The sequence below is a fragment of the Kluyvera sp. 142486 genome, assembly GCF_046569695.1.
Lineage (GTDB): Bacteria > Pseudomonadota > Gammaproteobacteria > Enterobacterales > Enterobacteriaceae > Kluyvera.
Genome location: NZ_JBKHUI010000004.1, coordinates 114307 through 171633, shown reverse-complemented (window position 1 = coordinate 171633; position 57327 = coordinate 114307). Strand labels below are relative to the sequence as shown.

The 57327-nt window shown below is 55.6% G+C and carries 50 protein-coding genes (1 of these 50 only partly in view); 19 read left to right on the top strand and 31 right to left on the bottom strand.

What is annotated here, in order from left to right; genetic code table 11:
* Nucleotides 1-51: 51 nt before the first annotated feature.
* The 4 genes from ybiJ to ACLGE8_RS06525 all read right to left on the bottom strand — a co-directional run bounded on the left by ybiJ (nucleotide 52) and on the right by ACLGE8_RS06525 (nucleotide 4904).
* Nucleotides 52-312, bottom strand: coding sequence for a DUF1471 family protein YbiJ (gene ybiJ, locus ACLGE8_RS06540; RefSeq protein ID WP_185666760.1), 261 nt, complete (start codon nucleotides 310-312; stop codon nucleotides 52-54).
* 464 nt (nucleotides 313-776) lie between these two features.
* On the bottom strand, nucleotides 777-1454 hold the full coding sequence (ybiX, locus tag ACLGE8_RS06535; RefSeq protein WP_410997350.1) for a PKHD-type hydroxylase YbiX: 678 nt from the start codon (nucleotides 1452-1454) through the stop codon (nucleotides 777-779).
* 47 nt (nucleotides 1455-1501) lie between these two features.
* Nucleotides 1502-3784 carry a catecholate siderophore receptor Fiu gene (locus tag ACLGE8_RS06530; protein ID WP_410997348.1) on the bottom strand — a complete coding sequence of 761 codons (2283 nt, stop codon included), beginning with the start codon at nucleotides 3782-3784 and terminating at the stop codon, nucleotides 1502-1504.
* 499 nt (nucleotides 3785-4283) lie between these two features.
* Entirely contained in the window at nucleotides 4284-4904 is a 621-nt protein-coding gene (locus ACLGE8_RS06525; RefSeq protein ID WP_410997346.1) for a flavin reductase family protein, read from the bottom strand.
* Between the two features lie 96 nt (nucleotides 4905-5000).
* On the opposite strand from ACLGE8_RS06525, the gene rlmF reads away from it, so the two are divergent.
* Nucleotides 5001-5927, top strand: coding sequence for a 23S rRNA (adenine(1618)-N(6))-methyltransferase RlmF (gene rlmF, locus ACLGE8_RS06520; protein WP_410997344.1), 927 nt, complete (start codon nucleotides 5001-5003; stop codon nucleotides 5925-5927).
* Between the two features lie 42 nt (nucleotides 5928-5969).
* Here the strand turns inward: rlmF and glnQ are convergent, their stop codons facing one another.
* The 5 genes from glnQ to rhtA form a co-directional block, all read right to left on the bottom strand.
* A complete protein-coding gene (gene glnQ / locus ACLGE8_RS06515; RefSeq protein WP_395595384.1) occupies nucleotides 5970-6692 on the bottom strand; it encodes a glutamine ABC transporter ATP-binding protein GlnQ in 723 nt (240 codons plus the stop codon).
* Nucleotides 6689-7348 (bottom strand): glutamine ABC transporter permease GlnP, encoded by a 660-nt coding sequence (glnP, locus tag ACLGE8_RS06510; protein WP_035892271.1) that lies wholly within the window; start codon nucleotides 7346-7348, stop codon nucleotides 6689-6691. The genes glnQ and glnP overlap by 4 nt, the downstream gene beginning before the upstream one ends.
* Nucleotides 7349-7469: 121 nt before the next feature.
* Nucleotides 7470-8216, bottom strand: a complete 747-nt coding sequence (glnH, locus tag ACLGE8_RS06505) for a glutamine ABC transporter substrate-binding protein GlnH (RefSeq protein WP_185666687.1) — start codon at nucleotides 8214-8216, stop codon at nucleotides 7470-7472.
* Between the two features lie 363 nt (nucleotides 8217-8579).
* Nucleotides 8580-9083, bottom strand: coding sequence for a DNA starvation/stationary phase protection protein Dps (gene dps / locus ACLGE8_RS06500; protein ID WP_123651747.1), 504 nt, complete (start codon nucleotides 9081-9083; stop codon nucleotides 8580-8582).
* 292 nt (nucleotides 9084-9375) lie between these two features.
* Entirely contained in the window at nucleotides 9376-10263 is an 888-nt protein-coding gene (gene rhtA / locus ACLGE8_RS06495) for a threonine/homoserine exporter RhtA (protein ID WP_410997341.1), read from the bottom strand.
* A gap of 353 nt (nucleotides 10264-10616) precedes the next feature.
* Here rhtA and ompX point away from each other — a divergent pair, with 353 nt between their 5' ends.
* Nucleotides 10617-11129, top strand: a complete 513-nt coding sequence (gene ompX / locus ACLGE8_RS06490) for an outer membrane protein OmpX (protein WP_410997339.1) — start codon at nucleotides 10617-10619, stop codon at nucleotides 11127-11129.
* 63 nt (nucleotides 11130-11192) lie between these two features.
* Here the strand turns inward: ompX and ACLGE8_RS06485 are convergent, their stop codons facing one another.
* The 3 genes from ACLGE8_RS06485 to mntS form a co-directional block, all read right to left on the bottom strand.
* Nucleotides 11193-12146, bottom strand: a complete 954-nt coding sequence (locus ACLGE8_RS06485; RefSeq protein WP_410997534.1) for a nickel/cobalt transporter — start codon at nucleotides 12144-12146, stop codon at nucleotides 11193-11195.
* Between the two features lie 117 nt (nucleotides 12147-12263).
* Entirely contained in the window at nucleotides 12264-13844 is a 1581-nt protein-coding gene (locus ACLGE8_RS06480) for a sulfatase-like hydrolase/transferase (RefSeq protein ID WP_410997337.1), read from the bottom strand.
* Nucleotides 13845-14101: 257 nt separating this feature from the next.
* Nucleotides 14102-14227, bottom strand: coding sequence for a manganase accumulation protein MntS (gene mntS, locus ACLGE8_RS06475; RefSeq protein ID WP_185666683.1), 126 nt, complete (start codon nucleotides 14225-14227; stop codon nucleotides 14102-14104).
* A gap of 182 nt (nucleotides 14228-14409) precedes the next feature.
* Between mntS and mntR the strand changes: the two genes are divergently transcribed.
* From mntR to ACLGE8_RS06455, 4 genes are all read left to right on the top strand, one after another.
* Nucleotides 14410-14883: a manganese-binding transcriptional regulator MntR gene (mntR, locus tag ACLGE8_RS06470; protein WP_410997335.1), complete on the top strand. Its 474-nt coding sequence runs from the start codon at nucleotides 14410-14412 to the stop codon at nucleotides 14881-14883.
* A complete protein-coding gene (locus tag ACLGE8_RS06465; RefSeq protein ID WP_410997333.1) occupies nucleotides 14880-15998 on the top strand; it encodes an anion transporter in 1119 nt (372 codons plus the stop codon). Before mntR ends, ACLGE8_RS06465 begins: the two co-directional genes overlap by 4 nt.
* Nucleotides 15999-16236: 238 nt before the next feature.
* Nucleotides 16237-17613, top strand: coding sequence for a glycoside hydrolase family 1 protein (locus ACLGE8_RS06460; RefSeq protein WP_410997331.1), 1377 nt, complete (start codon nucleotides 16237-16239; stop codon nucleotides 17611-17613).
* 15 nt (nucleotides 17614-17628) lie between these two features.
* Nucleotides 17629-18345: a GntR family transcriptional regulator gene (locus ACLGE8_RS06455; RefSeq protein WP_410997329.1), complete on the top strand. Its 717-nt coding sequence runs from the start codon at nucleotides 17629-17631 to the stop codon at nucleotides 18343-18345.
* A 98-nt stretch (nucleotides 18346-18443) separates the two neighbouring features.
* Here the strand turns inward: ACLGE8_RS06455 and ldtB are convergent, their stop codons facing one another.
* A complete protein-coding gene (gene ldtB / locus ACLGE8_RS06450; RefSeq protein ID WP_185666758.1) occupies nucleotides 18444-19364 on the bottom strand; it encodes a L,D-transpeptidase in 921 nt (306 codons plus the stop codon).
* A 218-nt stretch (nucleotides 19365-19582) separates the two neighbouring features.
* Here ldtB and ACLGE8_RS06445 point away from each other — a divergent pair, with 218 nt between their 5' ends.
* A complete protein-coding gene (locus tag ACLGE8_RS06445; RefSeq protein ID WP_410997327.1) occupies nucleotides 19583-21178 on the top strand; it encodes an ABC-F family ATPase in 1596 nt (531 codons plus the stop codon).
* A gap of 382 nt (nucleotides 21179-21560) precedes the next feature.
* On the opposite strand, the gene ACLGE8_RS06440 is transcribed toward ACLGE8_RS06445, so the two are convergent.
* The 3 genes from ACLGE8_RS06440 to ACLGE8_RS06430 all read right to left on the bottom strand — a co-directional run bounded on the left by ACLGE8_RS06440 (nucleotide 21561) and on the right by ACLGE8_RS06430 (nucleotide 25596).
* Nucleotides 21561-21806, bottom strand: a complete 246-nt coding sequence (locus tag ACLGE8_RS06440; RefSeq protein ID WP_410997325.1) for a hypothetical protein — start codon at nucleotides 21804-21806, stop codon at nucleotides 21561-21563.
* A gap of 107 nt (nucleotides 21807-21913) precedes the next feature.
* The gene (locus ACLGE8_RS06435; protein ID WP_410997323.1) at nucleotides 21914-24280 is read right to left on the bottom strand and encodes a TIM-barrel domain-containing protein; all 2367 of its coding nucleotides are present in this window, start codon (nucleotides 24278-24280) and stop codon (nucleotides 21914-21916) included.
* 14 nt (nucleotides 24281-24294) lie between these two features.
* The gene (locus ACLGE8_RS06430; protein ID WP_185666676.1) at nucleotides 24295-25596 is read right to left on the bottom strand and encodes an MFS transporter; all 1302 of its coding nucleotides are present in this window, start codon (nucleotides 25594-25596) and stop codon (nucleotides 24295-24297) included.
* A gap of 300 nt (nucleotides 25597-25896) precedes the next feature.
* On the opposite strand from ACLGE8_RS06430, the gene ACLGE8_RS06425 reads away from it, so the two are divergent.
* Nucleotides 25897-27000, top strand: a complete 1104-nt coding sequence (locus ACLGE8_RS06425) for a LacI family DNA-binding transcriptional regulator (protein WP_410997321.1) — start codon at nucleotides 25897-25899, stop codon at nucleotides 26998-27000.
* Here ACLGE8_RS06425 and ACLGE8_RS06420 read toward each other — a convergent pair.
* From ACLGE8_RS06420 to ACLGE8_RS06405, 4 genes are all read right to left on the bottom strand, one after another.
* Entirely contained in the window at nucleotides 26967-28232 is a 1266-nt protein-coding gene (locus ACLGE8_RS06420; protein WP_410997319.1) for a DUF1479 domain-containing protein, read from the bottom strand. The genes ACLGE8_RS06425 and ACLGE8_RS06420 overlap by 34 nt on opposite strands.
* Before the next feature lie 213 nt (nucleotides 28233-28445).
* Nucleotides 28446-29255: a Cof-type HAD-IIB family hydrolase gene (locus ACLGE8_RS06415; protein ID WP_410997317.1), complete on the bottom strand. Its 810-nt coding sequence runs from the start codon at nucleotides 29253-29255 to the stop codon at nucleotides 28446-28448.
* Between the two features lie 327 nt (nucleotides 29256-29582).
* Nucleotides 29583-32015 carry a formate C-acetyltransferase/glycerol dehydratase family glycyl radical enzyme gene (locus tag ACLGE8_RS06410; protein WP_410997315.1) on the bottom strand — a complete coding sequence of 811 codons (2433 nt, stop codon included), beginning with the start codon at nucleotides 32013-32015 and terminating at the stop codon, nucleotides 29583-29585.
* A gap of 4 nt (nucleotides 32016-32019) precedes the next feature.
* Nucleotides 32020-32922, bottom strand: a complete 903-nt coding sequence (locus ACLGE8_RS06405; protein ID WP_410997313.1) for a glycyl-radical enzyme activating protein — start codon at nucleotides 32920-32922, stop codon at nucleotides 32020-32022.
* Nucleotides 32923-33055: 133 nt separating this feature from the next.
* On the opposite strand from ACLGE8_RS06405, the gene fsa reads away from it, so the two are divergent.
* Nucleotides 33056-33718: a fructose-6-phosphate aldolase gene (fsa, locus tag ACLGE8_RS06400; protein ID WP_410997311.1), complete on the top strand. Its 663-nt coding sequence runs from the start codon at nucleotides 33056-33058 to the stop codon at nucleotides 33716-33718.
* Between the two features lie 141 nt (nucleotides 33719-33859).
* On the opposite strand, the gene moeB is transcribed toward fsa, so the two are convergent.
* Together moeB and moeA are read right to left on the bottom strand one after the other, a co-directional pair.
* Entirely contained in the window at nucleotides 33860-34621 is a 762-nt protein-coding gene (gene moeB / locus ACLGE8_RS06395; protein ID WP_410997309.1) for a molybdopterin-synthase adenylyltransferase MoeB, read from the bottom strand.
* Nucleotides 34621-35856: a molybdopterin molybdotransferase MoeA gene (gene moeA / locus ACLGE8_RS06390; protein ID WP_410997307.1), complete on the bottom strand. Its 1236-nt coding sequence runs from the start codon at nucleotides 35854-35856 to the stop codon at nucleotides 34621-34623. Before moeA ends, moeB begins: the two co-directional genes overlap by 1 nt.
* Nucleotides 35857-36034: 178 nt before the next feature.
* Here moeA and iaaA point away from each other — a divergent pair, with 178 nt between their 5' ends.
* From iaaA to ACLGE8_RS06360, 6 genes are all read left to right on the top strand, one after another.
* Entirely contained in the window at nucleotides 36035-36976 is a 942-nt protein-coding gene (iaaA, locus tag ACLGE8_RS06385; RefSeq protein ID WP_410997305.1) for a beta-aspartyl-peptidase, read from the top strand.
* A gap of 11 nt (nucleotides 36977-36987) precedes the next feature.
* On the top strand, nucleotides 36988-38847 hold the full coding sequence (gsiA, locus tag ACLGE8_RS06380) for a glutathione ABC transporter ATP-binding protein GsiA (protein ID WP_410997303.1): 1860 nt from the start codon (nucleotides 36988-36990) through the stop codon (nucleotides 38845-38847).
* A gap of 23 nt (nucleotides 38848-38870) precedes the next feature.
* Entirely contained in the window at nucleotides 38871-40409 is a 1539-nt protein-coding gene (gene gsiB / locus ACLGE8_RS06375) for a glutathione ABC transporter substrate-binding protein GsiB (RefSeq protein ID WP_410997301.1), read from the top strand.
* Between the two features lie 52 nt (nucleotides 40410-40461).
* Nucleotides 40462-41382, top strand: coding sequence for a glutathione ABC transporter permease GsiC (gene gsiC, locus ACLGE8_RS06370; protein WP_410997299.1), 921 nt, complete (start codon nucleotides 40462-40464; stop codon nucleotides 41380-41382).
* 1 nt (nucleotide 41383) lies between these two features.
* Nucleotides 41384-42295: a glutathione ABC transporter permease GsiD gene (gene gsiD / locus ACLGE8_RS06365; RefSeq protein ID WP_035894491.1), complete on the top strand. Its 912-nt coding sequence runs from the start codon at nucleotides 41384-41386 to the stop codon at nucleotides 42293-42295.
* A 257-nt stretch (nucleotides 42296-42552) separates the two neighbouring features.
* Entirely contained in the window at nucleotides 42553-42936 is a 384-nt protein-coding gene (locus tag ACLGE8_RS06360; protein WP_410997297.1) for a biofilm formation regulator BssR, read from the top strand.
* Nucleotides 42937-42976: 40 nt separating this feature from the next.
* On the opposite strand, the gene ACLGE8_RS06355 is transcribed toward ACLGE8_RS06360, so the two are convergent.
* Both ACLGE8_RS06355 and ACLGE8_RS06350 read right to left on the bottom strand, forming a co-directional pair.
* Nucleotides 42977-44263: an ABC transporter substrate-binding protein gene (locus ACLGE8_RS06355; protein ID WP_410997295.1), complete on the bottom strand. Its 1287-nt coding sequence runs from the start codon at nucleotides 44261-44263 to the stop codon at nucleotides 42977-42979.
* 24 nt (nucleotides 44264-44287) lie between these two features.
* Nucleotides 44288-45367: a 1,4-beta-xylanase gene (locus ACLGE8_RS06350; protein ID WP_410997293.1), complete on the bottom strand. Its 1080-nt coding sequence runs from the start codon at nucleotides 45365-45367 to the stop codon at nucleotides 44288-44290.
* 143 nt (nucleotides 45368-45510) lie between these two features.
* Between ACLGE8_RS06350 and ACLGE8_RS06345 the strand changes: the two genes are divergently transcribed.
* Nucleotides 45511-46521, top strand: coding sequence for a LacI family DNA-binding transcriptional regulator (locus ACLGE8_RS06345; RefSeq protein WP_410997291.1), 1011 nt, complete (start codon nucleotides 45511-45513; stop codon nucleotides 46519-46521).
* Nucleotides 46522-46526: 5 nt separating this feature from the next.
* On the opposite strand, the gene ACLGE8_RS06340 is transcribed toward ACLGE8_RS06345, so the two are convergent.
* Nucleotides 46527-47147, bottom strand: a complete 621-nt coding sequence (locus tag ACLGE8_RS06340; protein ID WP_410997289.1) for a glutathione S-transferase family protein — start codon at nucleotides 47145-47147, stop codon at nucleotides 46527-46529.
* A gap of 232 nt (nucleotides 47148-47379) precedes the next feature.
* Here ACLGE8_RS06340 and dacC point away from each other — a divergent pair, with 232 nt between their 5' ends.
* Nucleotides 47380-48582: a serine-type D-Ala-D-Ala carboxypeptidase gene (gene dacC, locus ACLGE8_RS06335; protein ID WP_410997287.1), complete on the top strand. Its 1203-nt coding sequence runs from the start codon at nucleotides 47380-47382 to the stop codon at nucleotides 48580-48582.
* A gap of 7 nt (nucleotides 48583-48589) precedes the next feature.
* Here dacC and deoR read toward each other — a convergent pair whose 3' ends face one another.
* From deoR to ptsP, 6 genes are all read right to left on the bottom strand, one after another.
* Nucleotides 48590-49348 (bottom strand): DNA-binding transcriptional repressor DeoR, encoded by a 759-nt coding sequence (gene deoR / locus ACLGE8_RS06330; RefSeq protein WP_410997285.1) that lies wholly within the window; start codon nucleotides 49346-49348, stop codon nucleotides 48590-48592.
* A gap of 91 nt (nucleotides 49349-49439) precedes the next feature.
* Nucleotides 49440-50390, bottom strand: coding sequence for a transaldolase (gene tal / locus ACLGE8_RS06325; RefSeq protein WP_410997283.1), 951 nt, complete (start codon nucleotides 50388-50390; stop codon nucleotides 49440-49442).
* Nucleotides 50391-50519: 129 nt separating this feature from the next.
* On the bottom strand, nucleotides 50520-51773 hold the full coding sequence (locus ACLGE8_RS06320) for a class II D-tagatose-bisphosphate aldolase non-catalytic subunit (RefSeq protein WP_410997281.1): 1254 nt from the start codon (nucleotides 51771-51773) through the stop codon (nucleotides 50520-50522).
* Between the two features lie 9 nt (nucleotides 51774-51782).
* Nucleotides 51783-52886: a PTS fructose transporter subunit IIC gene (locus ACLGE8_RS06315; protein ID WP_410997279.1), complete on the bottom strand. Its 1104-nt coding sequence runs from the start codon at nucleotides 52884-52886 to the stop codon at nucleotides 51783-51785.
* 171 nt (nucleotides 52887-53057) lie between these two features.
* Complete coding sequence (locus ACLGE8_RS06310; RefSeq protein ID WP_233679202.1) at nucleotides 53058-53378, bottom strand: PTS fructose transporter subunit IIB; 321 nt, start codon at nucleotides 53376-53378, stop codon at nucleotides 53058-53060.
* 61 nt (nucleotides 53379-53439) lie between these two features.
* Nucleotides 53440-55950, bottom strand: coding sequence for a phosphoenolpyruvate--protein phosphotransferase (gene ptsP / locus ACLGE8_RS06305; protein ID WP_410997277.1), 2511 nt, complete (start codon nucleotides 55948-55950; stop codon nucleotides 53440-53442).
* 299 nt (nucleotides 55951-56249) lie between these two features.
* Here ptsP and ACLGE8_RS06300 point away from each other — a divergent pair, with 299 nt between their 5' ends.
* Complete coding sequence (locus ACLGE8_RS06300) at nucleotides 56250-56927, top strand: HAD-IA family hydrolase (protein WP_410997275.1); 678 nt, start codon at nucleotides 56250-56252, stop codon at nucleotides 56925-56927.
* Nucleotides 56917-57327: the beginning of a transketolase gene (tkt, locus tag ACLGE8_RS06295; protein WP_410997273.1), read on the top strand. The gene runs 1584 nt beyond the window's last position; the window shows 411 of its 1995 coding nt (coding positions 1-411); its start codon is at nucleotides 56917-56919; the stop codon falls past the right edge of the window. Before ACLGE8_RS06300 ends, tkt begins: the two co-directional genes overlap by 11 nt.

The following is a 57327-nucleotide window of genomic DNA, read 5'->3' as shown; positions in this document are numbered from 1 at the left end:
GGGTTGGAGCACCCGCGAGAGGTCAGGCTCACGGGGTATTACATCGGTTGGTTATTTGTAGATAACCGCGGTGCCGCTAACTTTGTTGTTGGTGTTAGCGGAGGTGATGCTGTAACCGGATGCGCCAGCGTCAGCGGCTTTCTGCGCCAGTTTTGCTTCCAGACCATCCAGCGTGCTTGCACCGTTCGCAGAGACCACACCAATTTCATTCATTTTCTGCGCTTGTTCCTGAGTGACCGGTTGGGCAGCAAAAGCACCGAAGGACAGAGTAGAAAGGGCAATAGCAGCAACAGCATATTTAATCGTTTTCATCATTAATCTCTCGCAGGTGATGTTGTTCGGATGACGTTGTTTCCGTCGATGTGAGAAGTATCACGTTTTTTTTCGACGGAATAAATCGAAGAGAATTGATGTCCATACTCAAAAAAATTGAACGATTATTAATGTATTGATTATTAATAAAATATTCATGAAATGAATATGTTTGCGGGGTGTCTAGCGGTAAGAACGCGATCTAGCGCACAATTTGCCACTTTATTTGCCAAAAAGCGTGCTCGTAAAGATAACCGATTGCTCTGTATATGCAGGTATAGATTTGTCATCAAGGCTGGTTTTATCGCCTTTAATTAGCATTATATTCCAATTAACGGATTGGTCGTAAATTTTTGTCATGAGTTTATTTTTTGATGGAGTGGTTTGCCGGTGATAGCCACTGATAGTCGTATCATCCGCCGCCCCTGTTTATCTCCATCATAAAATTTGAGAAATATTTCGGGCTAAATTTCTGACCATTCCCGCAGCAGGTTATGGTAGAGATTAAGCAGCGAAAGCGCCTCTTCTGACTCACCGTGACGGCGTTTTAAAGATTGAATATTGCCATCAAGCTCAAACAGCATGGCGCGACGTTTGTCATCGCGAATCATTGACTGAATCCACATAAAGGAGGCGATGCGGACGCCTGAGGTCACCGGCGTGACGCAGTGCAGGCTGCTGGAAGGGTAGAGCACCAAATCGCCCGCCGGAAGCTTCACCGCGTGCTGGCCGTAGGTATCGTTAATGGTTAGCTCGCCACCCTCATAGCTTTCCGGGTCGGACAAAAACAGCGTGGCGGAGAGGTCGGTGCGCATCCAGCCGCTTTGCGGGTGCTGGCGTACCGCGCCATCGACGTGAAAACCGTAGGTCTCCTGCTGCTGGTAACGGTTGAACAACGGGCTGGAGATCGTCCTGGGCAACGCGGCGGCGAAGAACAGCGAGTGACGATTCACCGCCTCCAGTACTTTTGCCTGTAGGCGGACGTAGCGTTCGCTGCGAGTGTCGACCTGCTGATTTTGCTTCACCTGCGCTCCCTGCGCGCCGACGGTCGCTCGGCCATCTACCCACTCCGCCTGGCTCAACTCTTCAACAAGCAGACGAACCTCGTCGGCGTTCAATACGCCAGGAATGCGGTACATCATGGGAATCTCTCCTTAAAAAAAGTGGGGCTTGCGCCCCACGATGATACTTAGAAGTGTACGTTAGCCGTTAACACGAAGGTTCTCGGCTCGCCCGGATGATAGCGATAGCCGCTCTTGTTGATCGAGGCAACATAGTTGGTATCAAACAGGTTATAGGCGTTCAACTGCAGGTCGAGCGTGCTGTTTACGCGATAGCCAATCTTGGCATCGGCAACCCAGTAGCTGTCGGTGGAGTTTGGTGTGCCGACGGCACCATCAGTACCACGGCGCATGCTACCAATATAACGTGCACCCGCGCCGACGGAAATGGCATCGGTGGCCTGATACTGGCTCCACAGGGTGAACGCATGCTCCGGCGTGTACGGCAGTGAAGATGAGCCGTCCTGCGCAACATCGGCACCCTGCTGGATGGTCGCGCGCTGCTGCGTAAAGCCGCCAATGACCTGCCATTCTGGCGTGATGTTGCCGGCAACGGAGATTTCATAGCCTTCTACGCGTTTGGTGCCGTACTGCGAATAGGTGCCGTCGTCGTTGGCTTCAACGTCGTTTTCAATATCGGTACGGAACAGTGCCGCCGACAGCAGCAGGCGTTTATCCAGCAGCTCCCACTTGGTGCCCGCCTCGCTGGTTTTGGCCTTCTGCGGCTTAAAGTCGGTACGGTTGGCGCTGTTGCCCGTGCCGCCAGCGGCCAGCGCGAAGTTGCTGCCGCCCGGAGGCTGCTGGGAGATGGCGTAGTTGACGTAGACGTTGCCGTTTTGCGTCAGGTGATACAGCGCCCCCGTTTTCCAGTTGACCAGATTACCCGATTTGGTCGCATCGACGGTGGTGACCGGGCTATTTTTGGCAACGCCCGCCGGGCAGGCAACCGCGCCACGGCCCGTACCGCCACAGAGTGAGGCGCTGTCATATTCGGTGTGATAGCTATCCAGGCGAATGCCGCCGTTCAGCTCAAAATCACGGGTAATTTGCAGCGTATCGAACGCGTAAACACCAAAGGTATCGGTCTGACCGTTAGCGTTAGCGCCGCTGCGGCTCAGGCTGCCGATGTTGACGTTACTGTTCGGGTTATACAGATTCACCGCCGGGGCGGTCATTGGATAGACGCCGTAGTTAGTCTGCTGCTCGTGGGTAAACTCGACGCCGGTGCTGATATCGTGGCCGATAGCGCCGGTGTAGAACTTCGAGGTCAGGTTGGTCTGGTTGGTCAGGATCTTGTTGCTCACGTCTTTGGTGTTGACGTTGCGCGTCCAGGTCCAGGTACCGACATCGTTAGGGTTTGGTCGACCGATGTTAGTTGCCCCACCCATCACCGCCGTCATCAGATAGTCCTGCTTAATCTGCGACCAGCGGGTGGTATTGCGGAGGGTGGTGGTGTCGTTGAAGTCGTGCTCGAAACGCATCGTCGCCGTGTCGGTGGTAGAGTCGTCGTAGTCTGAGTTGGTGCCGTAGAAGTTGTGTGTATCGACTTTGCCTGAGCTATTCAGCGCTGATGTGGCGGCGTTTGGCGCGGAGTAGCCCGGCAGACCTACGGTTGGTACACCGCCATCCGGTGTGTTGTGCTGGGTGACGTGCAGATAGTTCAGGTACAGACGGTTTTGCGTACCGAGACCAAAGGCGATGGAAGGGGCAACGCCGTAGCGCTCATTTTTCACGTTATCACGCCCGGCGTCGTGGGTTTTTTCCCCCATCAGGTTTAAGCGCACGGCGGTGGTGTCGCCGATCGCTTCGTTCAGATCCAGCGTGCCGCGGCGATACCACGCGCTGCCTACGCTTGCCGAAGCATCGATACCAGAGTCCAGGCGCGGCTGCTTGCTGATCATATTGATAGAGCCCGTCGGCGCGCTGCGGCCATAGTCTGAACCAGACGGGCCTTTAATCACTTCTACCTGTTCGGTGTTGAAGGTGTCACGCGTCACGCTGCCGATATCACGAATGCCATCGATGTAGATACTGTTCGACGTATCCGCACCGCGCATATAGATGGTATCGCCAGTCGATGAACTGCCGTTTTCACCCGCAAAGAATGCGCCCACGCCCGGCACGTTTTTCAGCGCATCGGTCAGGTTGGTGGCACCCTGATCCTTAAGCACCTGCTCGGAAATCACCGTCACGGTACGCGTGGTGTCGGCAATCGGGCGGCTGAATTTCGGGTCGGCTGATTTTGTCGGGGCATACAGTGACGGGGCTTGCGCTTCAACAACCAGCGTATCTCCCTGGCTTTTTTCTTTACTGTCCGCGGCTTGGGCAGCAGGCGTCAGGCCAATACACAGCCCGGTAAAAAAGGTGAGCGAGCCAAAGCTGCTGAACGGGGTAGTGCGATTTTTATCCATATCAATGAGCGTCTTATAATTTTTAAAAGCGATGTTAAAGATGACAACCGGGCACGTCTTGTCCCCTTTGCCACTGCAGGTTGCTTAATTTTTTAAATGATGTTGATAATGATTGTGAGAAGCATTATCAAAACGCGTAACTTTTTATCACTCATTGAGCTAAAAATAAATACATTGCTTTACAGTTTCTTCATTTTTTATACATAAAGATTACATGCTGGTCGGAGTGGTTCCCGGAGTCGCTGCGCTCGCCTGGGCTACGAACCTGCCGCCCCGTAGCCTGGACGAGGCGTGTACGCCGACTCCGGGAGAAACCCGGCGTTAAAATTTGCGTGCCGCTTTCCACAAGAAAAACTGATGATTTGAGCTATACAGCGTTGAAGATTATGTTGTCGCAAGTGTGATAGGCAAGGCGCTATAACGGTGCAAACCGGAAACATAGGTAACACTTTAGCGCGTAGCCCGGGCGAAGCGTTTACGCCGACCCGGGGGGGCTCGATCACCCCTGACGCGCATCCGGGCGGATTAAATCAAACCGATGACGCTCATCAATGGTGTAATAGGCCGATGGCCCCCCAGCGCGGAGCACCGGCTGGGCTTTGGCGGTTTGGTAGATGCCATTTTCCAGCAGCGATTCATCAATATGAATGCCGACCACCTCGCCCAGCACCAGCCAGGTATCGACGGCGGTACCGTCTGCACCGGTGAGCTGAATACACTGTGACAGGCGGCACTCGAAGTTAACCGGGCTTTCAGCCACGCGAGGCGCTTTCACCAACTGACTGGCGGCTGCCGTGAGCCCCGCACGGGTGAACTCATCTTCACCGCGCGGCAGCGTGGCGGAGGTTTCGTTCATCGCGGTGGCTAAATCGCGCGTGGTCAGGTTCCAGACAAACTCTTTGGTCTCGACAATATTCTGCACGCTATCTTTCCAGCCGCTGCTGGCGAAACCGATGATCGGTGGGCGATAGTTAAAGCAGTTAAAAAAGCTGTAGGGCGCAAGATTGCGCCGCCCCTGCGGGTCGATGGAGGAAATCCAGCCAATAGGACGCGGGCCGACAATGGCGTTGAGCGGGTCGTGGGGCAGCCCATGTCCGTGGGAAGGCTCATAAAAATACATAGCGCACCTGATATTTAGAAGCAGGAATCCAGACTCACTTATTTACCGCACCGTCGTCAACGGGTATCTTACGCCGCATTACGACAGGAGAAAGTCATGAGTACCCAAAAACCGGGTTTACACCCGCGTAACCGTCATCATAGTCGCTACGATCTCGACGTGCTGTGCCAGGCCGTTCCCGCACTGCGTGATTTTATTACCCTCAGCCCGGCAGGCGAGCAGACCATCAACTTCGCCGATCCGCTGGCGGTGAAGACGCTGAACAAAGCGCTGCTGGCGCACTTTTATGCGGTCAAAGAGTGGGATATTCCGGAAGGTTTTCTCTGCCCACCGGTACCGGGACGCGCGGATTATATTCATCATCTGGGTGACCTGCTCAGCGATGAGAGCGGGAATGTAGTAAAAGGGGCCAGCATTCTGGATATTGGTGTCGGCGCAAACTGTATCTATCCGCTGATTGGCGCGCATGAATACGGCTGGCGTTTCACTGGCAGTGAAACGCACTCAGAAGCCTTTACCAGCGCGCAGGCAATCCTGAGCGCGAACCCGTCGCTGAACCGCATGATCCGTCTGCGTCGCCAGAAGGATACGACGGCGATGTTCAACGGCGTGATCCACAAAAACGAACAGTATGATGCCACGCTGTGCAACCCGCCGTTTCACGATTCGGCGGCCGCAGCGCGTGCGGGCAGCGAGCGTAAGCGCCGTAACCTGGGTCAGGACCGTGACGATGCGCTGAACTTTGGTGGCCAGCAGCAGGAGCTGTGGTGTGAAGGTGGGGAAGTGGCCTTTATCAAACAGATGATCGCGGAGAGCAAAGGTTTTGCTCGTCAGGTGATGTGGTTTACGTCGCTGGTATCCAAAGGCGAAAACCTGCCGCCGCTGTATCGTGCGTTGACCGATGCAGGTGCGGTGAAGGTCGTCAAAAAAGAGATGGCGCAGGGTCAGAAGCAGAGTCGCTTTATTGCCTGGTCGTTTATGGATGACGAACAGCGTCGTCGATTCCTCGCGCGCAAACGCTAAGAAAAAACGCCGTTTATCCCAAGGGAATAAACGGCGTTAGCATCAGGATACGTGCTGCAGGAACTCTTGCAGACGCTGGCTTGGTGGGTTCTTCACCAGCTCCTGTGGGTTGCCATCCTCGGCAATCCGGCCTTTATCAATAAAGATCAGGCGAGACGCCACTTTCTCGGCAAAGCCGATTTCGTGGGTCACGATAACCATCGTCATGCCTTCTTCCGCCAGATCCTGCATAACCTTCAGCACCTCGTGGCGCAGCTCCGGGTCGAGCGCTGAGGTTGGCTCATCAAACAACATCATCTTCGGTTTCACCGCCAGCGCACGGGCAATGGCCACGCGCTGCTGCTGGCCGCCGGAAAGCTCAGAAGGGTAGTGATGGGCGCGCTCGGCAAGACCGACCTTCGCCAGCAGATCTTTCGCCAGCTTTTCTGCCTCATCTTTGTTCAGACCGCGCACGCGGGTTGGGCCAAACATCACGTTCTCCAGCGCCGTTAGGTGTGGGAACAGATAGAACTGCTGGAACACCATCCCCGCTTCCTGGCGGATCAGGCGTTCGTCCACTTTCGGGTCGTTGACCTTCAGACCATCGACGATCAGGTCACCGCTGGTTATCTCTTCCAGTTTGTTAATGCAGCGCAGCAGCGTCGATTTACCGGAGCCGGACGGCCCGATAATCACCACCACTTCACCCTGTTTGACGTTGAGATCGATGTTATGCAGCACCTGGGTTTGCCCAAAGTGCTTAGAGACGTTTTTAAATTCAATCACAGGATTTTCATCCTTCTTTCAAGAACGCGGAGCACGATGTTGAGTACCTGCGTGATAATGAGGTAGATAACGCCAACAGCGGTCCAGATTTCCAGCGCGCGGAAGTTCCCGGCGATAATTTCCTGGCCGCTGCGGGTCAGCTCTGCGGCACCGATAACGATAAACAGCGAGGTATCTTTGATACTGATGATGAGCTGGTTGCCGAGCGCGGGCAGCATGCGGCGCAGGGCCAGCGGCATAATCACGTGACGAATGGTTTCGCGACGGGAAAGACCGAGCGCGAGACCGGCTTCGCTGAAACCTTTATGGATCGACAGCACCGAGCCACGGGTGATTTCAGCAATGTAGGCGCCGGAGTTGATCATGATGGTGATCACTGCTGCGGTGAAGGTGTCGATGCGAATATCCGGGAAGGCCATCGGCAGGGCGAAGTAGATATACATCACCTGCACGACGATCGGCGTACCGCGGATCACTTCAATGAATACGAGGGCAATGTGGTTAGCAATCCAGCCGCCGTAGGTGCGGGCCAGACCCGCCAGCAGACCGATAACAATACCGCCCGCCAGGCCGAGGATCGAAATCCACAGAGTCATTTTGGCGCCGTCCAACAAAATTGGAATGGCTGGCCAGATGACGCTCCAGTCAAACTGCATGATGTGTTCCTGTATACCGTGGTGAAAAATAAAAAATGAGCCAACGTGTGCTGACTAAAATTGTAGGCCCGGTAAGCGCAAGCGCCACCGGGCGTTACAGAACCTGATAAATCAGGTGGGTTTATTTAGGTTCAGTACCGAACCATTTTTTGTAGATTTCGTTGTAGGTACCGTTCTCGCGCAGCGTTTTCAGCGCGCCGTTAACTTTGGTGCGCAGCTCGTCGTTGCCTTTAGAGAACGCAATACCGTACTGCTGTGCTTCCAGAGATTCGCCTACCGCTTTGAACTGACCGTTACCGGCAGTTTTGATGAAGTAGAGAATGTTTGGCGTATCGTGCAGCACCGCGTCGGCGCGGTTAGTGCCTAATTCCATATACGCGTTATCGATGTTCGGGAACTGACGCAGGTCTTTGGTTTTGATGTTGGCTTTCGCGTAATCAACAGAACCGGTGCCGCTCTTCACAGCGACCACTTTGCCATCGAGATCTTTCACGCTTTTAATGTCGTTGTTGTTGGCTTTAACCATCACCAGCAGGCCGCTTTTGTAGTAGCCGTCGGAGAAGTCGACTGCTTTTTTACGTTCGTCGGTAATGGTGATACCCGCCAGCGCCAGGTCGATATTTTTGGTCTGCAGCGCAGGGATAATGCCGCTAAAGTCCATTGGCTTCAGGGTGTAATCCAGCTTCAGTTCTTTCGCAATCGCGGCCCACAGATCGATATCAAAGCCGACGTACTTGTCGCCTTGTTTGAACTCAAACGGAACGAACGCCGTGTCCGTTGCCACAACCAGTTGCTTGTCTGCAGCATGAGAAGAAACTGCAAAAGCCAGGGTGAGTGCAGCCAGTGAAACTTTAAACATAGACTTCATAGCATTTCCTTTTATATCCACGGGGCGATCCCCTGCGAGAACAATCGGTATATGAAAAAATCGTGCCAACATTACAATTCATTGTTTATCAACAAATAATACTTTTGGCTTTGCACAATTTCGGCAGGATAAATGTCCATATGCACCACAAGGGGGCACCAAAATAGTGCGTGAAAAAGATGTTGTTAAGTATGGTGATTTTTAGCGCAAACGTAGGGGAGAAAACAATCTTTTATTAACGATTGTGTGAGGTGATTATTACAAATGATTTACTTTGGCGGGGTTTATAACCGTTGTTGTGCACTTTTTTAGTGCGAAAGCCTTCCCGCCGGGCGACGGGAAGGAGACCGATCTTACTAAAGGTTATTCAATATTCGCTTCGATGAACCACAGGAACTTATCGAGATCGCGAGACGCCGCGGTGAAAATATCCGCCGTATCTTCATCTTTTGCTTCGCTAATAGCTTTACGCACGTCGTTAGCCACGATGGCATAGCGTTCGGCCAACGCTTTCAGGTGGTCCTGCACGCTGGTGATATCCAGCGGATAGCTTTTCAGCGGGGTCTGGGCATTGATAACCTGCGTGGTACCAAGCGCGATACCGCCGAGCTGCACGGCACGTTCTGCCATGGTGTCCAGATGATCGGTCAGCGCAGTACGGAAGCCGTCGAGCATCTCATGAACGGCGATAAAGTTGGCGCCGCGCATGTTCCAGTGCGCCTGTTTGGTAATCAATGACAGATCGATAAACTGCAGAACCTGACGATTGAGTAACGCAACGGTCGCCTGTTTTTCGCTATCCGGAACGTCGTTACGCGTATAGAGCAGATGGGCATTTTTTGTTTTAACCAGTTTTGCAGTACTCATAATCATATATCCTCTTGATCTGATACACCTATAAAGTCGTGTGTATCTGCGTCCTCATGAATTAACGAAAACAAGTATAGCACCGTCACCGGGACGGTATTTTCTGATTCTGCCTATAGGTTTGATAGTAACGGTAATGGGTTTGGTATTTGTTATTTAAAACAATGAGTTATAATCTTCATGGCGAGGTGATAATATTTTTAAGGCTGTTTTATTGATATGAAATAAAAAGTTATGCAATCGTATGGGGTTATTATGCATAGTGGCGTGCACTATGCATAATATAAAAAACCTAACCGATATCGACCTCTTTAATTTTACTTTCCTGCCGCATGGTTAGCGTTGAACCCATCGACGCAATAATAATGGCACCCAGCGCCAGCGTCTGATTGAAGGTCAGCATCTCGCCGAGAAAAACCATCCCAGAGAGGGCGGCCAGCGCCGGTTCCATGCTCATCAACGTCCCGAAGGTTCGCGTTGGCAAACGGGTGAGGGCAATCATCTCCAGCGAGTAGGGCAGCGCCGTGGAAAGCACGGCGATAGCAAGCCCCAGCGGTAATATCGACCAATGCCACAGCGCATCCGTTGCCTGTATTGCTCCCAGCGGCACAAACACGATTGCCGCAATCAACGAGCCCATGGCCACCGTTGCCGGGCCATGCTCTTCACCGGCACGTCGCCCGCTCAGAATATAGACCGCCCAGCCTGCACCGGCACCCAGCGCCAGCAGTGCGCCGGTTAAATCAACATGCGCCACATCCTCGCCCAGCGGCAGCAGGAACCACAGACCGGAGACTGCCAGAATCACCCAGATAAAGTCGACCGGGCGACGTGATGAAAAAAGCGCCACCGCCAGCGGGCCGGTAAACTCCAGCGCCACCGCGATACCCAGCGGAATACGCTGCAACGATAAATAGAACAGGTAGTTCATGGCGCCAAGCGAAAGGCCATAAAAGAGCAGCGGCAGTCGTTGTTCTTTGGCAAAGCGCAGCCGCCAGGGCTTAAATACCACGACGAGGATTAGGGTGCCTAACGCCAGACGCAGTGCGGTAACACCGGGAGCACCGATCAGAGGAAACAATGATTTAGCCAGCGAAGCGCCGCTCTGGATAGAGACCATTGAGATAAGAATAACGAGTATGGGTAACCATGACGGTACCTTGCGGGGCGTGCCGGGCATCTTCTTCCTGTCAGCTTTTGTCAAAAGAGGTAAAACCGGCAGTGTAATTGAAATAGTCGGCTACGGTTGAGGAATTGTTGAAAAAAAAGTGTCATGGAAGGGGTAGAATTTCTTCAGTCGAGGACATTTTGGCCTGTCAAACCAGGAATAATCTGGAAAAATTAACCTGGATTTTACCGACGTAGAGATAAGACTTAAGGTGAAAACATGTGGTTAATGAAAGGGATAGTGATTGATGGCAATAAAATGTTACATCATTGATGCCCTTAGACAGCGTTAGGTCGAAAGAGTTTCTTAACAATTTTTGATATATTTAAATCTTAGGACTTATTAGAAGCACATTTGAGGTGGTTATGAAAAAAATTGCATGTCTTTCAGCACTGGCCGCTGTACTGGCTATCTCCGCAGGTACTGCCGTAGCTGCAACTTCTACCGTTACTGGTGGTTACGCTCAGAGCGATATGCAGGGCGTTGCTAACAAAGCGGGCGGTTTCAACCTGAAATACCGCTATGAAGAAGACAACAGCCCACTGGGTGTGATCGGCTCCTTCACTTACACGTCTAAGAGCGACACTCAGAACGACTTCTACACCAAAGGTCAGTACTACGGCATTACTGCTGGTCCTGCTTACCGCATCAACGACTGGGCTAGCATCTATGGCGTAGTCGGTGTTGGTTATGGTAAAGCACAGTACAACCAGTTCCCAGAAAACAACAACAGCACCAGCGACTACGGTTTCTCCTACGGTGCTGGTCTGCAGTTCAACCCGATCGAGAACGTCGCTCTGGACGTATCCTACGAGCAGTCTCGCATTCGTAGCGTTGACGTAGGTACCTGGATCGTGGGTGCAGGTTACCGCTTCTAATCACTTCGGTGATGTAAAAAGGGGTCTTGATGACCCCTTTTTTTATGCCCGTTGTTCAGCAGACTAGCAGCCTGCCGCGATGTAATCCCCGTTAGCGCTGATAGGAATGACCGTTAAAAATAGCACGGTCGCAAAGAGAATCAGCATCACCCCCCCAGCGACTTTAATCGCCGGCATCACCCAGCGTTGTCCCGCCGCGCCGCCAAAAAAGGCAACCGTCCGTTCGCGCGCATAGCGTACGGCAAGCGATAGCCCAAGAATGGACAGCGCCGTACCGAGGGCCATCGTCATCACGGCGGCAATTCCCCAACTGACAATACCGAGCGCATTGGCGAACATCAGAATCATAATAGCGCCGCTGCATGGTCGGGCACCGATTGCCAGAATGACCCCCAGACGGGTTTTCCAGTCGCTTTCAGCCAGCGCGATTCCTACGCCGTGATTCCCACAACCACACTGTTCATCGTGCTGGTGCAGCGGTTTGAGCGATGAAATGGTCATTTTGCGCGGGCGCAGGCTTTTCAACGCCTGATAGATAACAAACAGCCCAAATGCGCCAATCATCACCGCGCTGATTTTCTCTACATACCAGCGACTGGTGCTCAGATCGCCGGAGGCCAGGTTAAAGCCCACCGCCAGAATAAAGACAAACATAATCGCGCTAACGCCCTGCATCAGGCTACCGATAAACGGCACCACGCGGGCGGCCATCAGGCTTTCGCGGTTGGTGCTGAGATAGGTGGTAACGATGAATTTGCCGTGTCCTGGGCCAACGGCATGCAGCACGCCATAGAAGAACGCGCCGGTTAACAGCCATAACCCACCGCTGTATTCGTGATTATTGAGCTGTAGCAAATACATCACCAGATAGCGGTGCAGGGTGATTTGTGTCGCCAGACACCACTGAATAAAGGCGTTCCAGTGGGTGTGCAGGCTGAATGCGGTGGTGAGTAAGAGCAACAGCACTAGCCCAGCGGTAGGAATACGCCAGTCGCGCGTAAGACGTTGTGCGATCATCATCAGGCTCGCGGTGAGGGGAATTCAGAACAGTATAGTAATGCAGAGTCTGGCGGGTTTGCTATCCGCCCGCAGGATTTCGCAGCGAGCGGATAGCAAGAGCAGAGAAGGAACGAATTAGCTTTTGGGATCAAACAGATCGGTTTTCAGCGTGTCGTAATCCACTTTTTGTAACTGGAAGTTGGTGATGTAGACCTTGCCGGCTTTCTGCGAGGAGACAAAGCGATATTTCGGCACGATCTCCTGCGTCTGGATCCCCGTCCACTGCGAGAAGAAGCTCAGGAAATCGTTAGCGGAGCGGCGGGCCTTGATGACGTTGTGCTTTTTGTCATCGCTGGACAGCACCATAAACGGCACCTGGAAGTTCTGCTGGTATTTATCATCATGCGCCAGATACTGCACCGCTTTACCGCGCTCTTTAAACGCCAGCCCGTGATCGGAGAAATAGACCATCGAGAAGCTGTCGGTATTGCGACGCAGCTGATCGTACAGCTGGCTGAGCAGACTGTCGGTTTGCGTCATGGTGTAGAGGTAGCATGAGGTCTCTTTCGACTGCACAAACTGCGCATATTTGCCCTGAGTACGGTCGCAGGCCTGTGGATGTGAACCCATCAGATGCAGCACAATCAGCTGCGGCTGGCTACGTGCGGTCGAAAGTACCTGCTCGGTCATTTTCAGCAGCGCTTCATCACGGGTATTTTTGTCCGCTTCGAAATCACCATTTTTCAGGAAGTGCACCTCATCGGCGCGTTTGGCGATACTGGCAATCGCCGTATCGTATTCGCCAATCTGCCCCTGGTTGGAGAACCACCAGGTCTGGAAGCCCGCGCGGTTGGCGAGGGTGACGAAGTTATCCTGATACAACGGTTTACCGTCCACCACGCGGTTTAAGGTCAGCCCCAGCGATTTCTGCGTTGATCCGCTGGCGGCAATATAGTTGGTGAACAGGTTGCCGTTTACCGAACTGGCAAACGGCGTGTTGTCCCAATGGCCGCCAAAAGCGCCCAGCGCATCACGGCGCGCGCTTTCGCCAATCACCACCACGTAGGTGTGATATTTCGGCTTCACGGCGAGCACGTTCCAGGTGTCTTTCATATTGGAAAGCTCAGCCATGCGCCGCTGCTCGTCAATCACCTCGTTGTTGTTAACGACGATGTCTTTGACGAAACGGAAGGCCGGGTAGCCGGTATCTCTCAGTTTAAAGCCCCAGCCGGTCAGCTGGTTTTGAATAGGCTGGACGAAGAACACGCCGATGCAAAACACCAGACACAGCGTTTCCATCACGCCCCAGCGCTTTTTGTCGGTGACCTTACGGCGAACGGCAATGACCCCGAGCGCGAAAATAAACAGGCCAACGAGGTAGCTGTACCACGGGAAGATGGTGAAGATTTCCGTCGACTCTTCGACGTTAGTTGAGTGCAGCGCCAGCAGAGTGTTGAAGTTCGGCGCGCCGTAGGCCTGGCTAAAGGGAAAATAGAGCGCCCCTACCAGAGAATAAACCCCCAGAATGACCTTCTGCGTTTTCGGCACGGTGCACCACAGCAAATGCAGGACGCCGGTAAAGGCGACGGCATAGAGCAGGCTAAAGGGATAGCCCAGCGCCAGGTTAATCAGGATCGATTGTAAAAAATAAAATCCCGTCCACGGGCTCAGGGCAAGCCCACGTGCAGCGAGGGTTTCTTTCAGGGTTAGATTCATAGATAGCAACTATAAAAACGCCATGTGCATCCCCTGGCGTCAAGGGGTCTTTATTGGCCAGACAATGCGTGAAGAGGGGGAAGCAAAGTACAGGGCTGCGCAAAGATAAAGCGTGCTTATTATTGGGTCAACTACTGATAACGAATTGTTTTGGGAGGAAGACTGCAAAACCAGAAAATAACCGGGGTTTTTGGGGCGGAAGGGTTAGGTTGCCAGCGAAATGTGACGGAAAGATGAAGCGGCGATGCGCTCGCCGCTTAGCGGGACGGAGTGTCCTGTTGCGGTTTATTGTTGAACAGGTCGCACAGCATACCGATCAACATTAACCGGACTTTAAAAGGAGAGTGACTAAACACGCTGATACACCTCTTGAATTCGTTCATGGTTTCCTCCTGCTATTTGGCCCGTCATTCCGTGACGAGCGTTTGCATTACATACAGATATAGCACAGGCTATATTTTATAGCTATGGCTAAAACGTTAAATTTTTGTGCTCGGGTCACAATCCATTACAATGGGCCCACTTGATATGACGCGTTCAGGCGTCACACAGATGAGGAAGTGCTATGAGCCGCCGCGCAGGTACGCCAACAACTAAAAAAGCGACGCAGCTGGTTAACGTTGAAGAACACGTCGAAGGGTTCCGTCAGGTGCGTGAAGCGCATCGCCGGGAGCTGATTGATGATTATGTTGAGCTGATTTCGGATTTGATCCGCGAAGTAGGGGAAGCGCGGCAGGTGGATATGGCCGCTCGCCTTGGCGTCTCTCAGCCGACGGTGGCTAAAATGCTTAAACGCCTGGCAGGCGTTGGGCTGATTGAACAGATCCCATGGCGTGGGGTATTCCTGACGCCGGAAGGGGAGAAGCTGGCGCAGGAGAGTCGCGAGCGTCATCAGATCGTTGAGAACTTCCTGTTGGTGCTGGGCGTCAGCGCCGACACTGCCCGCCGCGATGCGGAAGGCATTGAGCACCATGTCAGCGAAGAGACGCTGGACATGTTCCGTCAGTTTACCCAGAAACATGGGCAATACGTGGAATGAACCTCCCTTTTATACGGTCGCTAGCCCGCGACCGTTTTCTGCATCTGCTGATTATCGTCGGCGTTCTGCTGAGCTTTTTCGTTCCCTTCATGCCATCACGCTGGCCTGTGGCCATTGATTGGCACACCATCATTACTCTGAGTGGCCTGATGCTGCTGACCAAAGGGGTTGAGCAGAGCGGTTATTTTGATGTCCTCGGGCGCAAAATGGCGCGTCGCTTTGCCACCGAGCGGCAGCTGGCGCTGTTTATGGTGCTGGCAGCGGCGCTGCTCTCCACCTTTCTCACCAACGACGTAGCGCTGTTTATCGTCGTGCCGCTGACCTTAACGCTGAAAAAATGGTGCGCGTTGCCGATTAACCGGCTGATTATTTTCGAAGCGCTGGCGGTCAACGCCGGATCGCTGTTAACGCCTATCGGCAACCCGCAGAACATCTTGCTATGGGGACGATCCGGCCTATCGTTCCCGGCGTTTACGCTACAAATGTTGCCGTTAGCGCTGGCGATGATGGTTACGCTGCTGGTGCTGTGCTGGTTTTGCTTCCCGGCGAAAAAGCTGCAGTTTCAGAGCAGTGATATCACGCCATCGTGGCAGCCACGGCTGGTGTGGAGCTGCCTCGCGTTCTATGTCGTCTTTCTGACCGCGCTCGAAATGAAGCAGGAGCTGTGGGGCCTGGTGATTGTGGCCGTTGGTTTTCTGCTGCTGGCAAGGCGCGTGGTATTCGGCGTGGACTGGACGCTGCTGCTGGTGTTTATGGCGATGTTTATCGACGTACACCTGCTGACCCAGCTTCCCGCATTGCATCAGGTGTTGAGCGGGGTGAGCGGATTGTCTGATGCGCCGCTCTGGCTCACGGCGATTGGGCTGTCGCAGGTTATCAGCAACGTCCCATCGACTATTCTGCTGCTCAACTACGTGCCGCCGTCGCTGCTGCTGGCGTGGGCGGTAAACGTCGGCGGCTTCGGGTTGCTGCCAGGCTCGCTGGCAAACCTGATTGCCCTGCGTATGGCGGCAGACCGACGCATCTGGTGGCGCTTCCATCTGTACTCGATCCCGATGCTGCTGTGGGCAGCGGCGGTGGGATACGGGCTGCTCGCCATCGTCAACCGCTCGTAGCCTCTTGCGGGTCGTGTAGGCCTGATGGCGGCGCTGCCTTATCCGGCCTACATAATCGCTTCTCTGTCTTCAGGGAAAAAAACTCTACATTCGAAGCGTAGCCCGGCCAAGCGAAGCGCCGTCGGGAAAAAACCTCTCCGACTCACAAAAAACGATCTCCAGGGTTGCGCACTTTTTCGACTTTGCGTTATATGACTAGTCATTAAATTTAAATGACTAGTCATATAGGAGCCGAACCATGAAACCATCACTGCCCGCCAACTTCCTCTGGGGCAACTCTGTTTCCAGCATGCAGACCGAGGGCGCCTGGAATGAAGGCGGCAAGGGAATGTCGGTATACGATATTCGCGAACCGAAAGAGTTCGCCTCTGACTGGAAGGTGGCGACGGATTCGTATCATCGCTATGAAGAAGATTTTGATTTGATGAAAGACCTGGGCATGAACTGCTATCGCTTCCAGATTGCCTGGAGCCGCGTGTGCCCAACCGGTGACGGTGAGTTTAACGAAGAGGGCATTGCCTTCTACGACCGTTTCATCGATGCGCTGATTGAGCGCGGCATTGAGCCGATGATCTGCCTGTACCACTTCGATATGCCGCTGGCGATGGCGGAAAAATACAACGGCTTTACCGACCGTCGTGTGATGGACGCGTTTATCCGCTACGGCAAAAAAGTGATCGACTCCTTCGGCGACAAGGTGACCTGGTGGCTGACCTTTAACGAGCAGAACCTCTACCATATGCCGGAAACGTTCCTGATCTCCGGCTATATGCGCGGCGACAAAACCCTGCGCGAGCTTTATGAAATTCAGCACCACGTGATGATGGCCCACGCGCATCTTACCAATTACCTGCACGACACCAAACCGGGCAAGCTGATGGGCGGTATGCTGGCGCACGCTCAGGTTTATCCGGCTACCTGCAAGCCCCGCGATGTCTTCTGCGTTCAGCAGCTCGATGAATTCTTCAACCAGAACCTGCTACGCGCTTTTGCGGGCGAGGGCTACAGCCCGGAAGTGATGCACTTCGTTAAGCAGTCCGGCTTTGACGACATCTACCGTGAGGAAGATTTGGCGGTGCTGGCGTCCATGAAAAACGACTACATGGCCTTCAGCTACTATGCCAGCCGTACCCTCAACAGCGACGCTATCCCGGAAGGCACGGCGGTGAACAACTATATGCTGTTTGGCGACACGCCGAACCCGCACCTGAAAGCTACGGAGTGGAACTGGCAGATAGACCCGCTCGGTTTTCGCAGTATTATTACGCGCTATTACAATGACTGGCGTCTGCCGGTATTCCCGATTGAGAACGGCATTGGGGTGATTGAATCCTGGGATGGCGAACATATCATTGAAGATGACTATCGCATTGCCTATCATCGCGACCATATCAACGCCATGAAGGCGGCGATTTTTGAAGATGGCGCGCAGGTCATTGGCTATCTTGGCTGGGGGCTGATTGATATTCTGAGCTCGCAGGGAGATATGCGTAAACGTTACGGCGTGGTCTACGTCAACCGTGAAAACCACGATTTAAAAGACCTGAAGCGTGTGCCGAAGAAAAGCTACGAATGGTTGAAAAAAGCGATTCATAGCAACGGCGAAGAGATGTAATAACAGGAGCGGGTAATGGCGGCGAAATACATCGCGATAGCGCGGGAAATTAAAAAACGGATTATCAGTCGGCAGTATTCCGCCTCTGAACCATTGCCCGACCAGTTTGCGCTGGCGGCTGAGTTCGGTACCAGCCGGATGACCATCCAGCAGGCCATGCGCCAGCTGATCGTCGAAGGGCTGGTGTATACCCGCCAGGGGCAGGGCACGTTTGTGCGTAAGAATTTCCTGCAGCTTTCGCAGTGGGATGTTCCCGGCGCGGACTATTCCGGGGCCACCGAAACCTGGGAGCATCTTGGCACCGTCGAAAGCCAGGTCATTCGCTTTGAGCTGCGCTTTCCCACGGAAAAAGAGCAGGCTTCGCTGCTGGTCAACGCCGATGCGCCGGTCTATGACTTTGTCCGTCTGCGTCTGCTCAACGGCGAGCCGCTGTCGCTGGATATGACCGTGATGCCGGTGTCGCTGGTGCCGGGGTTAAGCAAAACGCATCTCGAAAGCTCGGTGTTTCGCTATGTGCAGGAAAATCTGGGCCTGAAGATGATGGGATCGTATCGGGTGGTGCGGGCAATCAAACCCGATGCGCTCGATCGGCAGCACCTAAGCTGTGAGCCCGGTGACCCGGTGCTGGAGGTGGAGCAGGTTATCTATCTGGATGACGGCACGCCGCTGGAGTACGCGCACTGCCACTATCGCTACGACCATGGCGGTATCGTGATAGTGAATAACGGATAAAAAAATGGCGGGTGATTAACCCGCCATTTTTATTTTGTTACCCGAACGATGTTCATGTAGGCCCGGTAAGCGAAGCGCCACCGGGCAACATCAGGCAATTAGTTCAGACGGACCGGCATACCGGAACGGTTTTTAACCGCCTGGTCAACGATGCTCTGGTCAACGTCAGCCTGGCTGGTCACGCTCTGCACCGCTTTAGTCAGCACAACCGGTACGGTTTCGCCGCCTTCAAACTGCGCTTCGGTAGTAGACAGCGGGTTGTGAACTTCCATAAAGCGGCTGCCATCTGGTTCGGTGGTTACTTTCACAGGCTCATCAATGAACTGTACGCGAGTACCGACCGGCACGTTCTGGAACAGGAACTTGATGTCTTCGTTACGCAGACGTACGCAGCCGTGGCTCACGCGCAGACCGATACCGAAGTTAGCGTTGGTGCCGTGGATCGCGTACAGACGGCCGATATACAGCGCGTACAGACCCATCGGGTTATCCGGGCCAGCAGGAACAACGGCTGGCAGCGGGTTACCGGCTGCGGCATATTCAGCATGCATTTTCGCCGTTGGGGTCCAGGTTGGGCCCGCTTTCTTACGTTCTACTTTGGTGGTCCAGCTGATAGGCGTATCTTTGCCCAGCTGGCCGATACCGATTGGCAGCACGATCACAGTGTTGGTGCCTTTCGGATAGTAGTACAGACGCATTTCTGCGCTGTTAATAACGATACCTTCATGCACGGTGTCCGGCAGGATCAGCTGCTGAGGAATGTTCAGCACGCTACCGCCTTTCGGCAGGTAGGTATCCACGCCAGGGTTAGCTTCCAGCATGTTAGACAGACCCATCTGGTACTGGGCCGCGAAGTATTCCAGCGGTTGCTTATTGTCTTCAGGAATGGTGATGACCTGATTCTGACCGACAATGCGGCTTCCATCGGTTGGCAGCGGATAGGTTACCGCCGATGCCGAATTACAGAAGCCTACGACAGCAAGCGCCGCAGCGAAAAGCGTAGTTAATTTCATGTTCATGTTGTGCGAGGTATCAGTGCCATTACAGCGGTTGTTTGAGAATTCAGACTGTTGGTAGGAGCGCATTATATGTGCATTCCTTGTCGCAGGGAATTCGGATGTGTACGAAATCACATTTTTTTCACTTGAGTTACAGTTTAGTCACTGGCGAAGGCGGGCGCTTTTTATTCGGAATTGTGGCAGAATAGGCGGTTTGTCACATTCTTCAGGATACTCCCGTGTTAGTTACCAGCAACGTTACCATGCAGTTTGGCAGTAAGCCGCTGTTCGAAAATATCTCCGTCAAGTTTGGCGGCGGCAACCGTTACGGCCTGATTGGCGCAAACGGGAGCGGCAAATCTACCTTTATGAAAATCCTCGGCGGCGACTTAGAGCCGACGCTGGGCAACGTTTCCCTCGATCCGAACGAACGCATCGGTAAGCTGCGTCAGGATCAGTTCGCCTTCGAAGAGTACTCCGTACTCGACACCGTTATTATGGGTCACGGCGAGCTGTGGGAAGTGAAACAAGAGCGCGACCGCATCTACGGTCTGGCGGAAATGAGCGAAGAAGACGGCTACAAAGTGGCCGACCTCGAAGTGCTTTACGGCGAAATGGACGGTTACTCTGCGGAATCACGCGCCGGCGAACTGCTGCTGGGCGTGGGTATTCCGCTGGAGCAGCACTACGGCCTGATGAGTGAAGTGGCTCCGGGTTGGAAACTCCGTGTGCTGTTGGCGCAGGCGCTGTTCTCTAACCCAGACATTCTGCTGCTCGATGAACCGACGAACAACCTGGATATCGACACCATCCGCTGGCTGGAGCAGACGCTGAACGAACGCGACAGCACCATGATCATCATTTCGCACGACCGTCACTTCCTGAACATGGTCTGCACCCACATGGCTGACCTCGACTACGGCGAACTGCGCGTGTACGCCGGTAACTACGACGAGTACATGACCGCAGCGACCCAGGCGCGTGAGCGCCTGCTGGCCGACAACGCCAAGAAAAAAGCGCAGATTGCTGACCTGCAATCCTTCGTTAGCCGCTTTAGCGCCAACGCCTCTAAATCTCGTCAGGCAACCTCTCGTGCCCGTCAGATTGACAAAATCAAGCTCGACGAAGTGAAAGCTTCCAGCCGTCAGAACCCGTTCATCCGTTTCGAACAGGAGAAGAAGCTGTTCCGTAACGCGCTGGAAGTGGAAGCGCTGACCAAAGGCTTTGATAACGGCCCACTGTTTAAAAACTTCAACCTGATGATGGAAGTGGGCGAGAAGATCGCCATTATCGGCGCCAACGGCGTGGGTAAATCCACCATGCTGAAAACCCTGGTTGGTGAACTGACGCCGGATAGCGGTACCGTGAAATGGTCTGAGAACGCCAGCATCGGTTACTACGCTCAGGATCACGCCGAAGATTTCGATAACGATCTCTCCGTGTTTGACTGGATGAGCCAGTGGAAACAGGAAGGCGACGACGAGCAGGTAGTTCGTGGCTTCCTCGGCCGTCTGCTGTTCAGCCAGGACGATATCAAGAAGCCTGCGAAGGTGCTGTCCGGTGGTGAGAAAGGTCGCATGTTGTTCGGTAAGTTGATGATGCAGAAACCAAACATTCTGGTGATGGATGAACCAACCAACCACCTGGATATGGAATCTATTGAATCACTGAATATGGCGCTGGAAATGTATCAGGGCACCCTGATCTTCGTTTCCCACGACCGTGAGTTCGTCAGCTCACTGGCGACCCGCGTGATTGAAATTACGCCTGAGCGCGTGGTGGACTTCAGCGGCAACTACGAAGATTACCTGCGCAGCAAAGGTATCGACGGTTAATTCCGTATCGCTTCCCGATGGCACGCGTGCCATCGGGAATTCTTGCGACATAACGTCTCACAAACAATTCATCAACAGCCTCTCGATACCCTCGCCACACCATAATTTCTGCACAGTTTTATGAAGAAATGACTCCCGCATATTCATTGATGGCGGAAGAGGCGATGCTGGCTTTTATTCGCCTGGTCATTGTCAAAAGTTAACCCTACCGCCCAATCCTTGAACGGAGCAGATACTGATGATCATTATGCGCTGGTGGTCAATGTCGTTTTGTACGGTGTGTTGATTGGTTTTTTAATTGCGGTGGCGTAAGAGACGCGCCGTTTTAGCTGGTAGGCTTAAACAAGCCGGGCAGGGTAAACGGCTACCCGGCGTTGAGCGATTATCGGTGGTGATGTATTACCGGTAGAGGAAAACCGTTGCTGACGTCAGAGGGGCCGCTGAACGCCGCCGGGCCGTATGCCTGCGCGATAGAACCATCGTTGTCGTCGTCAGAGAAACGACTCAGCGCCGTGGTTTTCGTTTGAGGATTTTGCGCAGCGGTTTCCTGCAAAGGGCGCTCCTGGAAGGCCAATGCGCTGGTAGAGCTGAGCAGTAATGCCATTGCCATCGTGGTCACTATTTTCATATTTTTGGGTCCGCAAATTGAGAGGGCATTCTGAAGGTATAGTGAGCACAAGAAAAACGCCATGAGCGGTTACACTCATGGCGTGCTTTGTTACCAATGGAAAACAATCAGCGGTTTATCCACTCTGCAGCGGCGACGCCGTTAACCAGTAACTGACGTTTTTCCCCTTCCGGCAGCGTCACCTTCAGCGCCTTCCACGCCGGACGATAATCGCCGCGCGCATTGACCTTCAGGTCAATAGTGCTACCCGTGCAGACCATCTCCCACTCCAGCCACAGCGCGTTGCCCTGCTGGTATCCCCACGACTCGCCGTCATCTTCAAACAGCAAGCCAGACGTGCTGCCCACGCCTTTCAGCGGATACAGCTTCAGCTCGCGCTGCGTATCCTCGGCGGCGTTAATAAAGGTAATGCGTTCGCTCATTGGAATACCGGCCCCGGCGCGAACCAGCAGCGGTAGCTTCTCCAGCGGCGCATCGAGGGTTATCCACTGGCCGCCGCTGAACCACTCGCTGGTGTAAAAATCGTACCAGCCGGTCTCGTTGTCCGGCAGCCAGACGCGGCGCTCGCGCTCGCCTGCTTCCACGACGCTGGCGACCAGAATATCGCGGCCGAGCAGGAAGTCGTCGCACTCAGCAAACGTCTGTTCATCATGCTCGTGGTCCAGGAACGTTGGGCGCAGCATCGGTTCATCGTCAGCGTGCGCTTGCCACAGCAGGGTGTAGAAGTACGGCAGCAGGCGGTAGCGCAGTTCAATAGCGCTGCGGATAGCCGGGGTAATGGCGGGATACATCCACGGTTCGTTGACGGTATGGTCATCATTCCAGGAGTGGATGGTAAAGCGTGGGTGCATCACGCCGTTTTGTACCCAACGCACGAACAGTTCCGGGTCTGGTTTATCGCCGGAGAAGCCGCCGACGTCATGCCCGAGGTTGTAGAGGCCAGACAGGCTCATCCCCAGCCCCATGCGGGTGTTGTAACGCAGGGTATCCCAATTGGTGCGGTTATCGCCGCTCCAGGTCTGCACGTAGCGCTGCATCCCGGCGCAGCCGGAGCGAGAAATCAGGTACGGGCGCTTGTTCGGTGCAAAGCGCTGCTGGGCTTCCATGGAGGCGCGAATCATCAGCAGCGGCATCACCGGGCGAATATGCTTGATGGCAATCTCTTTGCCAAAGCCGTGGCAGCGCGCTTCGCCGTCCCAGACTTCAAACTCGTTGTTATCGTTCCAGGTGGAGTCGATACCCATCTCCAGCAACTGGTCGGTGACCCCGTTCTGCCACCAGGCCACGGTCTGCGGGTTGGTGAAGTCGAGGTGCGAGCCTTCGTCGTCCCAGAAGCTGGAACGCTCCGGACCGTCGCTTTCGGAATCGCGAATAAACAGCGCCTGTTCCGCCACCTCGCTGTAGCGCGGGTGATCCTGCAACAGGCACGGCTTGATGTTCGCCGCCAGATGCAACCCGGCATCGTGGAATGCCCGGCTCATCACCTTCGGCTGCGGCACTTTGTCGTAGTTCCAGTTGAACACGTAGCGCTTGCCGTTAATCGAGGTGTAGCCGGAAGAGAGCTGGAACGAGTCGCACGGAATGGCATGTTCGTCGCACAGACGAATAAAGTTCATCAGCTGGTTCTGCGCGTCCGGCGCGTCGGTGTAGTGCATGGTGGAACCGCTATAGCCGAGGCTCCATTTTGGCCCGAACAGCGTTTTACCGGTTAGGCGGACGAAGGCTTTGGTTACGTCGAGCACGCGTTCGCCGGTGAACAGGTAGTAGTCGATATCCCCGGCCTCGGCCTGCCAGCGGCGGTAGGCAGTGTGATAGTTGTCGATCTCGTTGCCGAGATCCAGCCAGCAGCTGCTGAGGTTGTCGTAAAACAGCCCGAAGCTCACGTCATCGCGGCGGGTGATGGTAAACGGAATATGTTTGTACAGCGGGTCGGTGCTGACCGCGTTATAGCCCATCGCATCGAGGTTGCGCATCTCATAGCGTTTGCCGGTACGCTGCAGGTCGCCGGCTTTATCGCCGAGGCCATAAAAACGCTCGTCCTTGCGGCGGCTCTGATAGTGCGCCACGCCGTCGCCGTGGGCGTTAACCAGATAGGCGCTGGTCGGGCGATCGTTGACCAGCGGCTGCCACTCGCCCTCGGCGTTACGGTAGTGCCACTCAATCCACAGCGGCTGATGGACGGTCGCGCGCAGAGATTCGGTCGCTACCGTCACGGTGTCATCCTGCTGGCTCAGCGTCCAGGCCGGCAGGGTAAAACCGCTGAGATCCTCACGGTCACGCCCTTCCCACGGCACATCCTGCGCTGGCGCGATACTCCAGGTGCGGTCCAGCGCCAGCTCGCCTTTGCGTTTTAACAGCACGCGGAACAGATTCTCCTCCAGCACGTACAGGCACAGCGTGTGCTGGCCGTCGACCAGCAATTCGACGTGATGAGTTGACTGTTTTTGCAGGGTCCAGTTTTTCAGCGTTTTCATATCTACATCCACTCTCAGGCGCGTTTTGCGCGACGTTCAGCAATAAAAGAAACCAGGAAGATGGCGCCAATCAGGTCGAAGAAGCCCATGGCGATAAACAGCGGGTTGAAGCCGATTTTGTCGGCGGTCACCCCGATAATCAGGGAAAAGATGAAGCTCGCGATCCACGCCGCGGAACCGCGCATGCCGTTTACGGTCGCCATCTGGCCTTTATCGAAAGACTCTACGACCAGGGCGCTCAGCATGCAGGAGATGATCTGGTGACCGAAGCCGCCAATCGACATCAGTACCACGGCGACGATAGGATCTTTGGTCAGTGCGACCACGGCGAGCGACACCATTAAGAAAGCACCGGTAACGGAGCTCGCCACGGTAGAGTTAACGCGCGAGCAGCCAAACAAGCGGACATACAGGCGGGTTAAGTAACCGCTGGCGACGCTGCCGAGGTCGGCGGCGAGGAACGGCAGCCAGGCGAACAGGGCGATCTGCTTGAGATCCATGTTGTACTGTTTGGCGAAGTAGAGCGGCATCCAGAAGCTGAAGACCGCCCAGGCCGGTTCCGCCATAAACGCCGGAATGGCGATACCGTAGAAGCGTTTGTTTTTGCCAACGGTTTTCAGCGCGGTGAGGAACGGCAGTTTGACCGGCGGCGCTTCGTTATCCTGGCGGATATAGTCCAGCTCGGCCTTGCCCAGGTTCGGGTGCTTGTCCGGGTTATGGTAGAACACCCACCACAGCACCACCCACGCTGCCGCCAGCACACCGGTAAACATAAACGCGCCCTGCCAGCCGAAGGAGGCGTGAGCAAAGTAAATGATCGGCGGCGCCAGCATCGCGCCGATAGAAAAGCCTACGCCCGCCCATCCTGCCGCTACCGGGCGTTCGGATTTCGGGAACCACTCGCCAATGGTCTTGGCGTTTGCCGGGGTCGCCGCCGCTTCCGCGCCGCCCATAAAGAAGCGCAGCAGCGCCAGATGCACCCAGTTACCGGCCCCCGCATGCAGCAGGCAGGCCAGCGCCCACAGGCTGGCGCAAATCATAAACCCCAGCTTGAGGCCAATCACATCAATCAGCCAGCCGCACAGCGGCTGGAACAGGGTGTAGGCAATCTGGAACGCCCCGACAATCCACGAATACTGTTCGGTGGTGATCCCAAGGCTGGTTTTCAGCTCCGGGGCCAGAATGCCCAGTGAGTTACGGGTGATGTAGTTGACGGTGACGCCGAGTAAAAAGAGGACCAGCATCCACCAGCGCAGGTTTTTGACTACGCGGCGCGTTTTGCTGACGGCCATATCATTATTGATACCCTGGCTCATAGGGTTCTCCACAGGATGATGTAGGGGACGGCGCGCCAACTGCGTGGGGGAGTTGTCACACCACTTTTATTAAGATTTTGATTGTTATCGTTTTTGTTTGTGCTCACTTCCACCGTTCTTGTATGGAAGTTGTTCTACCAATTTACAGTAGGAGACAATAAAAGCGGGGGAAAGCGGGTTTTGTGCACGTTTTTTCATAACTGGCTGATATAGATTACGTACAATCATTCAAATCCCGTCAGCGTGCGGTTTTTATGTCATGAAAATTCTTTCATTTATGAATTAGAGGCGGATCACAAAATGGAAAAGAAGCTAAAAATTGCGGAAATTGCCGCGCGAACCGGGCTCTCCGCCAGCACCGTTTCGCGGGTATTAGCAGGGAAAGCCAACACCAGCGACCGCGCCCGTGAAAAGGTGCTGGCCTGCGCGCGTGAGCTGGGGGTGATGGACGGCATGGCGGCGGGCCGCATGTTGCTGAACAACCTGATAATCTTTGCGCCGCCAAGAGCGTTTGATGAGCGGTCGGACATCTTCTACTACCGCGTGATTCAGAGCATCAGCAAGGCGTTGGCACCGCACGAGGTGCGCCTGCGCTATTGCCCGCTGGAAGAGAACGACGGTGATCCCACGCTGTTTTTGTCGCGTATGAACGAGCCGGAGACGCAGGCGGCCATTCTGTTGGGTATCGACGATCCGCATATTCACGATCTAGCCGCCGATCTCGGCAAGCCCTGCGTGCTGATCAACTGTCGAGACGATCGCATGCGATTACCTGCTATCGCGCCGGATCACCGCACGATCGGCGCGTTTGCCGCCCGTTATCTGTTTGAAATGGGCCACCGTGAGGTGATGAACGTGATGTGCCTGCGCCGCTACACTATGGAGCAGCGGCTGGCGGGCATTAAAGAGTCGTGGCGGCAGCACAACCTCGTTTTTCAGCATGAGCGTGACCTACTCAATATCGGCAGCTTTAGCGCCAAAGGGGCGGAAGAGAAGGTAGGGGCGTGGCTTGATGCGCTTGGCAACCGCCCGATGTCGACGGCGTTTCTGGTCGGCGGTGATTTTATGGCGGCGGGCACCATCAACGCGCTGCGCCAGCGCGGGCTGCGCGTGCCGCAGGATGTTTCGGTAATGAGCATCGATGGTTTTAACCTGGCGGCGATTGAAGATGTGCCGCTAACGGCGGTTCACGTCCCGCGCGATGAGTTGGGCGTTGAGGCGGTACAGATGCTGCAACAGCGGCTCATTCGCCCGGACGCGCCGGTTGGCTCGCTGCTGCTGCATGGGCGGCTGGCGGTGCGGGAATCGGTCAGGCGGGTGCGCCCCGGAAAAGGGCACACCGCCGTGGAACGGGAAGGGCTATACGACAATCAGTTGTCGATACCGAGCGCCCGTTTGCCGTGAATGTTGAGGTCGGCGAGGGTGAAACGCCCTTGCCAGTCGGCTTCGTAGTCTTCGCGCGGGAAGTCGCCCGGCGAGGCTCCTCGCTCCAGCGCAGCCTTCACCTTATGGGCGTAGGCGAGGTTTTTCGCACACATCGGGGCCGCCGGAATATACATCACGTTGCCCCAGCCTTGCTGGTTTTCGACTGGTGCCACTGAGTGGATCACGTCGCAGTGCCACCATACGGAATCCCCCGCCTCAATGGCGGGAATGGCGGTCAGTGCGCTGATCAACAGCGGGTGCCACTTCTCGGAAATCGGCAGTACTTTTCCCGGCGCGACGCCGCAGAGTTCGTCGTCAGGCACATCATCCAGCAGCGGACGCAGCAGCACGTAGGCCATCGCTTCTGGAATCGACACCACGTGCAGCAATCCCTGATCGGGAATCATATCCGAGAGCGCCGTCCAGCCCTGGAAGGTACGGAATACCGAGCATTTGGTGGTGTTATCGACGGTGTACTCTTCCACATCGGTGCGGTGCGCGGCGTTCCACGGGTCATATTGTTCAATATTGCCGTTAAACACGTTGGCAAACACCTGCTGGTAGGCTGGCAGCAGCCAGCGCTCCAGCGCGCCGGAGTCAGTATGCGCGCCCAGACCTTTAGACGTGGTACCCGGCGGGCGGCGGCGAATACGGTCCGGGTAGATAACGCTGATATCCGGGTTAAACCACTGCTTACCGTCGCTTTCCACCTGCCACAGGCGGTTCAGGAATGACTGCGCCAGCGCCATCTCGGGGCTCTGGCGGGCCTGCATCTGCGCCTGGGACCAGTAGATGGGGTAAATCTCCGGGCGTGAGGCATCCAGCGAACCGAAGAAGGTGTCGCCCGGACCTTTGTAGACATCGTCAAAGCGGTTGAGGTCGAGGTAGTCGAGCATTGAACGATCCCAGGCCAATGCCTGTTCACGAAGGAAATGACCTTTGATTACCGCACAGCCGCGGCGCTTCACTGCTGCGCGAGTGGCGTCAGTGATTTTTCCGGCGGCGAGATCGGCATACGGGATCTCTGGCCACACCGGCTGACCCTGAGCCTTTAGCGCGTTAATTTCCGCCACGCGGGCTTCAATGGTGGCGCTCAGACGGTCAAATACCGCCTGCACATCGCCAATCTGTGCGCGCAGCGCCTGCTTCATCTGGCGAATCGCCGCTTTCGGGTCGGTGGGCAGCGTTTCGTGGGTAAAGGACATTGTCATATCAACCTCGCAATCTTTCATTCGAAAGTAAAAAACATTACAAATGATACTTTAAGTTAAAATAAAGTTAATGCAAGTTTAAATTTTTGCGTTCAATCACGAAGGTAAAGAAAGATGAATACGTAGGCCGGATAAGGCAACGCCGCCATCCGGCAATGTGCCCGGAGGTGCCTGATGGCGGCGTTGCCTTATCAGGCCTACATAGGGAGAGAATTAGAAAGGTGCGGTGCTGTCGAGCACGGCCTGAATCACATTCAGCGCGCCGTCGTGGTTGTTATCGTCGGTCTGGTAGTCGGCGATAGCTTTAATGCTTTCACCCGCGTTGCCCATGGCGAAGGCGTACTTCACCAGCTTAAGCATTTCGGCATCGTTGCCGCTGTCGCCAATCGCCACGCACTGCTGCGGCGAAAGCTGCCAGCGTTTCAGCAGACGACTGATGCCGTTGGCTTTGTGTAGGCCTGGAATAATGAGATCGACAAAGCCGAAACCGCTGGTAACCGGCTTCATAATGCCGTCGAGGGAGACGTGCAGTTTATCAATCAGATCGGGAATGTCGCTATCCGGCAGGTTCAGCGAGAATTTGAACATCTTGTCGTCGACGTCGTGGAAGTTCGCCACGCGCTTTAAGCGGTAGTAGTGTTTGGACATCAGCTCGACCAGCGCCTCTGGCGCACTCTCGCTGATGTAGGCGCTTTCCAGACCGCAGGCGACGAAATACATCTGCGGGTCTTTCAGCAGTTCACCAATCACCACCTGATATTCATGCTTTGTCAGCTCACCGTGGAAAAGCTGTTGCCCGTGCTCGTACACCAGCGCGCCGTTTTCGGCGACAAACGAGATACGATCGCGGATTTCAGGGAAGAAGGTAATCAGCTGGTAGTACTGGTTGCCGCTGGCAACGACGAATTCAATATCACGCTGTTGAAGCTGTTCAAACTGCGCCAGAAACCGCGAACGGTCGTAGGTCTTGGCGTCATTAAGAAAAGTTCCGTCCATATCAGTGACGATAACTTTAACGGTCATGCGGGATGCTCCTGGGGTAACTTCGGCCAGAAACAATTTAATTACAATGTGAGCTAAAGCACAAATTTATTTCATTCGAAAGAGAAGTGGCGGGAGAGTTGTGCGCGTTGGACCCTCACCCCGGCCCTCTCCCTGGAAGGGAGAGGGGGAATTCACCAACGGCACCGACCGGTTCCCTCTCCCTGGAGGGGGAGGGGGAATTTACCAACGGCGCCGACCGGTTCCCTCTCCCTGGAGGGGGAGGGGGAGGGGGAATTTACCAACGGCGCCGACCGGTTCCCTCTCCCCTAGGGGGAGAGGGTTAGGGTGAGGGGGAAAAGCACCGACCTACAGTGTATGCTCCGTACGCGCAATAATATCGTCCTGCGCATCCGGCGACAGCGCGGTAAAGAACGCCGAATACCCCGCCACGCGCACCACTAAATCACGGTACTGATCCGGATGTTTCTTCGCTTCCAGCAGCGTTTCGCGCGACACGATGTTGTACTGAATATGCCAGCCTTTGTGCACCTCGAAGAAGGTGCGCAGCAGCGCCATCAGCTTCTGTTTATCGCTCTCATTCTCAAGCGTTGCCGGGTTCAGCTTCTGGTTTAACAGCACGCCGCCAAGAATTGCTGAGGTTGGCAGTTTCCCCACCGAGCTAATCACCGCCGTTGGACCAAGATGGTCGGTCCCGGATGCCGGGCTGGCCCCTTCGGCAAGCGGGGTTTTGGCTTTACGGCCGTCCGGCGTTGCCATGGTCTGCGCGCCAAACGGCACGTTGGCCGAGATAGAGGACGTGCCAGCGTAATAGTTGCCGCCAATCGGGCCACGACCATAGCGCGGGTTGTGATATTGCTTCAGCTCGTCGATATAGGTCTGGTAGGCGCGAGCCAGCAGGGTGTCGACGCTGTCATCATCGTTGCCGTACTTCGGCGCGCCGTTGATCAACCGCTGGCGCAGCTGCTCGTGGGTCAGGCCGTCATAGTCTTCCGCTAGCGCTTTTGCCAGCTCCTGCTGACCAATCAGTCCCTGATCGAAGATCAGCTTTTTCACCGCCGCCAGGCTGTTGCCGAGGTTGGCAATACCCACCTGCAGGCCGGAAACCCAGTCGTATTTCGCGCCGCCCTGTTTGATGCTTTTCGCCCGCTCAATGCAGTCATCAACCAGCGCCGAGCACAGAATATCGTGCACGTTCTCTTCCAGCATGGTGTCGACCACGTACTCGATCTCAATCGATTTACGGGTGTAGTAGCGAATCTGGGTGTCCCAATCCGCCAGCATCTGGTCGAAGCTGGCGAAGTTGCCCTGCGACAGCGCGTGTTCTTGCGGCAGGAACACCTTGCCGCTGGTGGCATCACGGCCGCCTTCCATCGCCGCCAGCATCACGCGGGCAAAGTTGATAAAGCTCATGCCGGTGCAGCGGTAGCCCCACTTGCCGCCGACGGCGGTTTCGATACAGCCGATGGCTGCATAGTCGTAGGCATCTTCCGGCTCAACGCCGAGTTTAATAAATTCCGGGATAACGATTTCATCGTTGTTAAACGCCGGCATGCCGAAGCCGCAGCGAATCACCTGCACGCAGGCGTCGAGGAAGTCGTTGCTCATGCCCGCGTGGTAGCGCACGCTCAGATTTGGCTGGGTTGAGCGCAAGCGGCCGCAGGATTCGAGAATCGCGTAAGAGAGCGGGTTCACCGCGTCCTGCACTTCACCGTTCATCAGCTTCTGGCCGCCGATGGTGACGTTCTGATACAGCGGGCTACCGGCGGAAGCCTTAGAGTGCGAACCGGAACGAATCTTGTTCACTTCCAGCAGCTTCAGCCAGCAGCTGTGCAGCAGCTCGATAGCGTGTTCGCGGTCCAGCGTCTGTTCCAGCTCAACGTCGCGACGGTAATACGGATAGAGATACTGGTCCATACGGGCAAACGACACCGAGTGGCCGTTGGACTCAATTTGCAGAATCAGCTGGATGAAGTAGCACAGCTGGAGCGCCTGCCAGAAGGTTTTTGGCGGCTCGTGGGCAATGACATCGCAGTTTTCCGCCATTGCCAGCAGCTCATCGCGGCGGCTTTCACGAATCTCTTCGGCAGCCATTTTGCGCGCCAGTTCCGCGAAACGTTCGATGTGCAGACTCACCGCGTCCAGCACGATATCAATGGCTTTCAGGAACTGGTCGCCGTGCAGGTCTTCCAGCACGGTCAGGTTGATGCGGGTGCGGCGCTCGGCTACCTTAGCGCGCATACCGTCGAGGCCTTTTTCCAGCAGCAGCGGGAAGTTCACCGCCAGGTGGGCATCACCGGAGGTCATGTTGCCTTCAGCTTTGATGATACCGGTCGCCAGCAGCGCTTTTTGCTCGTCGGTGAACATGCCGTAGCAGCGGTCCTGTACGGTCTGGCCGCGCCACCATGGGCACACTTCGTGCAGCACGCGCTTGTTCTCTTCGCTGACTGCAAAGCCAGCGCCTGGGCGATCCGCCAGGTCGTCGATCTCTTTTTCAATCCAGCTGACGGTGTATTCCGGGAAGATAGGTGCGGCGCGCACTTCGCTTGCCTGGTTGCCGATAATCAGCTCGTCGTGCTTGATCCAGATAGTGCGCTCTGCGAGGTGATGGGCCAGCGCCAGCGCACGGCGAACCGGGATCGGCTTGTCGAGGTGCTGCTGATAGGCTTCGGTATAGTGACGCGCACGTTCGGTGCACACCGGCGGCTTCACGATATGAACCAGCGCGTTTTTGTGGGCCTGAATGCGGTCGGTCAGTTTATCGAGTTTCAGAGTGGTCATCGTTTTATCCTCGTAGTGTCGCTGTTAACCCTTTTTCACCGGCATACTGTTGAGCAAAATCCAGCAGCTCAGGGTCATTCAGCGGCTTATCGGGTGCGAAGTAGGGAAGGCCGAGCAGGGCATATTTATTGATGCCGAGCGTGTGGTAAGGCAGAAAATGAATCTCGCGCACGCCGGGCATTTCGTCGGCGGCAAAATCGGTAATCGCTTTAATCGAGGTTTCGTCGGCGTTAAAGCCCTGAATCAGCGGCACGCGCAGCGTGACCTGTTTACCGGCGGCTGACAGCCGCTTCAGGTTATCCAGCACGCGCTTGGCCGAGCCGTCGGTCCACTGTTTAAAGCGTGCTTCATCGACATGTTTGAGGTCAGCCAGGAACAGGTCGATATAGGGCAGCGCGGGTTCAAGGTAGCGCCACGGCACGTGCAGACAGGTTTCAACGGCGGTGTGAATCCCCTGTTCGTGCGCGCTTTTTAGCAGTGATAGCGCCAGTTCCGGGTTCATAAACGGTTCGCCGCCGGACAGGGTCATGCCACCGCCGCTGCGGTCATAAAACGGTTTATCGCGCAGCACGGTGGCCATAATCTCGTCGGCGCTTTTCTCTTCCCCGCAGACGGTTAACGCCTGGGTTGGGCAGCAGGTGGTCAGTGTGGCAAGGTGGGCGTCATCCAGCTTTTCCCGATGGATAACCAGCCCGTTAAGCGCACGTTCAATGACCGACGGCGCGGCTTTCTGGCACAGGTCGCAGCCGTCCAGGCACAGGCGTGGGTCAAACAGCAGATCCTGTTCACGGGAACGGCTTTCGGGATTCTGGCACCAACGGCAACCGAGCGAGCATCCTTTAAGGAAGACGACGGTGCGGATACCTGGACCATCATGGGTGGAATAGCGCTGAATGTTGAAAATCATATGCTGCCCTCATCTTTCGTATAAAGATTAAAATACTTTCGAATGAAAGTTATCTTGATGTGAGTCAACTTCAGCAGAGGTTTTGCTGTGGTAATGTTATTCCATGCTGAATATCACGGTTTAAGGACACATTATGGAACTCTATCTCGACACCTCCGACGTCGCTGCAGTGAAGAAGCTGGCGCGCGTTTTCCCGCTGGCGGGCGTGACCACAAACCCAAGCATCGTGGCGGCAGGTAAGACGCCGCTGGACGCGCTGCTGCCGGAACTGCTGGACGCTATGGGCGGTAAAGGCCGTCTATTTGCTCAGGTGATGGCGACGACGGCAGATGGCATGGTGGCGGACGCGCGTAAACTGCGGGCGATTATTCCCGATCTGGTGGTGAAAGTGCCGGTGACGGCGGAAGGTCTGGCAGCGATTAAGCTGCTGAAAGCGGAAGGCATTCCAACGCTGGGTACCGCCGTGTACGGTGCGGCGCAGGGGCTGCTGTCGGCGCTGGCGGGGGCTGAGTATGTCGCGCCTTACGTCAACCGTGTGGATGCCCAGGGCGGCAACGGGATTCAGACGGTGTGTGAATTACAGGACCTGCTGACCCTGCACGCGCCACAGGCGAAAGTGCTGGCGGCGAGCTTTAAAACGCCACGACAGGCGCTGGACTGCCTGCTGGCGGGCTGCCAGTCAATCACGCTGCCGCTCGATGTGGCGCAGCAGTTGATCAGCTACCCGGCGGTGGATGCGGCGGTGGCGAATTTTGAGCAGGACTGGCAGACGGCGTTCGGACGTACGTCGCTGTAACCCGTCGCTCGACCGGACTACGTCGGTTGTTGTAGGCCGGATAAGCGCAGCGCCATCCGGCAATCCTCGTTGCCATTGCCGGATGGCGGCGTTGCCTTATCCGGCCTACGATCGATTCTCTCTCCCCAATGGTGAGGAGCGTTACGCCGAAGCCTGCCCACACACCTCGCACGTCGGGCTACGCATCAGCTTCATCTCTCTGAACTGACAGCGCATTGCGTCGTACATTACGATTTTCCCCGCGGCAGGCACCCCGTAATGGGTCAGCACTTTAATCGCTTCCATTGCCTGCATTGCACCAATCACGCCAACCAGCGGTGACATCACGCCAGCTTCCACGCAGGTTAATGCGTTCTCGCCAAACAGGCGGCTCAGGCAGCGGTAGCACGGCTCACCCTCCTGATAGGTAAAGACGCTGATCTGACCTTCCATACGAATCGCCGCCCCGGAAACCAGCGGGATTTTGTGCTGGAAACAGCCCGCGTTGAGCTGATTGCGAATGGTCACGTTGTCGGTACAGTCGAGCACCAGATCGTGCTCGGCAATCTGTGCCCGCAGCGCCGCTTCTTCCAGCATTGCATTTAGCGTATTGAGCCTAACGTGCGGGTTAATGCGCGCCAGCGCCTCCCGCGCGGAGTCCACCTTCGGTTGACCAATGGTGGCATCGCTGTGCAGCGTCTGGCGCTGTAGGTTGGAGAGCGAAACGGTATCGAAATCGAGCAGCGTCAGCTTACCCACGCCTGCAGCAGCAAGATACTGCGTCGCCGCGCAGCCCAGCCCGCCGAGGCCGACGACCAGCACGCGGGCCGCTTTCAGCCGCTCCTGACCGTCAAAATCGAAATCGCGCAGGATGATTTGCCGGTTATAGCGCATCATCTCCGCATCACTAAGCTCCGCTGCCATTACAGGCCTCCCAGCAGATGGTTAAACGGCTCCACTTCTACCCATTCGCCCGGCTCAACGTGACCGCGCTCGCGCTCCAGCACGATAAAGCAGTTGCCCTGGCTGAACGAACTGAATATGTGGGAACCCTGATGACCGGTGGTAGAAACGGTCAGTTCGCCGTTTTCATTGCGGGTCAGCAGACCACGCTGGAAGTCGAGGCGACCCGGTGATTTTTTCAGACGGTCAGTGGTGCGTACGCGCAGGCGGGGGGCCTGGGTTGCCACGCTACCGGCGCTGAGTTTCGCCAGCAGCGGCTGAACCAACTGATAGAACGTCAACGCGGCGGAGACCGGGTTGCCCGGCAGTCCGCAGAACCAACTGTGGTTGAGCTTACCAAAGGCGAACGGTTTGCCCGGTTTGATGGCGAGCTTCCAGAAGCTGATTTCACCCAGCTCATCAAGGATGGTTTTGGTGTAGTCGGCTTCACCAACGGAAACGCCGCCGGAACTTATCACCACGTCGGCCTGCTCGTCCGCCTGGATAAAGGTCTGGCGCAGCTGTTCCGGGTCATCGCGGATGATGCCGAGGTTAATCACCTCGCAGCCCAGCTGTTCCAGCATCAGATGCACCGCCAGACGGTTGGTGTCATAAATTTGCCCATCGCCCAGCGGCTGGCCCGGCAGCTGCAGCTCATCACCGGTGGAGAACAGCGCGACGCGAATTTTACGCACCACGTCCACCTCCGCAATGCCGAGCGATGCCAGCACTGGCAGTTCGGCGATGGTTAAACGGGTTCCGGCAGGGAACACGACCGCGTCGTTGGCGATATCTTCACCGCGACGGCGAATATTCTGGTTGGCTTTAACGTTGGCGGTAAAACGAATACCGTCGTCGCTTTGCTCCGTTTCTTCCTGCATCACCACCGCGTCACAGCCTGCAGGCACCGGCGCGCCGGTCATAATGCGAATACAGGTACCGGCAGGCCATTCACCGTGGAACGGCTGACCGGCAAAAGCTTTACCTGCCACCGTCAGCGGCGTCTTCGCCGCGAGGTCGGCCAGACGCACCGCGTAGCCATCCATTGCCGAGTTATCGAAACCCGGTACATCCAACGGGGAGACGATATCGCTCGCGGTAATGCGGCCAAAAGCCTGGAGCAGCGGCACCGACTCGCTCTCATTGAGCGGGGTAATCTGGTCAAGCATTTGGCTCAGCGCGGTATCAAGCGGTATCAGTCCGGCGGTAAAATCCATGGGTAAACTCCTGCGAGAAACGTTCGAATGCGCACATTATGGCAGAAAAGCCTTACCGACAGTATGCCACCTGTGGTGTACCTCACTACGCGGGACGCTATTTCTATATTCAAAATTGATATAGGAACAGAGACACTATAATGATATTTATAAAGAAAATGAGGTAAGGGATCGCTTAATGGGCAAGGCAGTCATTGCAATACACGGCGGGGCGGGCGCGATTAGCCGCAGCCAGCTATCGGCAGAAAAAGAACAACAATACGTCACGGCGCTTTCCGACATCGTTGAAAGCGTACAAGGCATGCTGGAGTCCGGCGCGAGCGCGCTGGATGCGGTCACCGAAGCGGTACGCCAGCTTGAAGAGTGCCCGCTGTTTAACGCCGGGATTGGCGCGGTGTTTACCTCAGACGAAACGCATGAGCTGGACGCCTGCGTAATGGACGGCTACTCGCTGCAGGCAGGCGCCGTTGCAGGGGTAAAACATCTGCGCAACCCGGTGCTGGCAGCCAGAAGCGTGCTGGAAAACAGTCCGCACGTGATGCTGATTGGCGAAGGGGCTGAAGCCTTTGCGCAGTCGCAGGGTATGGAGCTGGTGAATAATTCACTGTTCTCTACCGACGAGCGTTTCCAGCAGTTGCTGGTGGCCCGCAGCAACGGCGACTTTATTCTCGACCATGATGCGGCGCCGCTGGATGAGCAGCAAAAGATGGGCACGGTTGGTGCTGTAGCGCTGGATCTCAACGGCAATCTGGCGGCAGCCACCTCGACCGGTGGGATGACCAACAAACTTCCCGGCCGGGTGGGCGACAGCCCGCTAGTGGGCGCTGGCTGTTATGCCAATAACGCCAGCGTTGCCGTCTCTTGTACCGGCACGGGCGAAGTTTTTATCCGTACGCTGGCGGCGTACGATATTGCCGCGTTGATGGAGTACGGCAACCTGAGTCTTTATGAGGCCTGCGAGCGCGTGGTGATGGAAAAACTGCCCGCGCTGGGCGGCAGCGGTGGCCTTATCGCCATCGACCGCGAAGGCAATGTGGTGCTGCCGTTTAACAGCGAGGGTATGTATCGCGCCTGGGCCTACGCCGGTGACACGCCGACCATTGGCATTTATAAGGAATAGAAGGAGTTACCGTGCCGCATTCCGCTGAGCTTGATAACGCGCAGGTGCTGAGCGTTGATAAACTGAACGTGACCTTTCGTCAGGACGGGCAGCCCGTGCGCGCCGTGCATCAGCTCTCTTTTCATCTTAATCGCGGCGAAACGCTGGCGATTGTGGGTGAGTCCGGCTCGGGGAAATCGGTCACGGCGCTGGCACTGATGCGTCTGCTGGAGCAGTCCGGCAGCCAGGTGAACATGGATAGCCTGCTGCTGCGTCGCCGCAATCGGGAAGTGATTGATCTTCAGGAGCAGACGTCGGCGCAAATGCGCAGCGTGCGCGGTGCCGACATCGCCATGATCTTCCAGGAGCCGATGACCTCGCTGAACCCGGTGTTTACCATCGGCGAGCAAATTGCTGAGTCTATTCGCCTGCATCAGGGGCTCGGGCGTGAAGAGGCGCTGGCCGAGGCGAAAAAAATGCTCGATAAGGTGCGCATTCCGGAAGCACAGGCCATGCTGTCACGCTATCCGCATCAGCTTTCTGGCGGCATGCGCCAGCGGGTGATGATTGCGATGGCGCTGTCGTGCCGCCCGGCGGTGCTGATTGCCGACGAACCAACCACCGCGCTGGACGTGACGATTCAGGCGCAGATCCTACAGCTTATCGACGTGCTGCAAAAAGAGATGTCGATGGGGGTGATTTTTATCACTCACGATATGGGCGTAGTGGCGGAAATTGCCGACCGTGTGCTGGTGATGCATCAGGGTGAAGTGGTGGAAACCGGGCTGGTGGACGAGATCTTTACCGCGCCGCAGCACCCCTATACGCGCCGTTTGCTGGCAGCAGTCCCACGTCTGGGCGCAATGCGCGGCAGCAACTATCCTAAAAGCTTCCCGGATTTCAATGCACCGGAAAGCGAACCGCCGCAGCAAGACACCGTTGTCGAGGGTAAGCCGATCCTCAAGGTTCGCAATCTGGTGGCGCGTTTTCCGCTGCGCGGCGGCATTCTGAACCGCGTCACCCGCGAAGTTCACGCGGTGGAGAACGTCAGCTTTGATTTATGGCCCGGCGAGACGCTGTCGCTGGTAGGTGAGTCCGGCTGTGGTAAATCGACCACCGGACGGGCGCTGCTGCGGCTGGTGGAGTCGCAAAGCGGCACCATTACCTTTAACGGCGAGCGCATTGATACGCTCCCGGCCCATCAGCTTCAGCCGCTGCGCCGCGATATTCAGTTTATCTTCCAGGACCCGTACGCCTCGCTTGACCCGCGCCACACCGTCGGTTTCTCGATTATGGAGCCGCTGCGCATTCATGGGGCGTTGCAGGGCGAAGCGCTACAGCAGCGTGTGGAGTGGCTATTGCAGCGCGTTGGCCTACAGCCGGAGCACGCGTGGCGCTACCCGCATGAGTTTTCCGGCGGCCAGCGGCAGCGTATCTGCATTGCCCGCGCGCTGGCGCTTAATCCAAAGGTGGTGATTGCCGATGAATCGGTTTCAGCGCTGGATGTTTCGATTCGCGCGCAGATTATCAACCTGCTGCTGTCACTACAGCGGGAGATGGGCATCGCGTTTCTGTTTATTTCGCATGATATGGCGGTGGTCGAGCGTATCAGCCACCGTGTAGCGGTGATGTACCGTGGGCGTATCGTGGAAATTGGCCCGCGCCGCGCGGTGTTTGAAAACCCGCAGCATCCGTATACCCGTAAGCTGCTCGCCGCGGTACCGGTGGCGGACCCGGCGCATCGACGGCCGCAGCGCGTGCTGCTGTCGGACGATCTGCCGGGCAATATCTATAAACGGGGTGAAGAAGTCGAACCCATTAATTTACAACAGGTTTCACCGGGGCACTATGTCGCCAGGGAGCCGGCTAGCAGTGCGCTGATCAATCGATAATAAAACCATAGGCAGGAGACAACATGACACAACGCGTTTCACGTAAATGGCTGGTCGCATTGGGCGTGGCTTCCGCGCTGGCGGCTTCTCCCGCGTTCGCGGCAAAAGATGTGGTCGTGGCGGTAGGCTCCAACTTCACCACGCTTGATCCGTATGACGCCAACGACACGCTGTCGCAGGCGGTGGCGAAATCGTTCTATCAGGGGCTGTTTGGTCTTGATAAAGAGATGAAACTGCAGAACGTGCTGGCTGAAAGCTACACCGTTTCTGACGACGGTAAGGTCTACACCCTGAAGCTGCGTCAGGGGGTGAAATTCCAGGACGGCACCGATTTTAACGCCGAGGCGGTGAAGGTAAACCTCGATCGCGCCAGCAACCCGGATAGCCACCTCAAGCGCTATAACCTGTATAAAAATATCGATAAAACCGAGGTCGTCGACGACAACACGGTGAAGATCACCTTAAAGCAGCCGTTCTCGGCGTTTATCAACATTCTCGCCCACCCGGCAACGGCGATGATCTCTCCGGCGGCGTTGAAGAAATACGGCAACGAAATTGGCTTCCATCCGGTGGGTACCGGGCCATATAAGCTCGACACCTGGAACCAGACTGATTTCGTGAAGGTCAGCAAATTTGCTGGCTACTGGCAGCAAGGGCTGCCGAAACTGGATTCCATCACCTGGCGTCCGGTGGTTGATAACAACACTCGCGCCGCGATGCTGCAAACCGGCGAAGCGCAGTTTGCCTTCCCAATCCCTTACGAGCAGGCGGCGCTGTTGGCCAAGAATAGCCAGCTTGAGCTGGTGGCGAGCCCGTCCATCATGCAGCGCTATATCAGCATGAACGTGACGCAAAAGCCGTTTGATAACCCGAAGGTGCGCGAGGCGATTAACTACGCCATCAACCGTCAGGCGCTGGTGAAGGTGGCCTTCGCGGGCTACGCTACCCCGGCTACCGGCGTGGTGCCGCCGTCTATCGCCTACGCTCAGCAGTATCAGCCGTGGCCGTACGACCCGGCAAAAGCCAAAGCGCTGCTGAAAGAAGCAGGCTACCCGAACGGCTTTAGCACCACACTGTGGTCGTCGCACAACCACAGTACAGCGCAGAAGGTGCTGCAGTTTACCCAGCAGCAGTTGGCGCAAATTGGTATTAAGGCGCAGGTGACGGCGATGGACGCCGGCCAGCGCGCGGCGGAAGTGGAAGCGAAAGGGCAAAAAGAGAGCGGCGTGAGAATGTTCTACACCGGCTGGTCCGCCTCAACGGGGGAAGCCGACTGGGCGCTGTCGCCGCTGTTTGCTTCTTCAAACTGGCCGCCAACCCAGTTTAATACCGCGTTCTACAGCAACCCGCAGGTGGATAAAGACCTGACGGCGGCGCTGCAAACGACGGATGCGAAAGAAAAAGCGCGGCTCTATAAAGAAGCTCAGGATATTATCTGGAAAGAGTCGCCGTGGGTGCCGCTGGTGGTAGAAAAACTGGTTTCGGCGCACAGCAAGTCATTGACCGGGTTCTATATTATGCCGGACACGGGCTTTAGCTTTGACGATGCGGATTTGAAGTAAGCGACGTCTCCCTGCGTCATAATGGCGCAGGGAGCTTACGGCAAGGAGAGTCATGCTTAACTATGTTCTTAAACGCCTGCTCGGCCTGATCCCGACGCTGTTTATCGTGGCGGTGCTGGTGTTTTTATTTGTTCATCTGCTTCCCGGCGACCCGGCACGATTGATTGCCGGGCCGGAAGCCGACGCGCAGGTTATCGCGATGGTTCGCCAGCAGTTAGGGTTGGATCAGCCGCTGTACGTTCAGTTCTGGCACTACATCACCCACGCCGTGCAGGGCGATTTTGGCATCTCAATGGTGTCACGCCGCCCGGTATCCGAAGAGATTGCCAGCCGCTTTCTGCCAACCCTGTTACTGACCCTTGCCAGCATGGTGTGGGCAGTGATTTTTGGTATGGCCGCGGGGATTGCCGCCGCCGTATGGCGCAACCGCTGGCCGGATCGTCTCGGCATGGCGCTGGCGGTTACCGGGATCTCCTTCCCGGCGTTTGCGCTGGGGATGTTGCTGATGCAAATTTTCTCCGTCGAACTTGGCTGGCTGCCGACCGTAGGGGCCGACAGCTGGCGGCACTACATTCTGCCGTCCATTACCCTTGGTGCCGCCGTGGCCTCGGTGATGGCGCGCTTTACCCGCGCCTCGTTTGTTGACGTGCTCAATGAAGACTATATGCGTACTGCCCGCGCCAAAGGGGTGAGCGAAAAAGTGGTGGTGCTGAAACACGGGCTGCGTAACGCCATGATCCCGGTGGTGACGATGATGGGGCTGCAGTTTGGCTTCCTGCTTGGCGGCTCGATTGTGGTAGAGAAAGTCTTTAACTGGCCGGGGCTTGGACGCCTGCTGGTGGATTCGGTGGAGATGCGTGATTACCCGGTGATTCAGGCCGAGGTGCTGCTGTTTTCGCTGGAGTTTATTCTTATCAACTTAGTGGTGGATGTGCTTTACGCCGCCATTAACCCGGCTATCAGGTATAAATAACGTGCGATTATTCAATTGGCGTCGACAGGCAGTACTTAACGCCATGCCGGTGATGCAGGCGGGCGTTCCGCGTACGCCGTGGCGAGAATTCTGGCGACGTTTTCGCCAGCAACCGGTGGCGATGGCCTCCGGTATTTTCGTACTGCTGCTGATTATCGTGGCGGTGGTGGCGCCGTGGATTGCGCCGTTTGATGCGGAAAACTACTTCGATTACGACCGCCTGAACGACGGCCCATCGCTGATCCATTGGTTCGGTGTGGATTCACTCGGGCGTGATATTTTCAGTCGGGTGCTGGTGGGCGCGCAAATTTCGCTCACCGCGGGCGTGTTTGCGGTATTGATTGGCTCGCTGATTGGCACCGTGCTCGGGCTGCTGGCGGGCTACTACGAAGGCTGGTGGGACCGCATCATCATGCGCATCTGCGACGTGTTGTTTGCCTTCCCCGGCATTCTGCTGGCGATTGCCGTGGTGGCGATTATGGGCAGCGGCATGACCAATGTGATTATCGCGGTGGCGATATTCTCGGTTCCGGCTTTTGCTCGCCTGGTGCGCGGCAACACGCTGGTGCTGAAGCAGCAGACCTTTATTGAGTCGGCGCGCAGCATCGGCGCCAGCGACCGGGTGATCCTGTTCCAGCATATTCTGCCCGGCACGGTCTCCTCTATCGTGGTCTATTTCACCATGCGCATTGGGGTGTCGATTATCTCCGCCGCCAGCCTGTCGTTCCTCGGTCTCGGCGCACAGCCGCCTACGCCGGAATGGGGCGCGATGCTTAACGAAGCGCGCGCGGATATGGTGATTGCGCCACACGTCGCAGTCTTCCCGGCGCTGGCGATATTCCTGACGGTGCTGGCGTTTAACCTGCTGGGTGACGGTCTGCGGGATGCGCTTGATCCGAAGCTGAAAGGGTAAGGTGTTGTTACCTGATGGCGCTACGCTTATCAGGCCTACAATGTGTACTGAACGTAGGCCGGATAAGGCGAAGCCGCCATCCGGCAATGTGCTTGTGGACCTATCGCCCGTACTTACTCTCGTTTTATCACCCCTCCAAATTCATTGCCATATTGTTAAAAGTGTTATGAATGATGAATTGTTGATATCGCGCAGCATTCCTTTCGTTAAGTAATCTCATAATGAAAGAGCCAATGGGTGGCAAGGGAGGTAAATGCATGACGGATAGCAAACTGAAACGCCAGACGATGAGGCGACTCATCAACGCGCGAATTGACCTTGATGCCTATTTGCAGCTTAGAAAGGCAAAGGGGTATATGTCAGTCGGTGATAACGATCATCTGCGTACTAACCTGCTCGAACTGTGTGGCGAACTGCGGAGTAACGTTGGGCCGCTTAAGCGGTGTAGTTCGCATAAAGAACTGGAAATGATGCGGCAGGCGGGTGAGGCTCTAGCTTCCGCTGCCGTGTGCTTGATGACGGGGCGCTACGACTGCCCGTCCTATATTGCGGTTAACGTGGAAACCCTGGAGCGCTGCCTGACGGCGTTGACGACCAGCATTCGTAAGCTGGATGCTGAATCACCAATGACTCACGCTTAACATCAGGGGGACGTTTGTCCCCCTGTCTAAAGAGGTTCTCTTAGCGCATGATTCTGCGCAGAATACGATTTGCCTGCTCCTCAAAGTGGGTGGCGGCCTGGTCTACCGTGGCTTTGCCGTAGTCGATGCTTTGCAGCGCCGCGAGGAAAAGGGCGGTGAACTGCGGGTCTTCAAGATAGGGCAGCGTCTTCGAGTTATTCGGCAATGAAGCGGACTGCGTTAGCCCGGTCAGCACCGGATCGTCCTCTTTCAGTAGTCCTGCATCGCGCAGGATTTGCGCCCCGGCCTTGCTCAGCGGCACACCGCGCTCCAGCCCTACGGGAACCACGCCCTCTTTTTCATTCATCAGGAAGTTAATCAGCAGCGCCGCTTCCTGCGGGTGGCGGGTGTTTTTGCTGATGGAGAGCATCAGTGCGGTCTTGTTAAACTGCCCGGCGTCTTTGGCCCCTTCGCGCATTGGGTAATCACCCATCACCAGGTCGGCCGGATTACTCAGGTTCTGCGACTCGGCAGTGTACATCACGTTCCAGTTGTAGATACCGCCCCATTCGCCGTTAATCCACGGCTTCATTTCATAGGCAATGCCTTTGCCGAATGAGGCCATTGTGCGGGAGTCCGGCACGGTATGCGCCGCCACCAGTTGACGATAGAAGGTAAAGGCTTGTACCAGATCGTCATGGTTCCAGCCGAGCTTGCGGGTCTTCTCATCCACCATCGGCTTCTGATTCCCTTGGTAGACCCAGGAGTTCAGCAGCAGCAGCGAATCCTGCTCGGTCAGGATCAGCGGATAGTAGTTATCGCCGAGCTTCTCTTTAAATACCGGCCCGGCTTTCAGTAAGTCGTCCCAGCTTTTCGGCAGCGGCACGCCGGCTTTTTCCCAGGTCGCCGCGTTGTAGTAAAACAGCATCACGTTGGCGGAAACCGGGATGGCGTTGACCTTGCCGTTCACCGTCGTGCTGGCGAGTGCGGCGGGGGAGAACTGATTGAGGCCGATGGGCTGGCTCAGTTTGTTGAGATCGTAAAAACCCTCACCGGTTTTGGACAGCAGCGTCAGCCAGTTCCAGTTGGTCTGGATAACGTCGGCTTCGGTGTTGCTGTTAATCTGCGTGGTCAGGCGCGAGTAGAAACCGTCCCAGCCGGTGTACTCCGCCTTCACTTTAATATTGGGGTATTTGGCCTCAAAGGCGTCGAGCGCTTTTAAGGTGGCCTGGTTGCGGGCTTTACCGCCCCACCAGGCAAAACGGAGTTCCACCTGATCGGCGCTGTGCGCGACAGGCATCGCACCGAAACCGCAGCAGGCAAGCAGGAACAAGGCTGACTTTTTCATGGATGAATCCTCCGTGTAGTTCAATTAACGACGCGTCTGGCGGTAGCCGGTCAGCGCTTTCACCAGCTGCATTTCCTCTTCGCACCACGGTTTGCCGTCGGGCGTTAATACGTCGTGGAACCACAGCGATTGAGGGTTGGGGTGATCTCTGTTGACGCTGGTCCACGGGATCCAGGTCTGGGTTTTGCCCTGCACCAGCCCCCACTGATAGCAGCCGGTATCGAAAGCGCAGAACAGCGGCAGCTGCTCGCTGAAGGTGCAGTCCATATGCCGTGCCAGCCATTCGGTGCACAGCACTGGGCGCTGATATGCCGCCAGGCTTTCCAGCACGCCAAGCTGGCGGGCGGCGTTGTTGTAGTTGTGGTAGCTGATGATGTCGGAGAGCCGCAGCGCGGCAATATCAATCGGGTGTTGCAGCGTGCCGTACTGCGGGTTGTCAATGTGCCACGCGCCCACGGTGAGCGGCTGGCTCGGGCCCACTTCACGCGCCCAGCCGAAGGTAGCGGTCATCAATTCCAGCGCGAAGGTCTCCAGCGCTTCGTCATACTCTGCCGATTCAGTCGGTGACAGATTAATGCCGCGGTTGCCCGGTTCGTTGTAGAGATCCCAGATGGTGATGCGCTCGTCGTCTTTAAAACGAGTGAGTACGTCGCGGACGTAGGCTTCAATGCGCGGCCACTGGTTTGGGTCCATCACGATAGCCCGGCCGGGGCTCGCTGCTGCCTGGCTGTTATGCACCCCTTCGCGCGGCGGTTTTTGCGGGCCGAGGTACGGCTCATCGCCGGAGAAACCGCAGTCGTCCATCAGCGTCAGCATCACCTGAATCTGGTGCTTTTTCGCCAGCGTCAGAAAGATGTCGATGCGCGCCAGCAGGCCGTCGCGGTCATCTTCCCAGACGATAAACGGCAGGTTGGTGCGCAGGGCGTTATAGCCGTAGTCGTGCGCCCAGCCCAGCTCCTGGTCGATGGTCTGCGCATCGAAAGTCTCCGCCTGCCACATTTCAGTCCAGTTGACCGCGCTGCGCGGCAGATAGTTAAAGCCACATGCCCAGCCGTGCTGTTGATACCAGGCCTGCGCCTGCGATTCGCGCCATTGCGAGTGCATATTTTTTCTCCTTGCTAATAATTATTAGCTAATATTTATTAACTAAGGGGCAGGGCGCAATCCTGACGCGGTTGAAGTGTTGGGTTGTTCACAAAAAAAGCGTGGGATAACTGTGCTATAGTCGGCGGCGACAAGGAGCGAACATGGCGAAGAAAAACAAAATAACGATGAGTGATATTGCCAGGGAAGCGGGCGTTTCGCAGGCAACGGTCTCTCTGGTGCTAAACAATAGCCGGGCGATTCGCCTGAGTGAAGCCACCCGCGAACGCGTCTATGCGGCGGCGGCGGCGCTTGGCTATCAAAAGGTTATTGTGCCTCATCGCCAGGAAGGGCAGGAGGAAATTGCCCTGCTGCTGTGCGGAATGCCGAACTACGACCCCTTTGTCGAGGCGATTAGCGACGCCGTCTCCGCCGCCTGGCAACGAGATACTTTGCTGACCGTTTATGACTATGGTGACGATCTGGAGATGGCGGCCCACATCCTGCGCCAGCTTGACCAGCGCGCCTGCGCTGGGGTGATTCTGGCAAGCCCGGTGACCCGCGCCTTTGATTTCTCGCCGTTTGACGCGCTTATTCATAAGCCGGTGGTGCTGTTAAACCAGTACGACCCGCAGCGCCCGCTGCTGCCGACTTTTCTTCCCGATGACCGTGCCAATGCCTGCCAGATAGTCAGCCATCTGCTGTCCCAGGGGGTGACGCGCATTGCGCATATCATGGGCGATGACTGGATGGATGCCAGCGTGCTGCGCCTCGAAGGGTATCGCCAGACGCTGGAGCAGGCCGGGATCGCGGTGGACGAAACGCTAATTAAACCGACCGACTGGTCGCTAAATGCCACCTTTAACGCCACGCTTGAGCTGATGCGGCTGCCTGAACCCCCGCAGGCCATTTTCTGCGCCAGCGACTGGATGACCCTCGGCTGCTATCAAGCGCTCGCCACGCTCAATATTGCCATTCCACGCGACGTGCTGGTGTGTGGCTATGACGATCAGCGCATTGCGCACCAGTTGACTCCGGCGCTGACCAGCGTGCAGCTAGCCTATAGCGAACTGGGAAGAATGGCGGTGAACTATCTGTGTGAGGGGGATGATACGGCGGCGCATGTCCGGCTGGTGGGGAAATTGCAGGTGCGCGGGAGTAGCCAGCGCACCTGAGTGGCTTAACTCACCGGGATCATCACCACGTCGCGGAACGCCGGACGCTGTGCGAGCTGCTGATACCAGCGCTCAAGATTCGGTTTAGACCGCCAGGTTTTGACGGTTTCCAGCACGTTATAGACAAACGGCGCCACGGCGATATCGCCCACGCCAAATTGTTCACCAGAAAGCCAGGTTTGGTTCGCCAGCGCGTTGTCGAGGAGCGTCAGCAGTGGTTCGCAGGCTTCAATCGCGGCGTTGATTTCGGCCATGTTGCGCTGCTCAACTGGCGTTCTCACTAGCCCGAAGAGGATTTTACGGTGCACCGGCGACAGGGTTTCGTTGGCCCAGTCCATCCACTTTTCGCTTTTCGCCCGCTGAACCGGCGACGCCTGCCACAGGCTCTCGGCGCCGTACTGCGCCGCCAGATAACGTACGATGGAGTTTGATTCCCACAGCACGTCGTCGCCGTCTTTCAGCATCGGTACCAGGCCGTTAGGGTTAAGTGCCAGATAGGCCGCGTCGCGGTTCACGCCAAATCCCTGGCCCGCCATAATTTGTTCATACGGCAGGCCAAGCTCTGCCAGCGTCCAGCGCACTTTTTTCACGTTCGTCGAGTTATTTCTTCCCCACAGCGTTAGCATATCCACTCCCGTTTTTTTAGCAGAGATTAAATGTGGGCCAAAGTAAACGCTTACGCAATCTCGATCAAAAAAAATGTCAGGTTTTCAGCACAATCAGGGGATCTTGCGTAAACTTAAAAAACTTTACCAACTCACTGTTTCTTTAAGAGAGTTTCTACGTTATTACTCACGGCCTGGTGCAGCACGGTACTGTCGTGGCGTGTTTTTGGGAATGGATACTTGGGTGGCTTTTATGATGTGTAACGCTAACTCCTTCAAGAGTCTGATGGCAGGCTCAGCGCTTTTACTTTTAGTGGCACCGGCGGTGCAGGCGGCGGAACAACTTCCGGACGCGCCAGCAATCGACGCCCGTGCCTTTATATTAATGGATTACGCCAGCGGTAAGGTCCTGACAGAGGGCAATGCCGATGAGAAGCTCGACCCGGCCAGCCTGACAAAAATCATGACCAGCTACGTGGTCGGTCAGGCGCTTAAAGCGAATAAAATCAAGCTCACCGATATGGTGACCATCGGCCGTGACGCATGGGCCACCGGCAATCCAGCGCTGCGCGGTTCATCGGTGATGTTCCTTAAGCCCGGCGAGCAGGTGTCCGTTGAGAACCTCAATAAAGGGGTGATTATCCAGTCGGGCAACGATGCCAGCATCGCTATTGCCGACTACGTTGCCGGCAGCCAGGACTCCTTCGTCAGCCTGATGAACGGCTATGCGCAGAAAATCGGCCTCACCAATACCACCTTCAAAACCGTTCACGGTTTGGATGCGCCGGGGCAGTACAGTACTGCGCGTGACATGGCGCTGCTGACCAAAGCGATGATCCACGATGTGCCGGAAGAGTACGCGATACATAAAGAGAAAGAGTTCACCTTCAACAATATCCGCCAGCCAAACCGCAACCGTCTGCTGTGGAGCTCGAACCTCAACGTTGATGGCGTGAAAACCGGTACTACGGCGGGTGCAGGATATAACCTGGTGTCGTCGGCCACTCAGGGCGATATGCGCCTGATTGCGGTGGTGCTGGGTACTAAGAGCGACCGCGTACGTTTTAACGAGTCGGAAAAGCTGCTGACCTGGGGCTTCCGGTTCTATGAAACCGTCACGCCAATCAAGCCGGATGCTACCTTTATCAGCCAGCGCGTCTGGTTTGGTGATAAGAGTGAAGTGAACCTCGGGGCAGGGGAAGCCGGTTCGGTGACCATTCCGAAAGGCCAACTGAAAAACCTGAAGGCCAGCTACACCTTAACTCAACCGCAGCTGACTGCGCCGTTAACCAAGGGCCAGGTGGTCGGCACCATCGACTTCAAGCTTAACGACAAAACCATTGAACAGCGTCCACTGATCGTGATGGAAGCGGTCGAAGAGGGCGGCTTCTTCAGCCGCATGATGGACTTCGTGCTGATGAAATTCCACGAATGGTTCGGCAGCTGGTTCTCGTAATATTCCGCTAATACAGCAGCGATATTTGCTGCTGTTTTGCCAGCGCGACCAGTTCGTCATCCGGGCAGGTGTCGCTGGCAATCACATCAAAGCGCGTCAGGTCGCCCATGCGGGCCGGGCGCACTTTGCCAAACTTGCTGTGATCCGCGACCAGCACATGGTAGCGTGCCTGGCGCATCGCCCAGTGCTTTACCGGCAACTCTTCAAGGTTAAAACAGGTCGCGCCCATTTCAATATCGATACCCGCTGCGGAATAAAATGCAATGTCCGGACAGAGGTGCGAGAGCGTGTCATGCTCGCTCAGCGGTTTGAAAATAGCGTTGCTGGCGTGGAATTCACCGCCGCAGAGAATCGGCCGACAGTTCGGTTTATCCTGCAGCGCTAAAAAAGTGTTTAGGGAGTAACAGACGGCGGTAAACGGTAGGTCGTTATCAATGGCGTCGATAATCCACGGCGTGGTGGTGCCGCAGTCGAAAAAGGCCATCTGATGCGGCTTCAGCAGCGCTGCCGCGTGGCGCGCCGCCCGTTTTTTCTCGTCAACCAGCCGGGTTTTCTGGTCGCTTAACAGATAGTGAGGAACGCTGCGTGGCTCCAGCACGACGTAGCCGCCGAGCAGCACGACAGGCCCGCTTTCGCTGTTAAGATCGCGACGAATCGTCATTTCAGAAACGCCAAGCAGAGCTGCCGCTTCTTTGAGATGTAGCTTATCGCTGCGTTTCAGTGCCTGAATCAGTTGACCAATTCGCTCGTCGCGTCGTGTTTCCATAGTTCCTCTACCGGAAATGCCCCGGTAAGGATACCGGGGTCAGCGCGTTATTTTACCTGCGAGCGGCCACTTCGAAAAGGCTTCAGAAGCGTCAAAGATATTGTGTGAGCAAGGTTTCCAGACTGTTCTGGTCAACGGCGAACAGACGAATACCCTCGGCCAGCTTTTCGACTGCCATGGCGTCCTGGTTGTGTGCCCAATAGAATTCGGCCTCGCTGACAGCATCAGGCTTTGGCTGTACTTCTCCGGCATAGTGCAACGGCGCCGGGATGTCGGTATCGCGCTGCTGAAGCTGCGCGAGTAGCGACGGTGAAACCGTCAGACGATCGCAGCCGTTCAGGGCCAGAACTTGCTCTGGCGTGCGGAAGCTCGCGCCCATCACTACCGTCTGGTAGCCGTACATTTTGTAGAAACGGTGGATATTGCGCACCGATTCCACGCCCGGGTCGTTGTCGACGGTATAGACGGTGTCCGGGTTATTTTTCTTGTACCAATCGTAGATGCGTCCAACGAACGGGGAGATGAGAAATACCCCCGCATCGGCGCAGGCACGTGCCTGAGCGAAAGAGAAGAGTAGGGTCAGGTTGCAGCGAATCCCCTCTTTTTCCAGCACTTCAGCGGCGCGAATACCTTGCCAGGTAGCAGCAAGCTTAATCAGGACCCGTTCTTTACCTACGCCTTGTTCGGCATACAGAGCAATGAGTTCACGCGCTTTGTGAATGCTGGCCTCGGTGTCAAACGACAGACGGGCGTCAACCTCGGTGGAAATACGCCCCGGTACGTTTTTCAGAATCAGTGCCCCGATACTGACCGCCAGATGATCGGCAACGGTGGAGGGCAGCAGTTCCTTTCCGGCATAACGCGACTTGAGCGTGGCGACGGTCTCTTTAATGACATTCTGATACTGCGGTAGCTGCGCTGCTTTATAAATAAGCGACGGGTTAGTGGTGGCATCTTCGGGTTGATAGGCAATGATGCTATCAATGTCCCCGCTGTCAGCGACAATAATGGTGCGCTGCTTTAATTGTTCAAGCTGATTCATAACCAGTACCTGTTTTTATTGGGTCGCGAGTAAGGAGTAGGCCGGATAAGCGAAGCGCCATCCGGCAGGTTGGGGCAGATTGCCGGATGGCGCTTCGCGTATCCGGCTTACAACGTTATTTTTATGACATTAACGGGCTTGTGCGACGCGGGTGGTCAGGCCCGGCATGTTAAAGCACTCGGCTTCGTTCTGAATCATGTCTTTAATTTTGTTCACCACGTAGCGTTCTGGCTCAACGCCAAATGATTTCAGGTTGGCAAACATGGTCTGCATCTCTTTAATCACCGCCGGTTTTTCGTAGTTATAATGGCCGCTAAGCTCAAGAATTTCTTTCAGCAGTGCGGGCTCGCTGAAGATCTGCTCTTCAGATTTATTTTTATGCTCGTCGGTCATCCATTTTTCCCACTTGTGGCTCAGCACGCACTCGCGGGTCAGCACGGTTTTGAAATCTGATGCCGATTTAATAAAGCCTTTTGTCGCCAGATCTTTTTCTACTTCCGCGAGCTTCAGATAGGCGCGAGTTTCAATGGTGCCGTACGCCGGGGCGACGTTCATGGCGGTGATCCCAAGGCCCGGGTGTTTAAGCAGAATTTCATCCGGCAGATAGTCGCCGTTGTGCTCTTTCAGCCCCACGCCGTAGCGAGTGCTGATAGCCGACAGCTCTGCCGACTGGGTATCGTTGAAGTGGCCAACGTTTTTGGTCAGGCGGGTTAGGGTACCGGTCTGGCCGACGATAAACAGCGGCTGCGGCAGTCCTTCGTCGTTCAGACGCTTGTTCAGTTCAATGATAAAGCCTTCGTAGGCGCTGATATCGGTCAGGCCGCCGTTGGTCTCTTCGGTGCCCACTTCGTAGAAGAACTCTTTCAGGTTGTTCTTCTTACGATACTCTTCGCAGAAGCGAATCAGCTCGACGGTGCGGCTTAATACCAGCTCGATATCAATCACTTTGCCCATGACGTACGGGTCTTTAGTTGGGTCGATGTGCAACAGATCGAACCCGGCATCCATATCAATCTGGTAGGAGCGGCGCGCCAGCTCCATCGCCTGCGCTTCCGGAATATGGTCTTTACGCTCTTTATCACGCTGCCATGGGCCGCCGTGGTCGCGGCAGAGGAAGTAATCGCCGTCGAAGCCGACTTTATCAGCCATCGCTTTCAGGTCGGCTGCGAAGCGGAATTGGTCCCAGTTATTAACGTAGCCTGCGCCAAATTCATCTGCATCAACCTGGTTACGACTGGCAATAAACATCAGCGGCAGATCTTTTTCTTTGCCTAATTCAAAACATGCCTGAATAAGCGCCGGAGACATTGGGCCAATACCCAGCATCGTGGACTTACCACCCTTAACGATATAATCAACGTACTGCTTCATGGTGTTTTTCATGACAACTCCTTAGGCTTTATTCATATCTGAAGTGACAGTTTTTTTAGCGTCGGCTTTCTTCACCGGCTCGCTAATATTTGGACGCAAAATATGCAGACAGATGGCGGTCACAATGACGCCGATGGCCATATCGAGGACGTACCACAGCGGGGCTTTATTGACGCCCGCGATGGCGATTAATCCGCCGTGCGGCACCATTGATTCCACACCGTGAACCATCGCCAGGCCCGCACCGACGGCGCTGCCGATGATGATCGACGGCAGAACGGTCTTGAGGTTTTTCACCGCGAAGGGAATGGCACCTTCGGTAATTCCGATAAGGCCCATAAAGGCGGCTGAGGTGCCCATGCGGCGTTCATCCTCGGCCCATTTGCGCTGCGAAATGAAAGTAGAGAGGGCGATACCCAGCGGTGGAATCGCGCAGGCAATACGGTAAGCGCCGTTCGGGCCGTAAATGCCTTCAGCCATCAACGCCAGGGTGAAGGCGGTCGCGGTTTTGTTGACCGGGCCACCCATGTCGAAGGCCGCCATGGCACCGAGGATCAGCCCCAGTACGATGCCGCTGCTGCCCTGCATATTGGAGAGCATGGAGACCAGCCATTTCATGGCGGCGCCAATTGGCCCAATCAGAACGTACAGGTAGAGCATGCCGACGATGCAGGTTGAGACGATAGGGATAATCATGATTGGCATGACCGGCATCAGCGCCTTGCCAACCTTCCAGGTTTTAATCCATTTCGCGACATAGCCACTGAGGATGCCAAGCAGCATCGCCCCGAGGAACCCGGTCACCACGTGATCGGCACCCAGTGGAGTGCTGGCCATAAAGCCGGTAATTACCCCCGGCGTCAGCCCCGGTTTACCGGCGATGGAGTAGGCGATATAGGCGGCGAGCACCGGGATCATCATCCCCAGCCCCGCGCTCCCGATAGCGCCCAGATTCAGTAAGAATGGGTTAGTGACCACCATCCCTTTGCCCGCGACCGGCTCACCGCCAACCAACGACAGCGCCAGGCAGATCCCGCCAACCACCACTACCGGCATCATGTATGACACACCGGTGCTGAACGCTTTAACCAGCTCATCCTTTACGGCTTTCATATTTTCCGACATTTTCAATCCTCCTGGTTCCCGCTATTTTTTATTAGGTGCACGCCAGATTCAGGGTGTCGTAATCCCCCAGACATGAATGTCTGGTTATAGAAATAACGGGCTCGCAGAAATTAAATTACGTTTTATTTCCCTTCCCGGATGCCGAAATAAATCCGGGAAAGGTCGCTTAAATTAACTCGCCAGCTTTTCAGCCTTATCGATAATCGCCGCAGGGTCGCGCACGACTTCGGCAGGGTTGAGTGAAATCACCAGCCCGGCATCTTCTTTTTCTTCAAAGCGCTCAACGCCTTCGATGCCGATAGCAATCGCCAGGATCACCACATCGGCTTCGGCGATTTCGTCTTCACTTAATTCATTCTCAATGCCCATGCCGCCCTGAGTTTCGACCTTCACGTCGTAACCGCGTTTTTTACACTCTTGCTCAATGGCTTCCTGCGCCATATAGGTATGGGCAACACCGGTAATACATGCAGCAACTCCGACAATTTTCATGAGTGACTCCTGATTTTTTATTTTGGCTGTTTATTTAAATTTCTAATTCGAGACCATGAAGTTATACGTCTAAGGTTCTGGTCATCAGGTTGTAGAGTACGTCGACGCTATCGGCATTTTTTATTTCATTGCGGAATTCCTCTTTCATTAATTTACGGGCGAGGGTGGAGAAATATTTCATATGCGCATGAGGATCGGCAGATTTGCTGACCGTGAGCATAAAGACGGTTTCCACCTGCTGGTCGCCCCAGGTAATAGGCGTTTCCAGCGTCGCCATACTGATGGTCGAATCGGTAATATGGTCAGATTTGGTATGTGGAATGGCAAAGCCGTAGCCGACGGCGGTGGAGAACGAGTCCTCTCGCGTCCAGATGTCGTCGCACAGACGCTCCCGGCTGTCGGTGCGATGGTGTAGCCACAGGTTGTCGGTCATTTTCTTGATGGCTTCGTTTTTATCCCGGGCATCAAGATTAAAGAGAATAAATTCTGGCGCGAGAATCGGCTTCTGGCTTTCAGCCTTCACCGCGGGAGTCTGAAGTGCGGCTTTCACCGCCGCGGAACGCGTCAACGCGAGGGCTTCCAGCGCCAGCAACTGGCATTGGGCAAAGTTAAGCTCGCGCAGCGCGTGCTTCACGCCGGGGATCGTGGTTCCACTCATGCTGAGTTCATCGAACCCCATGCCGGTGAGCAGCGGCAGAAAATCTTTGCTGGCACCCAGTTCCCCGCACAGACCAATCCATTTCCCGGCGCGGTGCACTTCATCAATGGCGAATTGCAACGCACGCAGGAAGGACGATGCGTAGTTGTCATAGACGCTCGCTACCTGCGAATTACCGCGGTCGGCGGCGAAAAAGTACTGCGTCAGGTCGTTGCTGCCGACGCTAAAGAAGTCGACGTATTCGGCCATTTCTGGAATGGCGAAGATAACGGACGGTACTTCCAGCATGACGCCGAGCGAGATAGCATCGTTGAACGGTAATCCTTCTTCGCGCATCGTCTGCTTGACGGACTCCAGCACCTCACGACACCAGACAATCTCTTCCACGCTGGCAATCATCGGGATCATCACCTTCGCGTTACCCACGGCCGAGGCGCTGAGAATGGCCTTGAATTGCATAGCAAACAGCTCGCGATAGCGCGGATAGGTACGTACCGCGCGGTAGCCGAGGAACGGATTCTCTTCATCGCCGAGATTCAGGTAGTCGACAGGTTTGTCGCCGCCGATATCAAAGGTGCGGAAAATAACCGGCTTACCGTCGGCGCAGGCGATGACGCGGCGATAAAGGTCTGACAACTCGGCGTAGTCCGGCGGCGTTTCGCGGTCCATAAACGACATTTCGGTACGGAACAGCCCGATTCCCTCTGCACCGTTATTAAACGCGGCCTCGGCTTCCTCAAAACTGGCGATATTGGCGGCAATTTCAAGACGATGGCCGTCGGCGGTGAACGCAGGCTGATGGACGTTGCTCAGCATCTGCTGTTGCATGGTGTACTGTACCGCCATTTCGTTACGGTAATAACGCAGGACCTGCTCATCAGGCGCGGTGACCAGGATAGCCGGGTCGCCGTCAATAATAATGTCCTGCTGTGGCTGCAAATTGAGCGCGGAAAAATCGATATCGGTCAGCGTCGGGATGCCCAGCGAGCGGGCAAGGATCGCGGTATGTGATGTTTTGCCGGTAGCGGTAAGTACCATGCCCGCAAGCATCTGCTTATTGATGCCGAGGAATTTACTCGGCGTCAGGCTATCAGCAAAAATAATTGACGGTGCGCTAAGCTCAAGGCCATGTTGTGGCAGAGCATGCTCACCGTAAACGGTAGTTAGCAGCTGGCTGGTTATATCCAGTACGTCCAGGACTCTTTCTTTAATATATTTACTGGATGAGCGATTAAGTATTTCGCAGAAATCCATTGCCGCTAATACGATGGCGCGCCAGCTATTTTCACCGTTATCAATAAAATGAACTATCGCTTGCTGGAATGAGCTATCGGTAATAATGGATAAATGTGCCTGGATAATATCGTGCTCGACGCCGACTTTGCTTTCCAGCGCATCCAGTTTGGCCTGTTTTAATGCTTCAATACCGGCTTTCAGCGCCTGCTTTTCCTCGGTGGCAGCACGGGTTTTCATCGGGGCGCGTGCCATGATGTCGTCAAAACTCAGACTCTGGACCACCACGGGACGGGCAATCGCTACGCCGCCGCTGATACGCGAGCCCTGAATAAAACTGACCTGGGTTTCGCGCAGTGAGCGGGGAAGATAGCCGGCGGGAGCCTGCGTTTCTTCTTCTGAAACAAGCTCAAACTGCGGGAGTTTTTTCAGCAACGCGGAGAGTTCTGCTGCTGCGGTGTGGGCGTCTGCGCCGCTAAGGGTAATTTCGCAATCGTCGTTCAGTAATGTATCGGTGGCGACGAGAGAGAGTGCGCTTTTGGCGCTGCCTTGTAACCCGGTACGGATATTCTTCCAGCTCACCTCAGACTGAAAGGCGTTACAAAGGCGCTCAATATGTCCTGCCGGTCTGGCATGGATACCTTCCTTGAGCTCACACTGATAGGTAATCAATTCCGACATAACCACTCCCAAAACTTTTCGCCAATGCGGGTTAATTTTGTTTTGCAGAACGTTGTCTGCATTTCATGTATCTATCCTTGACCTTTCGCCTTGCAGTTTGAATAGAAAAAAAGTGACGTTTTCTTGAAAAAAATAGCCTGATATTTATTTTGTGACCCTAATCATAAAAATGACTTTGAATGAAGGTAAATAAAGTCGTGATAACGGAATTACTATGAAAACCACTTTATTTATATTTATTCATCATCGATGGCTGCGATAAAAATAAATAATGTTATTGGCGAAGGATGATTGAAAATATGCATTTTCGTGGACTGCTCTTTGATTTAGACGGCACGTTGGTGAACTCGCTGGATTTTGTTGAGGCCTCGTGGAGCGCCTGGGCGGTACGTAAGGGGTTCAGCGCGCAGGCGGTGCGTCATTATCTGCACGGTAAACCGGCAGTCAGCACGCTGCGCCATTTTATGCCGGGAGCGAGCGACGCGTTAATTGAGCAGGAGTTCCTGGCGCTTGAAGCGTATGAAGCCCGCCATGCTGAGGGCATTACGCCGGTGCCCGGTGCGGCGGCGTTTCTCCAGTCGCTCAATACGCTCAATGTCCCCTGGGCTATTGTTACGTCGGGCTCACTCAAGGTGGCCTCGGCGCGCATTCACCATGCGGGGCTGCCTTTCCCTGACATCCTGGTCACCAGCGAGGATATTACGCGCGGCAAGCCCGACCCGGAGCCCTTTCTGCTGGGCGCGCAGCGTCTGAATCTTTCCGCTTCTCACTGTGTGGCGTTTGAGGATTCTTACGCTGGCTTACTGTCGGCGCAGTCGGCCCAAAGCGTGGTGGTTGAAGTGCTAACCGCGCAGTCTACCACCCACGATATCGACGCTTTCGCCACTATTCCGCACTACCAGAATCTCTCCGTCTGCCATAAAGGCGGGGCCGAATTTTTCCTCAGAATTGAAAATGGAGCAGGTCATGATCGCTAAAAAAACGCTGGCGAATGCAATTCGCTTTCTTAGCATTGATGCGGTGCAGCAGGCGAAATCGGGTCACCCCGGCGCGCCGATGGGGATGGCCGATATCGCGGAGGTGCTGTGGCGAGATTTTCTCAACCACAACCCGGCGAACCCGGGCTGGGCTAACCGCGATCGCTTTGTATTGTCGAATGGTCACGGTTCGATGCTTATCTACAGTCTGCTGCACCTTACCGGCTACGATTTGCCGTTGAGTGAGCTGAAAAACTTCCGCCAGCTGCACTCAAAAACGCCAGGGCACCCGGAGGTGGGTTACACCGCAGGCGTAGAAACCACCACTGGCCCGCTGGGACAAGGGATTGCCAACGCCGTGGGAATGGCGGTTGCCGAGAAAACGCTGGCGGCGCAGTTT

Excerpts from the sequence above, each read along its gene's own strand:
- ybiJ (WP_185666760.1), bottom strand. The coding sequence starts at position 312 with ATGAAAACGATTAAATATGCTGTTGCTGCTATTGCCCTTTCTACTCTG.
- ybiX (WP_410997350.1), bottom strand. The coding sequence starts at position 1,454 with ATGATGTACCGCATTCCTGGCGTATTGAACGCCGACGAGGTTCGTCTG.
- ACLGE8_RS06530 (WP_410997348.1), bottom strand. The coding sequence starts at position 3,784 with ATGGATAAAAATCGCACTACCCCGTTCAGCAGCTTTGGCTCGCTCACC.
- ACLGE8_RS06525 (WP_410997346.1), bottom strand. The coding sequence starts at position 4,904 with ATGTATTTTTATGAGCCTTCCCACGGACATGGGCTGCCCCACGACCCG.
- rlmF (WP_410997344.1), top strand. The coding sequence starts at position 5,001 with ATGAGTACCCAAAAACCGGGTTTACACCCGCGTAACCGTCATCATAGT.
- glnP (WP_035892271.1), bottom strand. The coding sequence starts at position 7,348 with ATGCAGTTTGACTGGAGCGTCATCTGGCCAGCCATTCCAATTTTGTTG.
- glnH (WP_185666687.1), bottom strand. The coding sequence starts at position 8,216 with ATGAAGTCTATGTTTAAAGTTTCACTGGCTGCACTCACCCTGGCTTTT.
- dps (WP_123651747.1), bottom strand. The coding sequence starts at position 9,083 with ATGAGTACTGCAAAACTGGTTAAAACAAAAAATGCCCATCTGCTCTAT.
- rhtA (WP_410997341.1), bottom strand. The coding sequence starts at position 10,263 with ATGCCCGGCACGCCCCGCAAGGTACCGTCATGGTTACCCATACTCGTT.
- ompX (WP_410997339.1), top strand. The coding sequence starts at position 10,617 with ATGAAAAAAATTGCATGTCTTTCAGCACTGGCCGCTGTACTGGCTATC.
- ACLGE8_RS06485 (WP_410997534.1), bottom strand. The coding sequence starts at position 12,146 with ATGATCGCACAACGTCTTACGCGCGACTGGCGTATTCCTACCGCTGGG.
- ACLGE8_RS06480 (WP_410997337.1), bottom strand. The coding sequence starts at position 13,844 with ATGAATCTAACCCTGAAAGAAACCCTCGCTGCACGTGGGCTTGCCCTG.
- mntS (WP_185666683.1), bottom strand. The coding sequence starts at position 14,227 with ATGAACGAATTCAAGAGGTGTATCAGCGTGTTTAGTCACTCTCCTTTT.
- mntR (WP_410997335.1), top strand. The coding sequence starts at position 14,410 with ATGAGCCGCCGCGCAGGTACGCCAACAACTAAAAAAGCGACGCAGCTG.
- ACLGE8_RS06465 (WP_410997333.1), top strand. The coding sequence starts at position 14,880 with ATGAACCTCCCTTTTATACGGTCGCTAGCCCGCGACCGTTTTCTGCAT.
- ACLGE8_RS06460 (WP_410997331.1), top strand. The coding sequence starts at position 16,237 with ATGAAACCATCACTGCCCGCCAACTTCCTCTGGGGCAACTCTGTTTCC.
- ACLGE8_RS06455 (WP_410997329.1), top strand. The coding sequence starts at position 17,629 with ATGGCGGCGAAATACATCGCGATAGCGCGGGAAATTAAAAAACGGATT.
- ldtB (WP_185666758.1), bottom strand. The coding sequence starts at position 19,364 with ATGAACATGAAATTAACTACGCTTTTCGCTGCGGCGCTTGCTGTCGTA.
- ACLGE8_RS06440 (WP_410997325.1), bottom strand. The coding sequence starts at position 21,806 with ATGAAAATAGTGACCACGATGGCAATGGCATTACTGCTCAGCTCTACC.
- ACLGE8_RS06435 (WP_410997323.1), bottom strand. The coding sequence starts at position 24,280 with ATGAAAACGCTGAAAAACTGGACCCTGCAAAAACAGTCAACTCATCAC.
- ACLGE8_RS06430 (WP_185666676.1), bottom strand. The coding sequence starts at position 25,596 with ATGAGCCAGGGTATCAATAATGATATGGCCGTCAGCAAAACGCGCCGC.
- ACLGE8_RS06425 (WP_410997321.1), top strand. The coding sequence starts at position 25,897 with ATGGAAAAGAAGCTAAAAATTGCGGAAATTGCCGCGCGAACCGGGCTC.
- ACLGE8_RS06420 (WP_410997319.1), bottom strand. The coding sequence starts at position 28,232 with ATGACAATGTCCTTTACCCACGAAACGCTGCCCACCGACCCGAAAGCG.
- ACLGE8_RS06415 (WP_410997317.1), bottom strand. The coding sequence starts at position 29,255 with ATGACCGTTAAAGTTATCGTCACTGATATGGACGGAACTTTTCTTAAT.
- ACLGE8_RS06410 (WP_410997315.1), bottom strand. The coding sequence starts at position 32,015 with ATGACCACTCTGAAACTCGATAAACTGACCGACCGCATTCAGGCCCAC.
- ACLGE8_RS06405 (WP_410997313.1), bottom strand. The coding sequence starts at position 32,922 with ATGATTTTCAACATTCAGCGCTATTCCACCCATGATGGTCCAGGTATC.
- fsa (WP_410997311.1), top strand. The coding sequence starts at position 33,056 with ATGGAACTCTATCTCGACACCTCCGACGTCGCTGCAGTGAAGAAGCTG.
- moeB (WP_410997309.1), bottom strand. The coding sequence starts at position 34,621 with ATGGCAGCGGAGCTTAGTGATGCGGAGATGATGCGCTATAACCGGCAA.
- moeA (WP_410997307.1), bottom strand. The coding sequence starts at position 35,856 with ATGGATTTTACCGCCGGACTGATACCGCTTGATACCGCGCTGAGCCAA.
- iaaA (WP_410997305.1), top strand. The coding sequence starts at position 36,035 with ATGGGCAAGGCAGTCATTGCAATACACGGCGGGGCGGGCGCGATTAGC.
- gsiB (WP_410997301.1), top strand. The coding sequence starts at position 38,871 with ATGACACAACGCGTTTCACGTAAATGGCTGGTCGCATTGGGCGTGGCT.
- gsiC (WP_410997299.1), top strand. The coding sequence starts at position 40,462 with ATGCTTAACTATGTTCTTAAACGCCTGCTCGGCCTGATCCCGACGCTG.
- ACLGE8_RS06360 (WP_410997297.1), top strand. The coding sequence starts at position 42,553 with ATGACGGATAGCAAACTGAAACGCCAGACGATGAGGCGACTCATCAAC.
- ACLGE8_RS06355 (WP_410997295.1), bottom strand. The coding sequence starts at position 44,263 with ATGAAAAAGTCAGCCTTGTTCCTGCTTGCCTGCTGCGGTTTCGGTGCG.
- ACLGE8_RS06350 (WP_410997293.1), bottom strand. The coding sequence starts at position 45,367 with ATGCACTCGCAATGGCGCGAATCGCAGGCGCAGGCCTGGTATCAACAG.
- ACLGE8_RS06345 (WP_410997291.1), top strand. The coding sequence starts at position 45,511 with ATGGCGAAGAAAAACAAAATAACGATGAGTGATATTGCCAGGGAAGCG.
- ACLGE8_RS06340 (WP_410997289.1), bottom strand. The coding sequence starts at position 47,147 with ATGCTAACGCTGTGGGGAAGAAATAACTCGACGAACGTGAAAAAAGTG.
- dacC (WP_410997287.1), top strand. The coding sequence starts at position 47,380 with ATGATGTGTAACGCTAACTCCTTCAAGAGTCTGATGGCAGGCTCAGCG.
- deoR (WP_410997285.1), bottom strand. The coding sequence starts at position 49,348 with ATGGAAACACGACGCGACGAGCGAATTGGTCAACTGATTCAGGCACTG.
- tal (WP_410997283.1), bottom strand. The coding sequence starts at position 50,390 with ATGAATCAGCTTGAACAATTAAAGCAGCGCACCATTATTGTCGCTGAC.
- ACLGE8_RS06320 (WP_410997281.1), bottom strand. The coding sequence starts at position 51,773 with ATGAAAAACACCATGAAGCAGTACGTTGATTATATCGTTAAGGGTGGT.
- ACLGE8_RS06315 (WP_410997279.1), bottom strand. The coding sequence starts at position 52,886 with ATGTCGGAAAATATGAAAGCCGTAAAGGATGAGCTGGTTAAAGCGTTC.
- ACLGE8_RS06310 (WP_233679202.1), bottom strand. The coding sequence starts at position 53,378 with ATGAAAATTGTCGGAGTTGCTGCATGTATTACCGGTGTTGCCCATACC.
- ptsP (WP_410997277.1), bottom strand. The coding sequence starts at position 55,950 with ATGTCGGAATTGATTACCTATCAGTGTGAGCTCAAGGAAGGTATCCAT.
- ACLGE8_RS06300 (WP_410997275.1), top strand. The coding sequence starts at position 56,250 with ATGCATTTTCGTGGACTGCTCTTTGATTTAGACGGCACGTTGGTGAAC.